The 57,671-nt window shown below is 40.4% G+C and carries 57 protein-coding genes and 2 pseudogenes (1 of these 59 running past the window's edge); 27 read left to right on the top strand and 32 right to left on the bottom strand.

Translation table 11 applies throughout. From position 1 onward, the window contains the following. The 20 genes and pseudogenes from C511_RS0108035 to C511_RS0107945 all read left to right on the top strand — a co-directional run. Positions 1-602, top strand: the 3' portion of a protein-coding gene (locus C511_RS0108035; protein ID WP_394356841.1) for a glycoside hydrolase family 28 protein. 808 nt of this gene lie to the left of the window's left edge; 602 of the gene's 1,410 nt are visible here — the last part of the coding sequence; its start codon lies off the left edge, out of view; it ends in the stop codon at positions 600-602. Between the two features lie 166 nt (positions 603-768). Then, positions 769-1,087: pseudogene (locus tag C511_RS0108030) on the top strand (tetratricopeptide repeat protein). Then, positions 1,063-1,290, top strand: a complete 228-nt coding sequence (locus tag C511_RS17505; protein WP_081698286.1) for a 4Fe-4S dicluster domain-containing protein — start codon at positions 1,063-1,065, stop codon at positions 1,288-1,290. The pseudogene C511_RS0108030 and the gene C511_RS17505 overlap by 25 nt, the downstream one beginning before the upstream one ends. 10 nt (positions 1,291-1,300) lie before the next feature. Continuing rightward, positions 1,301-2,380 carry a 3-methyl-2-oxobutanoate dehydrogenase subunit VorB gene (locus tag C511_RS0108025; RefSeq protein WP_024996721.1) on the top strand — a complete coding sequence of 360 codons (1,080 nt, stop codon included), beginning with the start codon at positions 1,301-1,303 and terminating at the stop codon, positions 2,378-2,380. A gap of 8 nt (positions 2,381-2,388) precedes the next feature. Further along, positions 2,389-2,559, top strand: coding sequence for a hypothetical protein (locus C511_RS18120; RefSeq protein WP_148297729.1), 171 nt, complete (start codon positions 2,389-2,391; stop codon positions 2,557-2,559). Positions 2,560-2,642: 83 nt separating this feature from the next. Beyond that, positions 2,643-3,407: a thiamine pyrophosphate-dependent enzyme gene (locus C511_RS0108015; RefSeq protein ID WP_024996722.1), complete on the top strand. Its 765-nt coding sequence runs from the start codon at positions 2,643-2,645 to the stop codon at positions 3,405-3,407. A 26-nt stretch (positions 3,408-3,433) separates the two neighbouring features. After that, complete coding sequence (locus tag C511_RS0108010; RefSeq protein ID WP_024996723.1) at positions 3,434-3,976, top strand: 2-oxoacid:acceptor oxidoreductase family protein; 543 nt, start codon at positions 3,434-3,436, stop codon at positions 3,974-3,976. A gap of 149 nt (positions 3,977-4,125) precedes the next feature. Next, on the top strand, positions 4,126-6,141 hold the full coding sequence (locus C511_RS0108005) for a putative porin (protein ID WP_027318017.1): 2,016 nt from the start codon (positions 4,126-4,128) through the stop codon (positions 6,139-6,141). Beyond that, complete coding sequence (locus C511_RS0108000; protein WP_024996724.1) at positions 6,134-6,964, top strand: transporter substrate-binding domain-containing protein; 831 nt, start codon at positions 6,134-6,136, stop codon at positions 6,962-6,964. The genes C511_RS0108005 and C511_RS0108000 overlap by 8 nt, the downstream gene beginning before the upstream one ends. 71 nt (positions 6,965-7,035) lie before the next feature. After that, positions 7,036-8,022, top strand: a complete 987-nt coding sequence (locus tag C511_RS0107995; protein ID WP_027318016.1) for a Gfo/Idh/MocA family protein — start codon at positions 7,036-7,038, stop codon at positions 8,020-8,022. 169 nt (positions 8,023-8,191) lie between these two features. Next, on the top strand, positions 8,192-8,698 hold the full coding sequence (locus tag C511_RS0107990; protein ID WP_024996725.1) for an RNA polymerase sigma factor: 507 nt from the start codon (positions 8,192-8,194) through the stop codon (positions 8,696-8,698). After that, positions 8,695-9,117: a hypothetical protein gene (locus C511_RS0107985; RefSeq protein WP_024996726.1), complete on the top strand. Its 423-nt coding sequence runs from the start codon at positions 8,695-8,697 to the stop codon at positions 9,115-9,117. Before C511_RS0107990 ends, C511_RS0107985 begins: the two co-directional genes overlap by 4 nt. Positions 9,118-9,146: 29 nt before the next feature. Next, on the top strand, positions 9,147-9,593 hold the full coding sequence (locus tag C511_RS0107980) for a DUF6108 family protein (RefSeq protein ID WP_024996727.1): 447 nt from the start codon (positions 9,147-9,149) through the stop codon (positions 9,591-9,593). Positions 9,594-9,614: 21 nt separating this feature from the next. Further along, a complete protein-coding gene (locus tag C511_RS0107975) occupies positions 9,615-10,499 on the top strand; it encodes a hypothetical protein (protein WP_024996728.1) in 885 nt (294 codons plus the stop codon). A 54-nt stretch (positions 10,500-10,553) separates the two neighbouring features. Beyond that, entirely contained in the window at positions 10,554-11,021 is a 468-nt protein-coding gene (locus C511_RS0107970) for a nucleoside deaminase (RefSeq protein ID WP_024996729.1), read from the top strand. A 156-nt stretch (positions 11,022-11,177) separates the two neighbouring features. Further along, positions 11,178-12,257 carry a FecR family protein gene (locus tag C511_RS0107965; protein WP_027318015.1) on the top strand — a complete coding sequence of 360 codons (1,080 nt, stop codon included), beginning with the start codon at positions 11,178-11,180 and terminating at the stop codon, positions 12,255-12,257. A 117-nt stretch (positions 12,258-12,374) separates the two neighbouring features. Further along, positions 12,375-15,677 carry a TonB-dependent receptor gene (locus C511_RS0107960; protein WP_081698285.1) on the top strand — a complete coding sequence of 1,101 codons (3,303 nt, stop codon included), beginning with the start codon at positions 12,375-12,377 and terminating at the stop codon, positions 15,675-15,677. Positions 15,678-15,693: 16 nt separating this feature from the next. Further along, positions 15,694-17,256 carry a RagB/SusD family nutrient uptake outer membrane protein gene (locus C511_RS0107955; protein ID WP_024996732.1) on the top strand — a complete coding sequence of 521 codons (1,563 nt, stop codon included), beginning with the start codon at positions 15,694-15,696 and terminating at the stop codon, positions 17,254-17,256. A gap of 133 nt (positions 17,257-17,389) precedes the next feature. Continuing rightward, positions 17,390-19,090, top strand: a complete 1,701-nt coding sequence (locus C511_RS0107950; protein WP_024996733.1) for an alpha-amylase family glycosyl hydrolase — start codon at positions 17,390-17,392, stop codon at positions 19,088-19,090. Between the two features lie 3 nt (positions 19,091-19,093). Next, positions 19,094-21,124: a glycoside hydrolase family 65 protein gene (locus tag C511_RS0107945; protein WP_027318013.1), complete on the top strand. Its 2,031-nt coding sequence runs from the start codon at positions 19,094-19,096 to the stop codon at positions 21,122-21,124. Here the strand turns inward: C511_RS0107945 and C511_RS0107940 are convergent. The 3 genes from C511_RS0107940 to C511_RS0107925 all read right to left on the bottom strand — a co-directional run bounded on the left by C511_RS0107940 (position 21,072) and on the right by C511_RS0107925 (position 24,856). After that, complete coding sequence (locus C511_RS0107940) at positions 21,072-21,683, bottom strand: RNA polymerase sigma factor (RefSeq protein ID WP_027318012.1); 612 nt, start codon at positions 21,681-21,683, stop codon at positions 21,072-21,074. The two genes, C511_RS0107945 and C511_RS0107940, sit on opposite strands and share 53 nt — an antisense overlap. Before the next feature lie 182 nt (positions 21,684-21,865). Next, a complete protein-coding gene (locus C511_RS0107930) occupies positions 21,866-23,449 on the bottom strand; it encodes an OmpP1/FadL family transporter (protein WP_024996734.1) in 1,584 nt (527 codons plus the stop codon). Positions 23,450-23,509: 60 nt separating this feature from the next. Continuing rightward, on the bottom strand, positions 23,510-24,856 hold the full coding sequence (locus tag C511_RS0107925) for a hypothetical protein (RefSeq protein WP_024996735.1): 1,347 nt from the start codon (positions 24,854-24,856) through the stop codon (positions 23,510-23,512). A gap of 141 nt (positions 24,857-24,997) precedes the next feature. On the opposite strand from C511_RS0107925, the gene prmA reads away from it, so the two are divergent. From prmA to C511_RS0107910, 3 genes are all read left to right on the top strand, one after another. After that, complete coding sequence (gene prmA, locus C511_RS0107920) at positions 24,998-25,843, top strand: 50S ribosomal protein L11 methyltransferase (RefSeq protein WP_024996736.1); 846 nt, start codon at positions 24,998-25,000, stop codon at positions 25,841-25,843. Positions 25,844-26,213: 370 nt separating this feature from the next. Then, a complete protein-coding gene (locus C511_RS0107915; RefSeq protein ID WP_024996737.1) occupies positions 26,214-26,609 on the top strand; it encodes an HU family DNA-binding protein in 396 nt (131 codons plus the stop codon). Next, positions 26,606-28,696 carry a BT4734/BF3469 family protein gene (locus C511_RS0107910; protein ID WP_027318011.1) on the top strand — a complete coding sequence of 697 codons (2,091 nt, stop codon included), beginning with the start codon at positions 26,606-26,608 and terminating at the stop codon, positions 28,694-28,696. The genes C511_RS0107915 and C511_RS0107910 overlap by 4 nt, the downstream gene beginning before the upstream one ends. Before the next feature lie 137 nt (positions 28,697-28,833). On the opposite strand, the gene C511_RS17865 is transcribed toward C511_RS0107910, so the two are convergent. The 20 genes from C511_RS17865 to C511_RS0107805 all read right to left on the bottom strand — a co-directional run bounded on the left by C511_RS17865 (position 28,834) and on the right by C511_RS0107805 (position 47,944). Beyond that, positions 28,834-29,046, bottom strand: coding sequence for a hypothetical protein (locus tag C511_RS17865; protein ID WP_024996738.1), 213 nt, complete (start codon positions 29,044-29,046; stop codon positions 28,834-28,836). Positions 29,047-29,112: 66 nt separating this feature from the next. Continuing rightward, entirely contained in the window at positions 29,113-29,400 is a 288-nt protein-coding gene (locus C511_RS0107900; RefSeq protein ID WP_024996739.1) for a hypothetical protein, read from the bottom strand. 5 nt (positions 29,401-29,405) lie between these two features. Then, complete coding sequence (locus tag C511_RS18550) at positions 29,406-29,489, bottom strand: polymorphic toxin type 50 domain-containing protein (protein ID WP_148297731.1); 84 nt, start codon at positions 29,487-29,489, stop codon at positions 29,406-29,408. Between the two features lie 250 nt (positions 29,490-29,739). After that, positions 29,740-30,195, bottom strand: a complete 456-nt coding sequence (locus C511_RS0107895; RefSeq protein ID WP_024996740.1) for a hypothetical protein — start codon at positions 30,193-30,195, stop codon at positions 29,740-29,742. Between the two features lie 140 nt (positions 30,196-30,335). After that, a complete protein-coding gene (locus C511_RS0107890) occupies positions 30,336-30,707 on the bottom strand; it encodes a hypothetical protein (RefSeq protein ID WP_024996741.1) in 372 nt (123 codons plus the stop codon). Then, entirely contained in the window at positions 30,704-33,553 is a 2,850-nt protein-coding gene (locus tag C511_RS16470) for a DUF6443 domain-containing protein (protein ID WP_161625901.1), read from the bottom strand. The genes C511_RS0107890 and C511_RS16470 overlap by 4 nt, the downstream gene beginning before the upstream one ends. A 75-nt stretch (positions 33,554-33,628) precedes the next feature. Beyond that, complete coding sequence (locus C511_RS0107880) at positions 33,629-37,147, bottom strand: hypothetical protein (RefSeq protein ID WP_027318010.1); 3,519 nt, start codon at positions 37,145-37,147, stop codon at positions 33,629-33,631. A gap of 736 nt (positions 37,148-37,883) precedes the next feature. Then, positions 37,884-38,456, bottom strand: coding sequence for a DUF4738 domain-containing protein (locus C511_RS0107875; RefSeq protein ID WP_081698283.1), 573 nt, complete (start codon positions 38,454-38,456; stop codon positions 37,884-37,886). A gap of 25 nt (positions 38,457-38,481) precedes the next feature. After that, entirely contained in the window at positions 38,482-40,695 is a 2,214-nt protein-coding gene (locus tag C511_RS16465; protein ID WP_154657489.1) for an RHS repeat-associated core domain-containing protein, read from the bottom strand. A gap of 199 nt (positions 40,696-40,894) precedes the next feature. Beyond that, positions 40,895-41,182, bottom strand: coding sequence for a hypothetical protein (locus C511_RS0107865; protein ID WP_027318008.1), 288 nt, complete (start codon positions 41,180-41,182; stop codon positions 40,895-40,897). A gap of 5 nt (positions 41,183-41,187) precedes the next feature. Next, positions 41,188-42,288: an RHS repeat domain-containing protein gene (locus tag C511_RS17500; protein ID WP_226992589.1), complete on the bottom strand. Its 1,101-nt coding sequence runs from the start codon at positions 42,286-42,288 to the stop codon at positions 41,188-41,190. Between the two features lie 360 nt (positions 42,289-42,648). Further along, entirely contained in the window at positions 42,649-43,266 is a 618-nt protein-coding gene (locus C511_RS16455) for a hypothetical protein (RefSeq protein WP_024997657.1), read from the bottom strand. Positions 43,267-43,527: 261 nt separating this feature from the next. Continuing rightward, the gene (locus tag C511_RS16450) at positions 43,528-43,758 is read right to left on the bottom strand and encodes a hypothetical protein (protein ID WP_034781941.1); all 231 of its coding nucleotides are present in this window, start codon (positions 43,756-43,758) and stop codon (positions 43,528-43,530) included. 114 nt (positions 43,759-43,872) lie between these two features. After that, positions 43,873-44,178: an RHS repeat domain-containing protein gene (locus C511_RS16445; RefSeq protein ID WP_024997658.1), complete on the bottom strand. Its 306-nt coding sequence runs from the start codon at positions 44,176-44,178 to the stop codon at positions 43,873-43,875. A gap of 182 nt (positions 44,179-44,360) precedes the next feature. Then, positions 44,361-44,930, bottom strand: coding sequence for a hypothetical protein (locus C511_RS0107840; RefSeq protein ID WP_148297779.1), 570 nt, complete (start codon positions 44,928-44,930; stop codon positions 44,361-44,363). Beyond that, complete coding sequence (locus C511_RS0107835; RefSeq protein ID WP_024997660.1) at positions 44,902-45,381, bottom strand: hypothetical protein; 480 nt, start codon at positions 45,379-45,381, stop codon at positions 44,902-44,904. The genes C511_RS0107840 and C511_RS0107835 overlap by 29 nt, the downstream gene beginning before the upstream one ends. Positions 45,382-45,387: 6 nt before the next feature. Next, positions 45,388-45,699 carry a hypothetical protein gene (locus C511_RS0107830; protein WP_027318007.1) on the bottom strand — a complete coding sequence of 104 codons (312 nt, stop codon included), beginning with the start codon at positions 45,697-45,699 and terminating at the stop codon, positions 45,388-45,390. Between the two features lie 30 nt (positions 45,700-45,729). Continuing rightward, positions 45,730-46,188 carry a hypothetical protein gene (locus tag C511_RS0107825; RefSeq protein ID WP_024997661.1) on the bottom strand — a complete coding sequence of 153 codons (459 nt, stop codon included), beginning with the start codon at positions 46,186-46,188 and terminating at the stop codon, positions 45,730-45,732. A gap of 799 nt (positions 46,189-46,987) precedes the next feature. Then, on the bottom strand, positions 46,988-47,407 hold the full coding sequence (locus C511_RS0107815) for a hypothetical protein (protein WP_024997662.1): 420 nt from the start codon (positions 47,405-47,407) through the stop codon (positions 46,988-46,990). 258 nt (positions 47,408-47,665) lie between these two features. Further along, positions 47,666-47,944: a hypothetical protein gene (locus tag C511_RS0107805; RefSeq protein ID WP_024997664.1), complete on the bottom strand. Its 279-nt coding sequence runs from the start codon at positions 47,942-47,944 to the stop codon at positions 47,666-47,668. A gap of 550 nt (positions 47,945-48,494) precedes the next feature. On the opposite strand from C511_RS0107805, the gene C511_RS17855 reads away from it, so the two are divergent. Beyond that, complete coding sequence (locus C511_RS17855; protein WP_154657487.1) at positions 48,495-48,632, top strand: hypothetical protein; 138 nt, start codon at positions 48,495-48,497, stop codon at positions 48,630-48,632. A 219-nt stretch (positions 48,633-48,851) separates the two neighbouring features. On the opposite strand, the gene C511_RS0107795 is transcribed toward C511_RS17855, so the two are convergent. From C511_RS0107795 to C511_RS18305, 6 genes are all read right to left on the bottom strand, one after another. After that, complete coding sequence (locus C511_RS0107795) at positions 48,852-49,709, bottom strand: hypothetical protein (RefSeq protein WP_024997665.1); 858 nt, start codon at positions 49,707-49,709, stop codon at positions 48,852-48,854. A 253-nt stretch (positions 49,710-49,962) separates the two neighbouring features. Further along, positions 49,963-50,499: an RHS repeat domain-containing protein gene (locus C511_RS17250; protein ID WP_051260490.1), complete on the bottom strand. Its 537-nt coding sequence runs from the start codon at positions 50,497-50,499 to the stop codon at positions 49,963-49,965. Positions 50,500-50,681: 182 nt separating this feature from the next. After that, positions 50,682-50,816, bottom strand: a complete 135-nt coding sequence (locus tag C511_RS18420) for a hypothetical protein (RefSeq protein ID WP_262482328.1) — start codon at positions 50,814-50,816, stop codon at positions 50,682-50,684. Beyond that, on the bottom strand, positions 50,817-51,272 hold the full coding sequence (locus C511_RS0107780) for a DUF6443 domain-containing protein (protein ID WP_024997624.1): 456 nt from the start codon (positions 51,270-51,272) through the stop codon (positions 50,817-50,819). It lies immediately after the preceding gene. Positions 51,273-51,971: 699 nt separating this feature from the next. Then, positions 51,972-52,544, bottom strand: a complete 573-nt coding sequence (locus tag C511_RS0107775; RefSeq protein WP_024997625.1) for a DUF4738 domain-containing protein — start codon at positions 52,542-52,544, stop codon at positions 51,972-51,974. A gap of 5 nt (positions 52,545-52,549) precedes the next feature. Continuing rightward, positions 52,550-53,467 carry an RHS repeat-associated core domain-containing protein gene (locus C511_RS18305; protein ID WP_024997626.1) on the bottom strand — a complete coding sequence of 306 codons (918 nt, stop codon included), beginning with the start codon at positions 53,465-53,467 and terminating at the stop codon, positions 52,550-52,552. Between the two features lie 377 nt (positions 53,468-53,844). Here C511_RS18305 and C511_RS17235 point away from each other — a divergent pair, with 377 nt between their 5' ends. From C511_RS17235 to C511_RS0107745, 3 genes are all read left to right on the top strand, one after another. Next, on the top strand, positions 53,845-54,441 hold the full coding sequence (locus C511_RS17235; RefSeq protein WP_148297773.1) for a hypothetical protein: 597 nt from the start codon (positions 53,845-53,847) through the stop codon (positions 54,439-54,441). 35 nt (positions 54,442-54,476) lie between these two features. Then, positions 54,477-55,010 (top strand): hypothetical protein, encoded by a 534-nt coding sequence (locus C511_RS17230; protein ID WP_024997628.1) that lies wholly within the window; start codon positions 54,477-54,479, stop codon positions 55,008-55,010. 93 nt (positions 55,011-55,103) lie between these two features. Then, positions 55,104-55,730 (top strand): hypothetical protein, encoded by a 627-nt coding sequence (locus C511_RS0107745; RefSeq protein ID WP_024997629.1) that lies wholly within the window; start codon positions 55,104-55,106, stop codon positions 55,728-55,730. A 66-nt stretch (positions 55,731-55,796) separates the two neighbouring features. Here the strand turns inward: C511_RS0107745 and C511_RS0107740 are convergent, their stop codons facing one another. The 3 genes and pseudogenes from C511_RS0107740 to C511_RS16415 form a co-directional block, all read right to left on the bottom strand. Then, positions 55,797-56,255, bottom strand: a complete 459-nt coding sequence (locus tag C511_RS0107740) for a hypothetical protein (RefSeq protein ID WP_148297774.1) — start codon at positions 56,253-56,255, stop codon at positions 55,797-55,799. 2 nt (positions 56,256-56,257) lie between these two features. Further along, positions 56,258-56,650 (bottom strand): annotated as a pseudogene (locus C511_RS16420) (M15 family metallopeptidase); the annotation flags it as partial. A gap of 291 nt (positions 56,651-56,941) precedes the next feature. After that, positions 56,942-57,538, bottom strand: coding sequence for an RHS repeat domain-containing protein (locus C511_RS16415; protein WP_051260486.1), 597 nt, complete (start codon positions 57,536-57,538; stop codon positions 56,942-56,944). Positions 57,539-57,671: the final 133 nt, after the last annotated feature.

Below are 57,671 nucleotides of genomic sequence, written 5' to 3'. Positions count from 1 at the left end.
CGTGCAAAAATGTACTGATTGAAAACTGTGTTTTCGATACGGGCGACGACTGCATTGCCATCAAGTCGGGAAGAAACAACGACGGCCGCAAATGGAACATCCCCAGTGAAAATATCATCGTAAGGGGCTGCAAAATGAAAAACGGTCACGGTGGCGTAGTCATAGGAAGCGAAATATCAGGCGGTTACCGCAACCTGTTCGTTGAGAACTGCGAGATGGACAGTCCGGAACTTGATCGTGTAATTCGTATCAAAACAAGTACTTGCCGCGGAGGTGTTATTGAGAATGTATTTGTGCGCAATGTTACCGTTGGGCAGTGCCGCGAAGCTGTGTTGCGCATTAATCTGCAATACGAAAACCGTGAGAACTGTCAGCGCGGATTTACCCCAACTGTGCGCAATGTGCACCTCAAAAACGTGACTTGCCAGAAGAGTCAGCTGGGCGTTCTGATCATCGGATTGGAAGATCCGTCGCTTGTAAACAACATAAGTGTAGAGGACTCTCACTTTAATAATGTTGCAAAAGATGGAAATGATATAAAAAGTGCTAAAGACGTTACCTTTAAAAACTTATACATTAATGGCAGACTTGTAAGCGAATAGGTCTGCATACAGTCATAGCAAGGTCGAATTGATGACAGATAGACAAAATATCTGTCGTTAATTCGATTTTTATTTTTCCTATTTTCCGATTTTTCACAGTAAACATAACCGTCATGTCTAAATAAAAACTATCTTTGCCTCTTGTTAATCCGTATATTTTTGAAATATGGACCCAATAAATAGCATAAAAGAGCTTATCAATCAAGGCAACATAGATAGTGCAATTCTACAACTCGAGAGTTATATTCAAACTGACTCTGAACGAAAAGATGAAGCCTATTATCTACTGGGCAATGCTTACCGCAAACGCGGTGACTGGGCAACTGCCCTCAATCATTATCAGTCCGCCATCGACCTCAATCCCCAAAGTCCGGCCGCAGAGGCCCGTAAAATGGCAATGGACATAATGAACTTCTTCAATCAAGACTATATATAATCAAATAAACGTAATAGAGAGATTATGGCAAAATTTAGAGGAGCAATAGTTGTCGACAACGAACGCTGTAAAGGCTGTAGTTTGTGTGTGGTAGCTTGCCCGGTAAAAGTAATATCACTCGCCAAAGAGGTGAATGCAAAAGGGTATAATTATGCCCGCGAATACGTAGAAGATACTTGCATCGGATGTAGCGCATGTGCTACCGTTTGTCCGGATGGTTGTATCACGGTTTATAAAGTTAAATGCGATTAATAAGAAGAATATGGAAGAAGAAGTTGTATTAATGAAGGGAAACGAAGCCATTTCTCATGCGGCAGTTCGCTGCGGATGCGATGGTTATTTCGGTTACCCCATAACACCACAGTCGGAAGTATTGGAAACGCTGGCCGAGTTGCGTCCTTGGGAAACAACCGGCATGGTAGTGTTACAAGCCGAAAGTGAAATTGCAGCTATTAATATGGTTTACGGCGGTGCAGGAAGCGGTAAAATGGTGATGACTTCATCATCAAGCCCGGGCATCAGTCTTAAACAAGAAGGTATATCATACATTGCGGGAGCAGAGCTTCCGTGTCTTATTGTAAATGTAATGCGCGGTGGTCCCGGACTGGGAACCATTCAGCCTAGCCAAGCCGATTACTTTCAAACAGTGAAGGGTGGCGGACATGGCGACTATCGTCTCATTGCCCTGGCTCCTGCGTCTGTGCAGGAAATGGCCGACTTTGTAGCACTATCTTTTGATCTGGCTTTTAAATACCGCAACCCGGTGATGATGCTGGCCGACGGAGTGATAGGGCAAATGATGGAGAAAGTGGTATTGCCACCGCAAAAGAAACGCCTCACCGACGAAGAGGTTATTGCGCGTTGCCCATGGGCTACTACCGGTAAGTCGGGACGTAAACCCAACATCATTACCTCACTGGAACTTCAACCCGATGCCATGGAACAGAACAACCTTCGTTTCCAGGCTAAATACAAACAGATTGAAGAAAATGAGGTACGCTACGAAGAAATTCATTGCGAAGATGCCGAATATCTCATCATCGCTTTCGGATCAATGGCCCGTATCGGACAAAAAGCAATGGAAATTGCACGCGAAGAAGGTATCAAAGTGGGTATTCTTCGCCCCATAACTTTGTGGCCGTTCCCAACAAAGGCTATTGCAGCCTATGCTGATAAGGTGAAAGGTATGCTTTCGCTGGAATTGAATGCCGGACAAATGGTTGAGGACATTCGTTTGGCCGTTAACGGTAGGGTAAAAGTTGAACACTTCGGCCGTTTAGGTGGTATTGTTCCCGATCCCGACGAAATAGTTGCAGCATTAAAAGAACAACTCATTAAATAACAAATAAGATGGATCCGCAGAAAATAAGAAACATCCTGAACATTCTTTTCATGATAGGTACACTGATTGCTATCATTGTGTACTTCGCCGTTGACGATAAGAAAACGTTTATTTATGTTTGTGCTGCAGCAATCTTCGTTAAGATCATGGAGTTTTTCATACGATTCACTAACAGGTAAAGCGCCGAAGGGCAACTGTTTCTTGCCGTGTATACGGAAAAACGGTTGCTCATAAAAGAAACGCTTTCATAAATCGAAGCATTATGTTAACAAGAGAACAAATAATCAATCCCAAGAATCTGGTTTACAAGAAACCGGAACTGATGAATGACAATGCCATGCACTACTGCCCGGGCTGTAGCCACGGTGTGGTTCACAAGCTGATTGCTGAAGTCATTCAGGAAATGGGTATGGAAGACAAAGCCATTGGTATTTCACCGGTAGGTTGCGCCGTCTTCATCTATAACTATCTGGACATAGACTGGCAAGAAGCTGCTCACGGACGTGCGCCTGCATTAGCAACTGCCATCAAACGTTTATGGCCGGCCCGATTGGTTTTCACTTATCAGGGCGACGGTGACTTGGCTTGTATCGGTACAGCCGAAACCATCCACGCGCTGAACAGAGGTGACAATATTACCATTATCTTTATCAATAACGGTATTTACGGTATGACCGGCGGACAAATGGCTCCCACAACTTTGTTGGGAATGAAAACGGCTACTTGCCCCGAAGGACGTAATCCCGAGATTCACGGTTATCCTATTAAAATAACCGAAGTAGCTGCTCAATTGGAAGGCACAGCCTACGTAACTCGTCAGGCCGTTCACACAGTTGCCGCTATACGCAAAGCCAAAAAGGCTATCCGCAAAGCGTTCGAGAACTCCATGGAAGGAAAAGGATCTAACCTGGTAGAGATTGTATCAACCTGTAACGCCGGTTGGAAGATGACTCCTGCCGATGCCAACACTTGGATGGAAGAGAACATGTTCCCCTTCTACCCATTGGGAGATATTAAAGACAAATAACCAATTTCAGCTAAAAGAATATCCAAATGAAAGAAGAAATAATTATAGCAGGTTTTGGCGGTCAGGGAGTATTGTCGATGGGTAAAATTCTGGCCTATTCTGGTTTAATGGAAGACAAAGAAGTTACCTGGATGCCGGCTTACGGACCCGAGCAACGTGGCGGAACAGCCAATGTTACCGTCATTGTAAGCGATGAGAAAATATCTTCGCCCATTTTAAGTAAATACGATACGGCTATTATATTGAACCAACCTTCACTCGAGAAGTTTGAGAGTCGCGTGAAACCCGGAGGAATCATTATCTATGACGGATACGGAATTATCCACCCTCCCACTCGCAAAGACATCAAGGTTTACCGTATTGATGCAATGGATGCTGCCAATGAAATGAACAACGCCAAAGCATTTAATATGATCGTATTGGGAGGCTTATTGAAAATTCGTCCGGTTGTGACCATAGCCAATGTGCTAAAGGGACTAAAGAAAACATTACCCGAACGTCATCATCACTTGATACCAATGAATGAAGCAGCTATTCTAAAAGGAATGGAGCTTATTCGTGAACAATAAGAAGGCAGGTATCTGCTGTTCTCATTGCGCCCGGCTTTTAAAAGTCCGGGCGCTATTGTTTGTAGCCCTGCATCAAAGCGATAATTGAAGTTAATACGCTTCGCTTTTCTGCTGACAAATTATTTTTTATTGTATATTTGCCGCTAATTATGAAAAGATTCCTGTTTACATACATATTAATCGGTATACTAGCGCATAACCATTTGCAAGCTCAAACCGACCAGAACTCTCAGTTTGACCAATACGGCAATCAGATTGATCCGGCCATGCGCACGCAAAAAGACAGTTCGAATGTGGAAGTACAAAGTGTTCCGCCCAAGCTGTACATGTGGAATGTGAGTGAAGAATTGGGTACTGTATTGCCTATTCAGGTAGACACATTGTTTCATCACTTTCAAAACACCAATCTGGTTGAGGGAGTGAAAGGGCATTATAACTATTTAGGAAACTTAGGTGCCCCCCGTTTATCACGTCTTTTCTTTGAGCGGCCGCAAGCGTCAGAGTCTATGTTCATAGATCCTTTCTCTAGTTTCTACCAGAACCCGTGGGATTTTAAGTTCACAAACAGCAACGTACCATATACCAACCTTACCTATTATAAGGCAGGAAGCAAACTTGACGGTGAAGAACGCTTCAAATCATATTTCTCAGTCAATGTCAATAAACGGTTGGCTTTCGGATTCAACATTGACTACCTTTACGGACGAGGATTATATAATAGTCAATCGACCTCGCTCTTCAACGGCGGCCTCTTCGGCAGTTACATTGGTGACAGGTATCAGGCACACTTGGTATACAATAACTATTACATGAAAATGGCCGAGAACGGAGGTATAACAGACGACAGGTACATTACCGCCCCCGAAGAAATGGCTGAAGGTAAAAAGGAGTACGAAGCAAGCAGCATTCCTACCAATCTGGAGGAAACGTGGAATCGCAATAAGAAATTCTATGTTTTCCTTACACACCGATACAACCTGGGATTTACGAAAAAGGCCAGCGGAGTGGAGAACGATACGGTAGATCGTTATGTTCCCGTTACCAGTTTCATACATACCATGAAGGTTGAAAGAGCTTCTCATCGGTTTATATCAAACTCCGAACCCGAAGATTTTTATTCCAATACTTATATTAATACGGGAAGTTTGGTAAGCAACGACTCAACCACTTACTTTGGCATCAAAAACACCTTTGGCATCGAGCTGATGGAAGGCTTCAACAAATATGCGAAAGCCGGACTCACCGCTTACATTTCGCATAAATACAACCGGTACAATTTAATGAACTCCGATTCGGCAACAGTTGATAAGTACAACGAACAGGAAGTCTTCATCGGTGGACAGCTTTCAAAAAGACAGGGCAACGTGCTGCACTATACCATCAACGGCGAAGCAGGTATGCTTGAAAAGGCCATTGGGCAGTTTAAACTAAAGGGAGATTTAGATTTGAACTTCCGCTTATGGAAGGATACGGTAAGTTTCATCGCCCGGGCAGCTATCAGTAATACACTGCCTGCGTTCTATCTGCGCCACTATCACTCCAACCATTTCTATTGGGACAATGAGTTCGACAAAGAATTCCGTTCCAGAGTGGAAGGAGAGTTAAACATTCAAAGATGGAGGACCAATCTGAAAGCGGGTGTTGAAAACATTAAAAACTATACTTACCTCAATCAAAACGCATTGCCGGCACAAGCAGGCGAAAACATTCAGGTAATTTCGGCTACATTAAACCAAGATTTCAAATTGGGTATTTTACATCTTGACAATGAAGTAACGTGGCAGAAAACTAGCAACGAAAAGATTCTGCCTCTGCCGCAATTGTCATTGTACCACAACTTGTACATCGAAACAAAGTTAGCCAAAAAAGTATTAAGCGTACAATTGGGAGCCGACGTAAGGTACTTCAGCAAGTATAAAGCACCGGCTTACACGCCTGCCATTCAGCAATATCATTTGCAAGCCGATGATGATCAGGTGGACATAGGCGGTTATCCCATTGTGAATGTGTATGCCAATCTACAGTTAAAGCGCACTCGCTTTTTCGTGATGATGTATCATGTTAATCAGGGTATGATGAGTAATGCCAATTCATTCCTTTCTCCGCACTACCCCATCAACCCGCGTATGTTGAAACTGGGATTATCATGGAACTTCTATGATTAAATTAAGCTTAACCCAAACAAAATGGATGAAATACCTCCTGCTAGGTTTGGTATGCAGTCTCATCTCCTTTTTCTGGTTTAGGGATAAGTCGCCTCATCCACAACCGCGTGACTATGCTGCAATCAGTGCCGAAGGAGTTATCCGTGTTGCAACGGAATATAATTCTGTGAGCTACTTTGCAACAGGTGATAGCATGGCCGGTTTTAACTACGAGTTAATTCAGGCTTTTGCGCGTAGTAAGGAGTTGAAAGCTGAAATTATTCCCGAAATGAGTTTCGAAAAGCGTTTGCAAGGTCTGGCCAATGGAACCTTTGATGTAATAGCCTATGGCATACAAACAACTAGTGAGTTTAAGGATTCGCTCTTGTTCACCGCTCCCATCAGCCTCAGCAAACAAGTATTGGTGCAACGCAAACTGGCCGATGGCAAAGTGGCAATAACCAGTCAGCTGGGTCTTGCCGGCAAAACCCTGCACCTCATTAAAGGCTCGCCGGCAGTGATGCGCATCAAAAACTTGGGCAACGAAATTGGAGATACTATTTACATCAAAGAGGTTGATAAATACGGAACGGAACAACTTCTGGCGATGGTTGAACACGGTGACATTGATTATGCCGTATGCGATGAAGAAATAGCACGCGCCTCCGTCGACTCGTTTCCTCAAATAGACATTAGTACGGGCATCAGTTTCAATCAATTCAATTCCTGGGCGGTGAGCAAACAATCACCTGCCTTGCGCGATAGTCTGAATAACTGGATAAAGAGTTTCATGAAAACCAAAGATTTCAAAAAGATCTATCGCAGTTACTACAAAAAGGACTAGCTTCGCCTGTCACGATGCCCCGAATTGGATATTTTTGTATATATTTGCAAAGAGGTAATAAATACATGAATATGAGCAATAAAGTAATCAAATGGGGCTTTATAGGTTGCGGTAACGTAACCGAACAAAAAAGCGGCCCGGCTTTTAAGAAGATTGAAGGTTCTGAAGTTGTTGCCGTCATGAGTCGTGATGGTGCCAAAGCGCAAGCTTATGCCGAGAAAAGAAACATTCCCAAATGGTATGATGATGCCTTGTCGCTGATAGAAGATCCGGATGTAAATGCCGTTTACATAGCTACCCCTCCTTCTTCACATGCTACCTATGCCATCATGGCTATGAAAGCCGGCAAACCGGTGTATGTTGAAAAGCCTATGGCAGTTACGTACGAGGAGTGCACACGCATAAACCGCATCTCAAGAGAAACGGGCGTTCCTTGTTTTGTGGCCTACTACAGGCGCTACATGCCGTACTTCATGAAGGTTAAGGAGTTGGTGCAAAATCAAGTAATCGGTAATGTGATTAACATACAAATTCGTTTTGCCCAACCTCCGTATGATTTAGATTATAACAAGAACAATTTACCTTGGCGCGTGCAACCCGATATTTCGGGTGGCGGATATTTCTATGACTTAGCTCCTCACCAGCTCGATTTGCTTCAGGATATTTTTGGCTGTATACTCGAAGCCAACGGTTACAAAAGCAACCGTGGAGGGCTATACCCGGCGGAAGATACGCTGAGTGCCTGCTTCCAGTTTGATTCCGGTCTCGTAGGTTCCGGTTCGTGGTGTTTTGTAGCTCATGAGTCGGCCAAAGAAGACCGTATTGAGATCATAGGCGACAAAGGTATGATTTGCTTTTCTACTTTTACGTATGACCCCATTGCACTGCACACGGTTAACGGACGCGAAGAAATTGTGGTTCCCAACCCCGAGCATGTTCAGCAACCGCTTATTCAGGCAGTAGTCGACCATCTTTTAGGAAAATCAATCTGCACTTGCGATGGCGAAAGCGCCACCACAACAAACTGGGTGATGGATAAGATCCTCGGAAAATTATAAAAAGACAATAGCACAGCTACATTTCTTTTGATAGAAAGCACCTAATACAACGCTGCAATCTGCCTGTTAGCCTCCTTTTATTGGCTACACGCACATTGCAGCGTTTCTTTTTAAAAAAAAGTAGTTTCCCATGTCACGTTTCACTAACTCGTGCGTCTTATCTATATAAATGGAACTCAATCAGTTTAAAATAACCGTAGTACCGCTCAGGGGCAAGTTACTGAACTATGCACGCAAGCTGACCGACGACTCCTCAGACGCTGAGGATGTTGTGCAGGAGGTAATGTTGAAACTGTGGAACATACGGCAAAAGCTGGAAGAGTACAATAGCATTGAAGCATTGGCTGTTCGCATTACCCACAACTTATGCATGGACATGTGGAGAAGCAAGAGAACAGATCAGGTTTCACTGGATCAGGTGCCGGTAGTCAGTCAAACCGTGAATCCGGAACGAGTCTTAGAAGGAAATGATGAGATACGCCTGATGCGCGAAATCATAAGTTCATTACCCACTTTGCAGCAAACAATTATCCGGATGAAAGATATTGAAGAGTATGAGACAGAAGAAATTGCGCAAATTACCGGATGCAGTTCCGAATCTATTCGCAGCAATCTCTCCAGAGCCAGAAAAAAAGTGAGAGATATTTATCTGAAAATTAAAATGAGTGAAACATGAATATAGATAGTCTTATAAACAAGTATTTTGAAGGAGCGACAACCTCTGAAGAGGAACGTTACCTGAGACGTTTCTTCGCTGAAGAGCCGATTCCTGATCACTTGAAAGTTTATCGTCCCCTGTTTGCCTATTTTGAGCAGGAAATTGAGCAAAATAAGAACAATAAACCAACCACCCTTTCTGTTCGCAAAACCAAGAAGCATGGTTGGTATGTGGCAAGTGGCATAGCGGCAGGTCTGCTGCTGGCAATAACTGTGGCAGGAATGTATAAGTATTACAGCAATAACACAGATTGCTATGTTATTATTGACGGGAAGAGATATACCGATGCTCAATTGGCAAAGGAAGAGGCACAGGCTGCTTTTCAGGATGTAGCAATTAGTGAGGACGAAGTTTTTGCCAGCTTATTTAATGAATAATGAAAATCTGATTATAAAGAAGTAGAATTATGAGTAAAGTCATTCGGTTACTATGTATAATAGCCTTACTGAGCTGCACATCGAGCATCTATGCCCAGCAAGGATTGCAGATTGCCTCTGTTTTCCAAAAATACGGGAAACAAAAAGGGGTAACAATGGTAGAGCTGTCTAATGAGATAGTTGAGTCTTATGAAATGACACTCTATAAAAGTATCACGTTCAAGAATGCAAGTGACGAACTGCCTTTCATTCTGCGTTGCCTCGAAGCCGATAAGAAAAAGGCTAAGAAAGTAAAAGAAGTTATTTCGGGAGGTGAAATTCAATCCGGATATTATCAACTGCCTCAACTAAAAGACGAGATCAACCGCTTCATCTTGTTTAAAACAAATGCCAAACAATCGGCAACGCTGATTTACATTGAAGGAGAGTTGGAAGCCGATGATCTGGTAACGATGTTGTTTATGAAGAAAAACTAATAATGATATAAAAAAACTATTATGAAGAAGCTCCTATTATTGTGCCTGTTATTGATACCGGTAGCAGGCATCGCACAAGAGAACACTGCCAAAGATACAACCCTTTATGTAAACGGCAGAAAGATTAGTATCAAAGAAGGGAATGGTAAGATTAAAGTAAAACTCTACGAACAATCAAGCCACGGTGACACCATTGAAAACGACCAAATATTCGAAGGGGTATACATGGATGGCCAGAGTACGGAAAGAAGATTTGAGTTGGCGGTGCCTTTTAGTAAATCAAAGAAATCGTACGGCCATTTTGATCCTCATTATGCCGGTTTATATATGGGTTATACCAATTTAGCCGACAACCTGAGTTTCAACAATGCCAACGGTATTGATTTGGTTAGCTCTAAATCATGGGAAATCGGATTAAACCTGTTTCAAGGCTCTTTCGTGTTAAGTGCCGACCGCCATTGGGGATTAACCACCGGGTTAGGATTTGGTTACACCTCTTTTCGAGTTGACGGAAACAAAGGATTCGAAAAAATAGGAAATGCAACCGTGCTTGTTGCTCCTTCTCAAGGAATAGAATACAGTCAGAGCCGCTTGCGCTACAACCATTTCCGCATTCCGTTATTGCTTGAGTGGCAAAGCAAGTGTGGCAACAAAGGTCCGATATTTGCTTCACTCGGAGCTGAAGCCGAAATTCGTTGCTGGGTAAAATCAAAAGCTGAATATGAAGGTCACGGACACACATTAGGCAAAGACCTGAATGTAAGACCCGTCGGACTTAATCTTTTAGCCCAGGTTGGTTTCGATGACATCGGCGCTTACCTTCGGTATTCTCCAATCAGTTTATTCGAAAAAGATAAAGGTCCCGATTGGAATCCGGTAAGTTTCGGACTGGTGTGGTATTGGTAACTACAGTTTTTTTTCGTACGTTTGCCGGTGAACAATAAAATGATGAATTAGCAAATGACGAAAGAAGAACTTATGAGGAAAGCCATTGAGCTTTCCAAAGAAAATATTGAAAATGGAGGCGGTCCTTTTGGTGCTGTGATAGCAAAAGACGGAGAGATTGTAGCAACGGGAGTTAACAGAGTAACCGCATCATGTGACCCCACCGCTCACGCTGAAGTAAGCGCCATACGCGCAGCCACCTCTCAATTAAACACATTTAATTTAAGCGGTTATGAAATATATACTTCCTGCGAACCTTGTCCCATGTGTTTGGGAGCTATATACTGGGCCCGTTTAGATAAAATGTATTACGCCAATAATAAAACAGATGCCAAAAACATAGGCTTTGATGATTCGTTCATTTATGACGAACTCGATTTAAAGCCATCCGAAAGGAAGCTCCCTTCTGAAGTTTTACTCAGAGATGAAGCAATCAAGGCATTCGAACGTTGGACCGATAAGGACGATAAAGTAGAATATTAACCGAACGGTTCATTCCGAAAAAGCACTGTTACCAAACTGAAAGGAGTAAGTTGGTAACAGTGCTTTTTTATTTTCCCAAAAAAAACAGTTGGTATTGAGTACAAAAGCAACCGATGACCTGTATGGGTTATAGAGACAATTAATACGCACCGGAATATGGAAAACAAATCCAAAGACAATCCCCTTTTTTCAGAAACGTCCTATCGCATACTGAAAAAGGCAGAACCCAGACTCAGTGCTGAAGAAAAGCGTGTGATGTGGACAGACATCGAACGCAGAACTACAGGGAAGAAGCGATCTGTTGCTCACCTCAGGAATTGGTATGTAGCAGCATCTATTACTCTTGTTTTGATAACAGTCTCCATTGTGGTATACCAGAATTCTTTCACAAACATCCCATACAACCGCCTGTCGGCTTTGGTTGACATCGACACCTTGAGAAATACCCGATTGTATTTCGGCGATCAGCAAATTGAATTGGGAGAACAAGTGGAAATTTACTGCCTCCCCTCAAGCAATCAGCTTGAAATAAAAACAGCCGGTAATTCTTCGTTTAAACTATCCGTTCCGCAGGATAAAGAAATGTACATGCAACTTGCTGTACCCAAGAACAAGCGTGCACAAATCGTATTGGCGGACAACTCGAAGATTATACTCAGAGAGCAATCCAAATTTATTTTTCCGTTCCATTTCAAGAAAGACAAACGAGAGGTAAAACTGGAAGGAGAAGCCTACATGCAGATTGCGCCAAATAAGCACAAACGCTTTATCACCCAAACAAACTATATGGATATTAGTGTATTGGGAACAGAGTTTCTGGTAGTTGCCTACCCCCACTCCGGCGAACAATCAGTCTTGCTGGTTAAGGGTTCCGTACAAGTAACTCCGGAACAAGGAGAATCGGTTATCATGGTGCCCAATCAAAAATTTATATATAATAAAACAACCGCCTCTGCACATGTAGCCGAGAACGTAAATGTATTACCCGCCATTGCCTGGAAAGAAAACCTGCTGATAATGGATAGCCAGTCGCTTGCCGAAGTGCTGAAAACCATAGAAGCACACTACGGCATAGCTTTCAGCTATAATTGGAAAGAAATGGAGAGTATACACATCAGCGGAAAATTAGATATCAGCGTATCGTTGAACGAAGTATTGGAAAATATCAGTCGCATTGCGCAGGTAACTATCACAAAAGAACAGAGAACAATTAAAATAACGAAAGAGAAACCTTAAAAAGATATGCCTATGACGTGAGCACACCAAAAACCAGAAGGGCCAAGAAATAGTGCGAATATTTCTCAGCCCCCGACTTTGATTCTAAATGTTTTTAATAACCAAAATCTATCAATAATGAACAAAAAACATTATTTCTGCAAGTATACAAAATTTATTTGTAACAGACTGATGGTTGCAAGTTATATTTTGTTTTTCCTAAGTGCAAATGTGACCAATGCATATGCAACTTCCAATCCCACCGAAGTAACAAAATCGGGTGATATAATTATCAAAGTGGCTAACAAGCCCATCAAAGAAGTGCTGACTTTAATAGAGCAGCAAAGCAAGTTCGTGTTTGTATACAATACGGAGAGTGTAAACCTCGATAAACCCGTTACGCTTAACATCACTTCGGGTTCCATCAACGAAATAATGACTCAATTGCTGAAAGGAAGTTCGTTGAGTTATGAAATTTCCGACAGACAGATTCTCATATTTCGGTCCAATCAGAAAGACAGCAAAACTTCCGCAAAGATGCTGTCGTCGGGAACGGTTCTCGACGAAAATGGTGAAGCCCTGATTGGTGTGAATGTGCAAGTAAAAGGTGAAACTTCCGGAACAATAACCGATATTGACGGAAAATATTCGTTGAACGTACCGGCAGGCAAAAGCCTTGTATTCTCGTATGTAGGATACAAGAGACTTGAAATGAAAGCCCAATCACAAATGAAGGTCGAGATGCAAAGTGATGCCGAGTTGCTGAACGAAGTTGTGGTGGTAGGTTATGGTACCATGAAGAAAAGCGACCTGACCGGTTCTGTTTCGGGCGTAAAAGCTAAAGATTTTAATACCGGACTGGTCAGCTCACCCTCTCAACTTATTCAGGGACGTGTGGCTGGTGTTAACATCACAAACAACGGAGGCGAACCCGGTGGAGGCGTAACCATCCGCGTACGCGGTTCTAACTCAATCCGTTCCGGGCAGGACCCGCTGTATGTTGTTGACGGAGTGCCGCTGGATGCATCAGACGATTTGCAACCATCGGGTGCAAGTACCACAGGTATCGGAAGTACCGGAAGCAAAAACCCGTTGAACTTTCTAAATCCGGATGATATTGAATCCATCGACATCCTGAAAGACGCATCTGCGACAGCCATTTACGGAGCCAGAGGTGCCAATGGAGTGATCATGATTACTACGAAGAAAGGTTCCGAAGGACAAGCGAAAGTATCCTATTCAGCCTATGCCAGTGTTTCCGAACTGCCCAATGAATACGAAGTTCTCTCGGCTGATCAGTATCGGGCATTTGCCAGTGAAAAAGGAATTACCATTGATGATGGTGGCGCAAGCACCAACTGGCAGGATGAGATATTCCGCACAGCCTTATCGCACAATCATAACCTGGCAGTAAGCGGAGGAGGCAAGAAAGGAAACTATCGCGCTTCATTAAGCTTCCAGGATCAGGAAGGTATCATCAAGAAAAGCGGTATGAAGAAATACACCGGACGCTTTTATTTAAGTCAGAAAACATTCAACGACAAGTTGTTGTTTGAAGCGAGCCTGATGGCCACACGTACAAAAGATAAACGGGCTCCGCTCGGACAATCGGGTGGTTACGAAGGCGACTTGTTGCTCACCGCGCTGAAAGTTAATCCTACCTACCCAATCTTCAACGAAGACGGAACTTACTATCAGAAGAGTCAGGATGTGCGAAACCCGGTTGCCATGATTGATCTGACCAATGATAACACGGAAACCGACCGAATCTTGGCCAATGTTACCGGTACGCTTGATCTCTGGAAAGGGCTGAAGTATAAAATGAACGTGGCTTTTGACGAAACTAAAGCCAGCAGAAAAGTAACCCAGGATAAACAGCTTATCTATATGAGCGACAAGGGTACGGCCAACATCAACAACGTTGAAGCAAGCAATTTCTTGATTGAGAATTATCTTACTTATGATTTCAAGGTAAAAGACATACATAAATTCAATTTATTGGCGGGTCACTCTTACCAGAAGTTCCGCAACTATTGGTACGGCTTCTCGGAAACAGGTTTTGACATCGATAACATTGACTACCTGTATGATTTATCTTTCGGAAAAAACACCGATATTACCGGAACTTCAAACATAACAGTCAACGAATTGCAATCTTTCTTCGGTCGTGTGAACTACAACCTGCTCGACAAATACCTGCTTACTGCAAACTTCCGTGTCGACGGTTCAACTAAGTTCGGAGAAAACAATAAATACGGTTTCTTCCCGTCGGCCGCCTTTGCATGGCGCATGAGTGAGGAACAATTTATCAAGAACCTCAACGTATTTGATAACTTAAAGCTTCGTCTGAGCTGGGGTATAACCGGTAATCAGGAAATTCCCAATAAGATATCTCAAATCAAACTAGGTAGTACCGATGGTGCCGTGCTCGACGGAGGAACAACCGTCACTCAGGGAGTTACCCTAACCCGTACTCCAAACCCCGATTTGAAATGGGAACGTACCGAACAAATAAACATCGGTTTCGATTTCGCTATTTTGAAGAATCGTTTGAGTGGAACGTTCGACTTCTTCTCGAAAACAACCAAGGATGTGCTTTTGCAAGTATATTCTATTTCTCCGGCACCCACCACACAAGTGTGGAGCAACGTGCCTGATATGAAAATTGTCAATAATGGTTTTGAAGTTGGATTGAATGGAGTAATCATTGATACAAAAGTCTGGCGTTGGAATGCAGGAGTCAATTTCTCAAGCATCACGAACAAAGTGAAAAACCTGCCCATGTCGTCCATTACCACAGGTAACCCCAGCGGTCCGGGCATTACCGGATTCTCTTCACAAATCATCAAGAGCGGATACCCTATTGGAACCTTCTGGGGATATAACTTCCTCGGATTCGACGAAAACGGGAAAAGTATCTATGAAAAAGATGCCGACGGCAAAGTGGTTGAGAAGTGCATAGGCAATGCGCAACCCGACTTCTCTCTGAACTTCAACACCTCCGTTGCCTGGAAGAATTTCGATGTCAGTCTCTACTTCAACAGTGTGGTAGGCAATGACATTTACAACAACCTAGCCAATGTGATTGACAACCTGAGTATGTTTTCCAAAGGTAGCAACACCACGGTGCACGCCACCCAAACCAATGAAGCGTTTAACAATGTGCTCGATTATTCAAGTCGTTACATTGAAGACGGTTCGTACCTGCGGTTAAGCAGCGCCACATTAGGATATACCGTTCCATTGAAAAACAAAAGATACATCAGCAACCTGCGTTTCACCCTTACCGGAAACAATTTGTTTGTCATCACCGGATATTCGGGTTATGACCCCGAAGTGAACTCCAACAGAACCAGTAACGGCGTTCCCGCACTGGGCATCGGGTGGACCAACTATCCCATGGCGCGCAGCTATAGCTTAGGTGTATCAATTGACTTCTAACAAAAATATTACTGACATGAAAAAAATAGCAATTATACTATATACAGCCCTTACTCTTCTTAGCATTACATCGTGTACCGATTTGAAAGAAGAAGTTTTAAATGAGCAAGACGAGTCAGAGACTATATCCGATACCAGTAATGCCGGCAGCATTGTTGCTCCTGCTTACGCTTACCTGCGTGATTTACAAAGCAGAAGTGGCGTTTGGCTCGTACTGGAAAGTCTGACGGACGAAATGGTGTTTCCTACCCGCGGAACCGATTGGAACAATTCCAACTACCGTACCCTGTTCACGCATGAATACGACAGCAAAAATACGTATATTAAAAACACTTGGAACAGCTTTATGCTGGGAATCACCAAGTGCAACGTGGCTTTGCAGTATCTCACCAAACTGGAACAAACCGAAGAGGTAAAGAACTATGTGAATGAAACTCTTTTCATCAGAGCATTGTGCATGTACCACCTGATGGATTGTTTCGGCCATTTCCCCATGCGTGAATATACGGAGACCGACTATTCCAAACTACCTGTTATCTTGGAACGGGAACAAGCCTTGAACCGCATCATCACGGAACTGGAAACCATCATTCCTCAGTTGAAAGAAAAGGGTGAGGTACCTTATGGCAGAATAACCAAAGCTGCGGCCCAACTGCTGCTGGCCAAAGTATATCTCAACTATCAGGTGTATACCGGCACGGCTCCTACTTTTGCCGACGGACAATCAAAGTGGACAGAAACCATTGATCTTTGTGATGACATCATCGGTTCGGGAAAGTATACCCTGTCTACCGACTTCTGGAAACTCTATCTGGCCGACAATCAGAAAGAATCTGATGCCACAGAAACCATTCTGCCTATTATCTTTAACAATGCCATCGGATTGAAAGGTATTCCCTGGTTAAATATCACCCTGCACTATAACCAGAAGTTCGGTAGCTTTACCAGCATGTGGAACGGTTGCTGTACCACTCCCACCTTCCTGGCTACATGGGACACCACCGACCCTCGTTATCAAGATAACCGGTTAAAAAGTCAAATTGGGTTTAACCTCGGCATACTCGTTGGTCAGCAATACTCCGCAAACGGCAGCGAATTGCTTACGCGCAGCGGAAGCAAACTCATCTTCACGCCCGAATTCAGTGTACAGAATTCAACCGAAGCCCAAGGCGCACGTGTAGTAAAATACGCACCCGACCCCACTTCAACCTATGGCAGCAACAGTGAAAATGATTTTCAGTACTACCGCTTGGCAGATGTATATCTGATGAGAGCAGAAGCGAAGTTCCGTTCGGGAGATGTGGACGGTGCATTGACTGACATCAATGAACTGAGAAACAAACGCCACGTGAGCACCTACAAAAAAGAAGAGCTTACACTCGAGAAGATATACAATGAACGCGGATATGAGTTCTATTGGGACGGTCCGTCACGCCGCAACGACATGGTTCGTTTCAACCGTTACTGCGAAGCCCGTTATGAAAAGCCGGCGTCGGAACCATACAAAATTTTATTGCCCATACCTCTGAGTGCTCTCGAAGCCAATGAGCAGTTGAAACAAAACGACCAATATCAATAAGCTTATTTTTATAAGCTACCCTTATTAAGTAAAAAATCTCCGGCTACAAGAAGCTGCATCATGTGCCTGTCAATAGCTGACTGTGATGCAGCGGCTTGTAGCTTTTATCTTTCACTCACCAAACCCTAAAACAATGAAGAAGAGACTTTCTCCAACCATTCTTGGCATCTTGTTGTGTCTGTTCTCCGTACATAAAACCAATGCCCAAGACACACATTTTGTTTTGCCCGCATGGATAGAGCATGCCTCCTTTTACCAGATATATCCGCAAAGTTTTCAAGATAGTAACGGAGACGGTATAGGAGATATCCAAGGTATCATCAACCGTTTGGATTACATCCGGTCGATAGGCTGCAATACAGTATGGCTAAATCCCTGTTTCCATTCAGCTTTCATGGACGCAGGTTATGACGTTATTGATTTCTACAGAGTAGCTCCTCGTTACGGTACGAACGATGATATGAGGACGCTTTTTAAAGAAGCTCATGAACGAGGAATGAAAGTTGTACTCGATTTGGTAGCAGGGCATAGTTCCGATCAATCGCCCTGGTTTACATATTCCCAACAAAAACAAACGAATCCCTATTCCGACCGTTATATATGGACTAATGATTCCACCGTACGGCCCGACCGATTTGTTTCGGGCAAGTTTGAGCGCAACGGCACATACCGTAAAAACTATTTTGATTGCCAGCCGGCATTCAATTACGGATACGGAGAACCCAACCCCTCCCATCCGTGGGAAGAACCCGTTACCGCTCCCGGACCTACCGCTACCCGACAAGAACTGATACACATCATGGATTACTGGATGCAGATGGGTTGTGACGGTTTTCGGGTTGATTTGGCAGGATCGTTGGTCAAGAATGATCCTCATTTAGTAGGCACCACCTATTTGTGGCATGAAATACGCACCCATTTTCAAAGTCTGTATCCCGAAGGAATATTATTAGCCGAATGGAGCAACCCCCAAAAAGCCATTCAGGTAGGTTTTATGATGGATTTTATTATCTGCTTCGGTAACACCGGATACAGCCAGATGATGTTTAACGAAGTAGGTACCTACCGCAGAGATACGTGTTATTTCGATTTGAAAGGCGTTGGTAACCCCGATCCGTTTATCAGCTACCTCAACGATTGCATTCGGGTAATTGGTGACAAAGGACACATCTGCATCCCTACATCCAATCATGATTTTCAGCGTCCCAACAGCGGTAGGCGAAACAGCATGGAACAGTTAAAAACAACTATGACCTTCTTCCTCACATTGCCCGGCGTACCTCTTATCTATTATGGAGATGAAATCGGAATGAAGTACATAGACGGGTTGCCCAACAAAGAAGGAAGCCTCTTGTCAAAGGGAAACAGAGCCGGTTCACGCACCCCGATGCAATGGGATGCCAGTGCCGGAGCCGGTTTCTCGACTGCATCGCCCGAACATTTCTACCTGCCGGTTGACTCGTCAGCCAACCGTCCCAACGTAGCACAACAAGAGAACGATCCGCATTCACTTCTCAACTACACCCGCCGGCTATTAAAACTTCGCAAAGAATACCCCGCTTTGGCCTGTCGCAGCGAAATTAAGTTTTGGCAAGAAGGGAAGAACAACTACCCGTTGGTTTACGAAAGAAGAAAAGGAAACCAGCGCATATTGATCTGCATAAACCCATCGGGCAAAGAAATTAAAACCGTGAGAAGATACAATCGGTCGTTCAGCAAACTCACTCCAATTATCAATGAAAACAGCCACCAGGGGCAGATCGTAAAGTTGCGGGGCAAGAACCTTCATCTTCACGTTCAACCCCTATCAATCGGTATATATAAAATAGACTAAGCCATGAAAAGATACATCATTTATTTATTCGTCTTTCTTGCTGCGCACGCCTCTGCACAAGATCCGTGGAGCATCAAAGTTAACCACATCAACCCACAAAACTATTACGGAGTTACCGTGGCCAACGGTATGCTGGGCATTGTATCGTCACCCGAACCTTTACGCACCAGTCAGGTAGTATTGGCAGGCAGTTATGACAAATACGGCCGGGGAAGAGTTAGTAACTTCCTCAATGGTTACAACATGCTCAACGCAACCCTCAGCATAGACGGACAAACACTCCGGATGGAAAACATCAGCTCCTACACACAAGAGTTAGACATGAAAGAAGCCATTCACCGCTCCTCCTTTCGTTTCGACAACAAGGCAGAAGTGACTTACTCCTTTCTCGCGCTGCGTCAACTCCCCTATTCAGCCTTGCTGGTAATAGAGATAACCCCACATGCCGATATTACCATCAGTGCAACCAACATACACGAAACCCCGGACGCATTTCGTGACGGACAAATGTATTACAACGAAATAAACCGCAAGCATGCTTCCGTTAAACTGATGTCGACCCAAGCCATGAGTCCCACAGGCAAACTGAAAATCTGTGCATCCTCATCGTTTCTGTTTCCCGAAAAGGCCGGCGAAGAACCCCGTGTTATTCACAGCACCCCCAACAACAACAGTCACTACATGAGATTTAGCAAAACGTTGAAGAGCGGAGAGAAATATCGTTTTTGCGTGGTAGGGTCAACACTCACCAGCGCCCATCACCCCGATCCGATCAACGAAGCCGATCGACTCACCGTCTTCGCCAGTTTAGAAGGATGCGACCGTCTGCTTCAGATGCACAAACAACAATGGAGTGAATTGTGGAAGAGCGACATTGAAATAGAAGGCGATGCCCAATCACAACAAGACATCCGCAGCATGATTTATCACCTCTATTCCTTTGTACGCCAAGGCTCCGCCCTCTCCATCTCCCCCATGGGATTATCCGGTTTAGGATACAACGGACACATTTTTTGGGATGCAGACACCTGGATGTTCCCGGCTCTGTTGATGTTACAACCCAAACTGGCCGAATCATTGATTGATTACCGTTACAACCGGTTGGAGACAGCCAAAAAGAACGCTTTTGAACACGGATACCAAGGCGCCATGTATCCATGGGAAAGCAGTGACAGCGGATTTGAAGAGACTCCCGTCTGGGCCCTGGCCGGCACCTTTGAACATCACATTTCAGGCTGTGTGGCACTGGCAGCATGGAATTATTACCGTGTTACGCAAGACACAAAGTGGTTGGCCGAAAAAGGATTCTCCATATTGGAGGCAACAGCCAACTTCTGGTTAAGTCGCGCCGAATACGAGGCCGACGGAAAAGCTCACATAAAGAATGTAGTAGCTGCCGATGAGTGGGCAGAGAATGTTGACGATGACGCCTTCACCAACGGTGTGGCTAAGGTTAACTTACAAGCCGCAGCACAAGCAGCGCGCATACTCAAACAAGCTGCAAATCCCGATTGGGAAACATTGGCATCCCGGCTCAGTTTCTATCAGTTTGCCGATGGAGTAACCAAAGAACATCGCACGTATAACGGAGAAAGCATCAAGCAAGCAGATGTTAACCTGCTGCCCTATCCGTTAAACCTGATACGCGACCCGCAGCAGATCAAGAAAGATTTGGAATTCTATTCCGTGAGAGTGCCCGAGAAAAACACCCCTGCCATGACCCAAGCCATTTTTTCATTGCTCTATGCCCGTTTGGGCGAGGCCGATAAAGCCTGGCATTTCTTTCAAGATGCCTACTTACCTAATCTAAACCCTCCTTTCAGGGTGATTGCCGAGACAAAAGGAGGTGATAATCCCTATTTTGCAACAGGAGCAGGTGGCGTATTACAAAGTGTACTGATGGGGTTTGGCGGTCTGGAAATCACCGACAGCGGCGTGAAACAAATAAAACGCGGCACCCTCCCGTCTCATTGGAAGAAACTCACTCTGAAAGGTATCGGAGTAAAACGAGAGAAATTCCTAATTCAGAAGTAGAAACAGACTGTCGTAACTTAAGCATTGCCCGATGCAGCAGGTTGCGTACCGATTGATAGTTCATGCCCAATAAATCAGGAATTTCACTGAGTGGCACTTCCTGAATGTAGTACAGATAGACAGCCTCGCGTTGCCGGGGAGTAAGCTCCTTTAGTGCACGCGCTAGGCGTTGTCTGTCTTCCTCACTATATTCCTCCTCATCTGCTGTAGATTGCTGTGTGATGAGATCAATTTCAAAGCGTACATCCTCTTCATTGTCAATAGACAACATAATCCGGTTTGACATTTTATTCAGCAGTGTTCTTTTCATTGCCATAAACAGATACCCTTTCACGTAATCGGTTTCACTCAGGTTCGCTCTGTTTTGATACAACTTCACAAAAACATCCTGAATAGTGTCTTTGACCAGTTCGGCATCGGGAGTAATCTTCTTGCCGTAGGCATACATGGCATCAGAATACAGGTGAAACAAACGGGCAAAAGCCTCTCTGTCTCCGGCTAAAAAAGCTTGCCAAAGATCTCTATCAGAAGCGGATGATTCACGATTCAGGTTATTCATGCTTTTTTCTTAATGCAAACTGTTGCAACAATGCCCTTTGCAATTACAAAAATGGTTATTATTTTAATAACATCCAACTGCTGGTTTATATTCATGCAAAAAAACTCCGAAGGTTGTTACGCCTCCGGAGTTTAGACACTAAAAAAAATTATATTGCTATGAAAACTGTGACATTAAATATATTAGAACCGCACACCCAGTGTCATTAACACCTGACTGTTTGAGTTCGTGATTTTAGTAGCCGGTAGATCAACGTTGTCAAACGCATAGAAATCTTCTTTGTACGTACTATATTGATAAGCTAAATCAGCATAAAAAGAAGAGCCCCGATAACCGAAACCAATCGTGTAATTATCTCTCGATTTACTGTTTGAGAATTCAGTATCCGTACGTATAGCATTTACGCTAAGCTCTTTGAAGGCCGTAGTTTTAATCGGCGCACTAATATGGTTGTAGCCAATTCTAGAACTAAATTCGGGAGATAATTTAATTTCAGCACCCAAACGTACTGTGCTCACTCCTTTTAACGATTGCTTGATGGTAGAATTCTCATAGTCCATGTTTACTCCATCATCATATTCAAGTTTAGAAGTCGAATAATCACTGTACTCATATTCGGCACCCAACGCTACTGATTGGCCAATGGTGTATCCTAAACTAAAGTTATATTTCCACGGTGTGGTAAGTTTATACTTGGTACTTCCTTCCATTTCATCACCATATTGATTTTGCGTGTAAGTAGTACCCTTCAAGAACTTATCCTCAGTTTCATTATACGTATCATAATCTAAATACGATGAATTTCTCTCTTCCAAATTGTAGAAAGTAGGCGTATGTACAGCTAGTCCTATTCGTAAAGGCGACTGTTCAAATGGTCTCACAATAAGACCCAATTTAAAATCAACGCCCGAACCATCCAAATCGTAATAATTACGTAATGCGTAATTGCCATCATCCTGATTATTCGATAAGAACGTTTCCTGATAAATACTACTCTTTGAGTAATCCACACTATAAGCTGTTAAAGTTGCACCCAAATAAATTCGGTCATACCAATTAAGCGCAACATTAAAATCATAAGCAGCAATCTGTCCGCGTTCTCTGGATCTGTAATATCCATCAACCGAATGACCATTCAGCAGATAAGGATTGTATTTCTGATTCTGGCCCGGAACAATCAAATTAGATTCATAGGCCAGAGCACCTAACCAAGGTACATCGCCAAAATTAAATGCATTTTTGTCTAATAATACTTCCGGTGATAAGTATTCACCATAGTAAGCACTGTTTGCATTTACTAAACCGGCTATCTGCTGAGTTTGTGAAACATTGTAGTTTCCCCCCATCACCATATCCTTATCAAAAGATTTGGCTTTGTGGTAATTGAAACCGAAGTTTACGTATTTCAAGGCCGTGCGATTACCTATCTTATTTGAGAATACAAATCCCAGATTATCAAATGAACCACGGAATTTATCCGTTTCGTTCTTGCTACTGCCCAGCTTCGATTCCGTATTGAGGCTTTTAAAGCCAAACGAAATCATGGCATCGTTACTTCTGTAAATACCTATACCTGCGGGGTTAGTCCCCATGGTAGAAATGTCGCCTCCAAGGGCTCCCATCGCTCCACCCATACCCACAAAACGGGCAGTTCCGTTCAGGTCGTTATCCAAAAGCCTGCTTGCATCATATAAGGTTTGAGCCTGTATGCCCGTCAGAGCCGACACAGACAGAGCTGCTAATATTATCATTTTTACCTTTTTCATAATCGTAGTATTTAACTATTAAGTTATATGCATGAATTAGAAAGTTTCATTCTTACCGGATTACCGTCTGCTACTTCCGCTGCTACGGCTGGAAGAAGAAGAACTGCTTCCGCCGCTGGAACGTGAAGAACTGCCTCCCGAATAACTTCCACCGCTTGAGCGAGATGAACTGCTGCTTCCCGAATTATAACTTCTGGAAGAAGAAGAGGAAGAGCTACCCGGATTATAACTTCTTCTGCTTTCGCCCGAAGAATATGAACGTGGTTCTGATGAACTACCCCGGCTGTAAGTTGAGTTACTTCTGCTATACGTAGAATTACTTCTCTCAGAGCTTCCGGTGCTTACCGAAGAACGGCGTGAGCCAGTGGTGTTTCTGCTATCTGAGCCCACACTCTCGTAAGAGATACTGCTTCGGGTGCTGCTGGGACGCGTATATGTGGTGCGGCGTGATGAAGAAGCATCGGTGCGGCTACTTACATTCGGTCTTTCGCCAACCACTCTGGAACCAACTTCTCTGGTACCCACTACCCTTCTCGATGAGTTGCCCGACTGATAGGTACTGGTTCTGCTACTCGTTGATTGTCTGTCGGATACATAAGAAGACCTTCTGGATGAGCCCGAACTACGTCCGTCATTCGCATAAGCTGATCTTCTATTATTGTAATATACGTCTCTGTTGTTATAGGCCCAGTTACCGCCGCCATAATGCGGGTGTCCCCAATAGCCTCCACCGTGGTAGCCGCCTCCCCAAGAACCTCCAAAGGAGAAACCAAACCAACTATTCCAACCGGGATACCAGCTTGAATAATAATAAGGATAATTCCAGCTACCCCATCCGTAGCCGAAGGAGTTAAAGCGCCAATCCCACCACAAACGGTTTGTATAGGTTGGGAATGCGTATGCGTAGAAACCATCGGTGTACACGTTCCAATCCCACGAATTAACTCCGTATACAATGTCCCAATACAGCGGACTGCTTATGTGTATGGCGAAACGCGGATTACGGAAACGGATAATTCTCTCTGCATATTCGTAATCATCTTCTGATCCGGTAAAGCCGTTCACCCATTCACCATCCAGTTCGGGTTCTTCTTTTTCCTTCACGTACAATGTATCATTCTGCAGAACGAAATCATTTTCCTTCGAACTATATCGACGATTGTATTCATCAACATCGCGGGTATTTCCCTTGCGATCCTGTATTACTACTTTTGAACCGGGTGCAACATATACGTTGGTGTTGACTTCTTTCTTCACCTCTTTCTTTGCCTCCGGAGCTTTTTCCCTGACAGTCGTTTTTTCACTGTCTTTAGAAGGAACGTAGTAAAGATCATCATTAGAGCTTTGTGCCATCATAGCCAATGGAAGGCACAAGGCAAACAGCATACTTAAAACAATCTTTTTCATAATCTCGGGTTTTATAGTTATTAATTCTACTATCACGTTACAAAGATACGCGCGTGTTATTACTTAAAAGGAAGATTTTCCCCAATTCATCATAGGGATTTCCCTAAATGAATTTATCTTTGCGTAAATAATAACATGAATATGAAGTATCTGGAATTTATTTTTAAAACAGAGCCATGCTCAGAAGCGGTAAACGATGTATTGGCTGCCACGCTGGGCGAAGTCGGATTTGAAAGTTTTGTTGACTCCGAAAGTGGAATCACGGCATATATTCAACAAGAGCTGTACCGGGAAGAGTTACTGAAAGCCTCCCTCGAAGATTTTCCCATCGAAAACGTGTCCATTGGTTATACGTGGAGCGAAGCCGAAGACAAAGACTGGAACGAGGAGTGGGAAAAGAATTTCTTTCAACCCATTGTTATCGGTAACCGCTGCGTGATTCACAGCACATTTCACCAAGATGTTCCACAGGCAGAATATGACATTGTGATTAACCCGCAAATGGCTTTCGGAACGGGACATCACGAAACCACCAGTTTGATAATCAGTGAGTTGCTCGATGCCGATTTAAAAGGCAAAACAGTTCTCGACATGGGCTGCGGAACATCCATTCTGGCCATACTTGCTTCCATGCGGGGAGCCGATGCGCTGCTGGCTGTTGACATTGATTCATGGTGTGTGAATAACTCCATTGAAAACATAGCGCTGAACCACATCAACAACATTGAGGTGGAACTGGGCGATGCGGCAACGCTGAACAGAAAAGGTCCCTTTGATGTAGTGATAGCCAACATCAACCGAAACATTCTGTTGCATGATATGGCTGCCTACGTAGCCTGCATGAAACCACAGGCAGAGCTTTATATGAGCGGCTTTTATGCAGAAGATGTTCCCTTGATCAGAGAGAAAGCAGAAAGCCTAGGATTGCGTTTTACGCACAGTAAATCGCAAAACAACTGGACGGCGGTGAAGTTTGTCCGCCCCTGATTGAGTCGTTTCGCCTCATAAAAAGTATGAAATAAAGTATCACCAAGTATCACCAACCTTGTAACAAATTGATTATCAGATAATTGTGTGTGACACTTCGCTAAAAAAAAGCCTCACCAAGTATCACCAAGTATCACCAACTTTTTTTAATAAAATAAATGACAGGTAAACGGTAAAATAAAACCGTAAACACTTGACTTTCCTCGTTATATTTCGTATATTTGAAGAATGAAAAACAGTGTGTACATCCGGGTGTACAACACACATACACCCCCATGTACAAGGGCTATAGACCCGGGTGTATAAGGTATGTACACCCGGGTCTATATGCTTTTTATTAACCAGTAATTAATCTTAAAGTAAAAAGCTTATGTATTCATACGTAGTTAGAAAGAAAGTGAACAAAAGTGGTTCTGAGGAAGAAATTCGTTACCACGGAATTCCCGTAACTTCGGGGCAAATTGGTGTGTCACAAATGGCCGAAGTAATTAGCGAGAGGTGTAGTCTTACGCATGCCGATGTAGAGGCTTCCGTTATTGCATTGGGCGAAGTCATGCAAGAGTTCTTATCCAAAGGTCACACCGTGTATCTCAAAGGCATTGGCTTATTCTCGGTTTCGGCCAGCAGTGAAGGGTTCAGCACCGCGAAAGAATGCACTCCATCAAAAGTAAAGGCGAAGCGTATTTGTTTCAAAGCCGATAAATACATGAAAGTGTTTATGGGCAAAATCAAATTCATACGAACCAAAAGAGCGCCTCAAAAATGAAAATAACCTTATACAGAAAAGACGGCAAAACCCAGACTCAACGCACGCTAGAGCTGATTGCTGCCCTCGAAGCCATGAAAACGGAAATCAAAGCACGCCCCGTATCTACTTTGCGAGAGATGCTGGCCTACGCTTCACCCAACGCAAAAACCGTGTACGCACAGAAAATTCCGTTGTATGCCTTCGGAGGTGTATTCCATCAGCGCGACGGACAGCAGAAAATGGTGCAGTACAACGGCTGTGTGCTGCTGGAAGTTAACAACCTGGCCAACCACAAGGAAGCCACACAGGTAAGAAATGATGTCGCAAGATTGCCGCAAACATTGGTTGCCTTCATTGGTTCGAGTAACAAAACAGTGAAAATAGTAGTACCCTTTACCCTACCCGAAGGGGGACTGCCGCAAGAACACCGTTTGGCCGAGTTTTTTCATGCCAAAGCGTATAGGGATGCCGTGCAATGGTATCAGCCTCAACTTCGGCGTGAAATCATGCTGAAGAAACCCACGTTGGATCATTGCTGCCACATGAGCTATGACCCCAACCTGTATTACAACCCCGAAGCCGTGCCCATTCGCATCAGTCAGCCCATGAACATGCCCGTAGAGACGACCTATCAGGAAAAAAGAGACATGCAGTCCAACCCGCTGCAACGATTGTTGCCCGGGCTGGAACGCAGCAACGCCATTGCGTTACTTTACAGCACGTCAATGGAGAATGCATTGCGGGAGATTAACCACATTGACTGGGAGGGCGACATGGTTCCGTTTTGCATCAAACTGGCCGAAAACTGTTTCCGGTCAGGCATTCCGGAAGAAGACGCCATTCGCTGGTCCATTTTATACAGTCGCATCAGACCACATTTAAACGTGCTTCGCACCAGTTTCCGCAACGTCTATTCCATGGAGAATAGAGCAAACCTGTTCGGCAACAATCCCTGCATTCCTTCGGGAACCGCACTGATTATACAAATGGAAGAGTTTATGCAACGACGGTATCAGTTACGACGCAACGTACTGAAAAATCAGGTAGAATACAGGGAAGTCATGTCGTTTTACTTCGACTTTCGCAGCGTAAACAAGCAGGCAATGAACTCCATTTGCATGAATGCCATCAGCGAAGGCTTGCCCTCGTGGGATGTGGATATTAAACGTTATCTGGAATCCGACCGTGTGCCGGCTTATAATCCCATAGAAGATTTTCTGTACTCCACCGGCACGTGGGACGGTAAAGATCGTATCGGGGAATTGGCTCGGCGCATAAAATGTGATAACCCCAAGTGGCCGGCACTGTTTCACACCTGGTTTCTGGGGATGGTTGCCGGGTGGCAACAGCTCAGTAAGCAGCATGCAAACAGCGTACTTCCTTTGCTGGTGGGTGATCAGGGGTGTGGCAAGTCAACTTTCTGTCTCAACCTGCTACCTCCCGAGCTTCGCGAATACTACACGGACAGCATTGATTTCAGCAAACGCAGTCAGGCAGAACAGGCTTTGAGTCGCTTTGCCCTGATCAACATGGATGAATTCGACTCCATCAGCGCTTCGTATCAAGGTTTCCTGAAGCATGTATTGCAAAAAACAGTCATACAAACACGCTTGCCATACGCCGGAAGCACAGAGCGCATGCCGCGTTATGCCACATTCATTGCCACGAGCAACAATTTCGACCTGCTGACTGACCCAACAGGAAGTCGCCGTTTTATCTGCATTGAAGTAGAAGGGCGAATTGATTACAGCAGTGCCATCGACTACAAACAGGTATATGCCCAAGCCATTGAGGAGTTGCGCTGCAAGAAGCCTTACTGGTTTACACCGAAAGAAGAAGCATACATCACCCGTTGCAATCAAAAATTTCAGCGGATGTTACCCGAAGAAGAAACCATTTACAGCTACTTTCGTGTACCGGTCAATACGGAGTTGTTTGAGGAACTCACCTGCAGTGAAATGCTGGAACGCATTCAACGCAAGCATTCAGGCTTCAGGTGTAGCACCACAACAGCCATGAAACTGGGGCGATCATTGAAAAACCATTTCAGTAACCGCAGGTTACGTCAGGGAACAGTTTATAAGGTGGTGGAAATTAAGAGGTAATGCATATACGCATAAACGCCCGACATTGCCGGGCGTTTATGCTATAGAACTATTTATTTTACGAATGATTAAAGAACAATAAGAACGTAGATGCTACCAATAGGAATATTAACAGAATTATTGATAATAATTTATGTCTAATAGTCCATTCTTTTATATATTAAACATATAACTCCCAACAGAATCGTTCCAATTATTGGAGACAAATCAATTCCCTTTGAAAATATAGTCAGGAAGTATTGTTCTCCACCAGCATGTTGAGAATCAACTGTAATTGCTACAATAAACAAAATAACCCAATAAAAAATAAATAATAAAAACAATATTAATAAAGGATTCCACTTTTTCATATCTTATTTTTTTATGTTACTTTATTGAGAAACAATTTAACCATTAACCACTTTGTATGCTCCTGATTAGATATTTACATGCTGCAAATAAAGCCAATCGTCTAAACATTCAAGTTTTTGAGCTACAAAAATTTCTTCTTTTATGTATGTTATCTCTTTCTCATTAAAATCTGCAACGATCTCAGTTGTAATTTCTTTTACCAATTCACATTCATCCTCTGTTGGCTGTGTCTTAAAATAAACTCTTAAGATGACAGGCATTTTTTTATAGCCAATTGCAATAGCTTGCATATTGGTCGTTACTGCGCCAAGCATAGCTCTTTGTGCTGATAATAGAATGTCTTTTCTTTCCATAATATTTAAGGTTTTGTGGGAACAATATGTGCACCGTCTTTTCCCATATGTATAATCACTTTAGTGGTTGGCACAGCCTTACCTGTTATCTAGTCAACACATTCTCCTATTACTTCGCCAAAATCAACCCTCACTATATTATCTCCTGCTTTAGATATAGACTTTATAGTCGTTCTCAAATGAAAAAAAATGATTGTCCATTGAAAGGGGGACGTGATTAACAGAAGCCATTCAAGTATCTTTGAATTATTTGGTGAATTTTGCCAATATTCTCTTTAAAAAGTATAGTCTATAAAACTCAACACATACAAGGAGAACAACAAACAAAAGCCTCAATCCTTAAATGCCTCTGTTATATTTTGCTAATTCTTTTTCCTGCTCTATCTTGCACCTAAAATAAATTCTTTGAGATTCTTCATCTTTTTCCACAATAAGATTCTCATAAGATTTTTTATTAAAACATAATTCAGGATAACCAAAAATTGCTTGTACAAAGGGGTAAATATCTTCATCTTTATCTATGATTCTAAAAAACCAATTAGTATTTATTTCACCATCAACCACTTCAAATAATTGACAAGGACAGGCAGAAATAAATCCTTGGTCATCTATTAGATAGGCTTGGTAAGTTTCAAAAACTATTATCCCCATTACCAAGTATTCTTTCCCAATTGTTATTTCATTAAACTGACTATTCTCAGAGCTACCAAATCGCCCAAATTCATTCTTTTTTAGTGGGCTGTTTTCATACGCCCTTAAAGCTTCCCCTGTATTGTATACGCAACGTACTTTCATAAGTTATTTGAATTCAAAATCATCAACAGCTTTTCAAATACCATTTTTAAACTTCCCCACGTAATGTATGGTAGTTTTAGTTCCATCCAATGCAGTATGCGTGTATTGCATCTTATTCCAACCCAACCAACGACTATCTTTCATACCTTCATTATTGTTTTGCCAAGTGTAGGATTGGACATAATTTCTTCCATTGCTAATTGTTCTGTGAGATTTTTAGCTGTGACTCTACCAGTAGAACCTAATCCTAAAGGTTTTAAAATGTTGGCTTCCTTAGCAGCCCCTTTCAAAAGAGCTTTCAACCATGACCCTGAAAAGGCCAATACTCTTTCTGCTAACGGTCCTGCGAGTGCTCCGGCTGCAATGCCCACAAGAGTTTGCCCTATCGGACGCTCAATTTCACTCCTTTCTCGGTTTATCAAGCCATTGAACAGTTCAGATTTAGAACTTTCTGACAGCGGACTGTTATCACCTAATAGACTGTTTTGCAACTTGCCACTGGAAGCAATCAAATCAAAAGCATTAACGGCTTTATTAGATTTAACTTCGCATTTTGATAAAAATTCAAATAAGAATCTTTACCTGTTTGAATTGACATGGAAGAGCCCACATTTTTATAGCCTTCGATATCTTTATGACCTTCCCGCCATATGTATCGGTTTTCATCCTCATTACTTTGATACCAATCCATTCCATCGGGATCAATCAAATTGACAGGATCATTTCCAACATACACATAAGGAGACCAAGAGTAATACTTCTCCGCCATCGGGTCCACCGTACTAAACCGTCCCAATGCAGGATCCATCAATCTAGCCGAATAATCATAAAGATTAAGTCCTCTCTCCGTATCCAGTTCCTTACCGTTGTACTTGTAAGGTTGCTGGCTGGTAGCGGAGCCCTCAGCAAAAGACATCCCGAACGGATAATAATGATTACTCTGAACAATACTGCCACTAGAGCTGGCAATCACACGATTATTACCCAAATGATCCGTTAGATAGAAATAGTATGTGCCGTTTTCTATATAACCTCCATCAACCAGAATGCGTTTCAATAAGCCGTTTTCATAGATCACATTGCCACAGTAATCAGTTGTTTTACTACCACCGAGCACCGTTTTCAATTTCCGTCCGTCGGCTGCATACGTGTATGTATTCGTGGCAGAAGAAATCTTAAGCGTCTGCGGCAAATTTAATACATTATATGAGATTTCGCTTATACTTTTATTATAATCTTTTATCAGGTTGCCATTTTTATCGTAAAGGTATTCTGTTGCAAGGTTGGCATTGTTCTTAAAATCCGTCGATTGAGAGAGAGTCACACCGGAACCTGTGTCTTCTGTCTTCACCAGTTGATTGCCGGCATAAGTCATACTCAGGTTGTCGATCAGGCCGTACGTAGTGGTACCCGTATTACCTCTGCGACTGAGCAAGGTCATGTTACCGTGCTTGTCATAAGCGTAAGAGGTATTGAAACGATCATTGGCATTGCCGTTTTCCAGATACCCCGCTCCGGTAAGACGAGAAAGATTGTCATACGTAAAGTTGTAACCTCTTGTTTTGTTCTCTCCCGAAACACTCCAGCTCATGGCAGAGATGTTACCGTTATAACGAGGGGTATTGCCCGCATAAGTATCATTATAGTAAAGAGTCTGACTAAAAAGAGGGGAAGCAACGGACTTCATCCAGGAACGGATGTTATAGGCATACGAACTGGTCAGAGCGGATTGCTTATTCTTTTTGTTCGTTTTAAGACGTCCCAGTTCGTCGTAGGTATTTTCTGCCAGTGTTACTATACTGTCCGTATTGAGTTTATGTTTGACCGTTGTCAATCTTCCCGCATGATCGTAGGCATACGTATAAAGTTCCGTTTGGGTTGCCTTGCCTGTAGCGGAATGCACGTGCTTCCTTCCGGTGGGTTGTCCCGTGAAGTTATAAGCAACGTATTCTTTTTCGATACCGCCCGACAGGTGGTTCTGTGATTTGGTTTGAATCACACGTCCGCGGTTATCGTAGTACATTACACTGCAAAGATAAGAGGGAGTGGAACTGCCTTCCAGCCTGGCTGTCAGGGTGCCTGTCAGAAAGGTTTTGGCACTTGCCGTATAACGGGTGTGGTAACCTGTTTCTGCATCGTATTTGAAGTTTGCATCCGTAGAAGCCGGTATGCCGTTGGTACCCATAAAAGCATAGTCATCATAGTAGCTGACGTTCAGCACAGTGGGGCTTACAAGGGTAATACCCGATAAGGCATACCCTTTATAGGTACCTGTTAGATTATCACGGGTGGCTTTCACCACAATACCATTTAAAGGTGAGGTGGCGGATAGAGCGTTCAGGGTGTTTTTACAGGTACCGGAAACGCTTACGCGACCAAAAACATCGGGAATCGTAAAGCTCCATTCTCCTCTGGCACGTTGTTCACCATCTTGGGCAAAGATCAAGCGGTCACCGGTATCATACACGTAGTAAATCCAGTCACAACCCGGAAGCCGCTTGGCTTTGCAGCGGTTACGACTGTCGTAAAGATACAGATAAGCATAGTTTCTAAGGACAGAGGAGGAAGAGTTGCTCCATGAAGTGCCGCTTTTCATTCCATCGGATGCCAAAGGAGGAAGGACGGCGGACAGATTTCCAAAATCATCGTAAATATAGTAGGTGTCATACATCACTTTGGTACCACTGCTGCGTAGTATCTGACGAGTAAGTACAACCTTACCCAGTTTATCTTTGAACTCAAAAGAGGGGTTGCCGTCTTCGTCTGTAGTACGAAGGACATAAAGTTGTGCCGTTTCGTAGTTCCCGCCATTTACGATGGTTACAAGGGTGTCTGCAGAAGCAGTTGTGGATTTATAGTAAATGCAGTTCAGCGTGTCATTACCGGATATATTTGTAAGATAAGCAGTTTTGGCACTTCGGGAGTTGTTTTGCCATGCCTGGCCCGGACCGTATTGCTCCAGAACACGGTTCAAGGGTGAGGATTCATAAACAGGAAGGGCATAAGGTTTGGTCTCTCCTGGATAACTGCCGGAGGCATGGGGCATTAACGTATTCAAAGGGACATAAGAACCGTCATTACCGGATACGGAAGCAGGAAGCCATTTTTTGGACTCACGGCCCACTTCATCGTATTCCTGATAGTCTGCCAAGTCGGCACCCGATGGGCTAAAACCTTTCTGAACTGTTTGGACTGGACGACCCAAACCGTCATAATAAGCTATCTGATCCAGATACAAAGTGCCGGTATCATTGGTGTACGTGCGAGTTAGGATGTAGTTCTCAGTTAAGGATTGAGCATTGCTAAATTCAATCGAACAAGAAATAACCCAAAACATTAAACATAATTTAATTTTCATAATTGACATCATAAAAAAACAATAAATACCAATATAGTATAATTAATCACGAATAGATTGTAGTATTTATCTCTACTAAGGCCATAAATATAATATATTGCTAGGGCCACATAAATTACCATTGCTAACCGATAAAATCCGCAAATCAACCATAGCAGAAGGGTCATAACCCTCAATACTTATATCCACGTACGACCATCCAGGAGAAAAAGAAATATCTTGAGTTATGGTTCCTCCTGCTTCAGACATGAGCATAACATCAGAAGAACCTAATTTTACATAGATATTCGCATCTGCACGACTATAGTTTATTTCAAAACGGACTGTGCAAGCTTCAGCACAATAAACATCTGCCTTAGCTCTTCTATAAGAAGAATTGGGATCATCAGTTTTTTGCACATTAATAAATTCAGTCATTGTTTTAAGGGTAAAATTCTGTACTAACGAGACTGTCTTGCCCGTTGAAGAGTCTCTAACTATACAAGTTAATGTCATTACCCCATTTTCTCGCAATGTAACCGTGAATTTATTAGATGTTACGTTTACAGCACTAGCCAAAATACTACCTGATGAATTACGTACATACCAATCATACATCAGGCTCCCTTTATTATTGGTCACATCGGCGGAAAAAGTATGATTAAATAAAAGTGAACTCATATAATAACTAGCATCAATCGGAACGCTAATGCCCATAGGGTCTCCTGTTTCTTTATAATTATACGTATAACTAGCTACTTTTTTATCATTACATGCCACAGATTGTAATCTTCCAAAATCATCATAGTTATAAGTATTATCTAATCCTGAAGATTGAAATATATTCAACAAACCGATAAGAGGTTTGTATCTATATACGGAGACGAAGGCTTGCGGCAAGCTATTAGTTAATTGTTTTATCTGATTAAAAACATTAATATTTGGGCTAGAATCGGAGGAAAGGGTTTGAGCGTTACAACCCAACAAAGTTAGAGTATTATTTACAGTATTATAATCAGCATTAATTATTTCCGCAACAGGATATTGATGAGCATAACTCCATAAATATGATTTAACAAGCCCATTAGACAATGTTTCTTGTAATAAATTTCCATACGAGTTATATTTATCAAAACTCACATCCGTATGAAATCCTGTCGGACCGGTAAACGATGATTTGATAGAAATGGGACGTATTATCCCAGAAGTACGTATATCATCTGCATAATCTTTTCTTATTCTTTTAACTTCAAAACCATTACTGTAATTAATCTCTTCAATTATCGGAGAAATAATATTTTTGCCTGTCATAGTAGCATATATATCATCAACAAAGTCATACGGATATTTATATTCAGTGACATGACATTCTGATGAGTGACTATTTGTAATTGTTTTCTTCCAGATTTGAGTAGCTCTTTTATAATCATAGTGTTCATTATAAATTATATCGCCTATATTTGCAACGCGACGTACTTCTTTATTCTCTAGTTCGTAATAGTCCATATTTATGTTATAAGGAATAAGAGTATAACCTATTTTTCCATTCTGATAAGGGCTGAAAAAGTTTCTTGAATCAGAAGTCAAAAAGTCGGGTCCGTTAACACCTGACTGACTTACACTGTTAATACTCTGTCTTTCAATAATCCAATTCAAAACAAGTCCAGATGATTTTTTTTTGTACGACCAAATAGTCTGACTGACCTTAGCATACTGAGTTCCATTTAGCACATACTCATTTTGTTCAATTAAACGCGGACCATTTATAAATAAATTCTTATACGCATGAATAAAAGGTCTTTTTATGAGGCGGTATAAATCATATGAAGATTTAATATCTATATCATTATCAAAAACATATTCAGTTTTATTCCCATTTACATACTCTGCAACATTGCTATACCAAATGGGATTATTAATTAAATAACTAGAATAGTTTGATAATGGATTAATAGTCATGCGGCGAGAAGTTCTTGTACCAGCACATTTATTATCTTCTATGATACAACTTTCATCAATAAACGTATCAATGGTAGGAGTCATCAATACATTCGCCAATCCATTTTCATTCAATCCATATTTATATTCCTTCACATTTATCAGTGATTTAACATCACTTTTTGTCCTTATCTCAGAAACGCGAAGTCCTCCACCCATTTTTAACGGTTCAGGGCTCACTGCAAAAGCCATGTTAGATATTGGATATTGATCTGTAAATGCGTGTGGTTCGTATTCAAATTCAGTATAACCACCTGTGGGATAATCAATTCGTTCTAGCATGAAAGCCTTCATTGATTCAGAATCAACCCCCCTGTCTGAATCGCCGATATTACGACTTTCATTTGGAGGTGAAATCCAGTTTAAACCAGAAAAAGAGAATAATGCTAATGCTATCCTAGGAATTAAGGAATAATTACTTTTACCATTATAAAAGCCCCAATAATCAAGACTTGTTGTTGATTTATAATATCTATTTTTATTATATCCAAATTGATATACTTCACCATTCATCTTGATATTTCTTAATAAAGATTGATCAAGAGAGTTCCCCTCTCCATAAATAAAATCTATATTTTTACATATACACCCATTAAGATCTCGTACTGTCAATTTTGAGACAAAAGGGTTAGCTTCTTCTTTATAAGAAATTGTTATGTCACCGGATGAAAACGTTATCTTTTCTAACATTGACAATTTCTTATATACATGATAATCAAGCACACCTCCTTCATCTGAAACATTTATTAACTCTTCACCGTTACATGTAATTGTTTTAAAATCTTGAACATTAATAAACATAGATACATTATTCATAGAATAATTTTCATTCGGAAGAAAACTCCTCCATGCAAAATTAATCGAACTATCATTGGGTAATACAATTTCTCTTAACATCCAAGCCGTAATGTAACTATACTTGCCAACATATTCTACGTACTCATTAGTTGTTAATTCATTTTCAGACAATCCAAATTTATAAACAATTCCATTCTCGTCAGTAACTTTGAACCCATTAATGTATCCGAGCTGATTTTTATATGTATCTATTTTCAATAAATTTCCAACGGAAAGGACCTCAAATGAATCATTAATTTTATTTATTAGAAAAGTGTAATTCCCAGAGGGAAGATGCAGGCTGAATATATCTTTTTGTGTATCAAACAATTCATCCAAGCTAATATGGTGTTCATAGCATTGGTCACGGTCCAGGATTCCACGTTTTAAAAGTTCAAATTCGTCTATGCCACTAGGTCTAGGATCTAGCGAACCCATGACAAAATGATCATCCGGACGTCCTAATATAGTTCTCGTAATTCTTAATCCAGGTGACAATACCCAGCCGTAACCGCAAGGGAAAGGACGATCTGCAACATTAATACCAGATGTATTATAATTTAGTGTTATCGGAAGAATAAAATCATTAATCTTTAATTCATATAATGGAATAGGAACATTAATGCTGCCTGAAGATAAAGAGGGCTGATGATTACCATATTGTCTATAAACTGCCGAGGTAGGAGAAGGCGGAATAACCAAAGAAGAATAGTTATTATTTTGCGAGAACAACATTTGCACATTTAATAAAATAAGTAGCACAATTCCAATTTTATTCATATTCACATCTATATTTATTTGATTATTAATAACAGCAACTTTTAAAACCCAACAAACAATTATTTAAAAGCAGGAAATAAGTCATTTCTCAAAAATAGAGGTTCCAAACATTAAAATAAATTTCCATAAGTTAATTCTATGTTATATCATAGTTTTAACAATAAAATAACATCAAAAAAAACAGAATAGCTATATTTATCCAGACATTGAGTTGAGTATAAAAAGTAACTTCACCAAATAAAAGAGAATGTGCTTAAATTGAGTTATATGATAAAAAACGCAAGTTGTATAGTCGGTAAACTTGGTGCGAGCGACTCTTTACTTTATCGTTGGCGAGAAAAGCAAAGGTTATTTCCCAGTAATGGCATTATCGAACAGACTCCTGAATGAAAACAACTCCCTGAAATGAGAAAACGCATACGTGATATTGATGTGTAGAATTTTCAAAGGCCGCAAAAGAGGATATTATTCCTAAATGCAATATCCTGTAGGTAACAGACAGAAAGCTTCCATGAACAACAGTTGTTATCCATATGAAAAATTATTTAGCTTGCGCCTCAGACGTAACCAATCTTCCTGTTCTGGGTGGGGACTTTGCCTACCAGATCATAGCGCTGAATTTATTTGATAGAAAAATCATTGAATGGAGTGCCATCGATGGCATGACAACAAAGGAAACAGTAAAAACAGAAAAGTCTAGACAATGCCAGACCTTTCTATTTTCGTTAAATATCTATTACATATCACTTTCTTCGACTATTATTTCATTAATTTTCACATCGCCATTGTCTAATACAATTAATTCGAACCAATAACAGACATCTGTATCTGGAACACAAAAACTAATCTCAAAAACTATTTCATTGTTTCTCGCCTCTCTTATTGAGAAATAAGATAAACTATACCTTACAATCTCTTTTTCAGGTATAAAAGCCCTAAAGTCATCTTGCTGTATTTTCCTATTTAAAAGAATATCTTTGCCATCTTTATTTATGGTTAATATCATATCCCTACAGGCATAATACACAGTATCCTTTCCTTTTCCGTCTATAATTGGATATTTGGTAACAACTTGCCCATTATCTTGTGTTTTATACAAAACATGATAACGACCGATAATAGAATCTACATTGACAGACTCAAAAGGTATAACCTTATGTTTTCTTTCCACTTGGCCAGGTTTGATAGAAAGATCTACACTAATTGTATCTCTTGTATTTTTATCATTTATTTTATTTTTTGTCCCATTGCATGATGATAATAAATATCCTACTACGAGCATAAATGCAAATAAATATCTTCTACTCATATCTTTTATTGTTGAATAATTATCTCTATTTTTTTAATATTATTTCAGGAACAGATATTTCAGGCAGTGGTCTTTGGGGTGCTTCAGGACTCTGTCCAACTACTGTGACCTCAGGCAAAGTTCCACCATTGTACTCCGGTTGTTGAGTAGGAGTGCTGGAATCTATTATTTGTTGAGGGTCAACCAAATGATTCGCTCCGTTAGCCGGATTTATATTAGTTCCATTTACTGATATTTCGTAATGCAAATGAGACTTATAATCCTTATCAAACTGACCATTTGAACCAGATCTGCCCATAGTTCCAATTTGTTGCCCCTCTTTTATTTCATTACCCACTTTAAGACCAGAACTTGTAGCATCTAAATGCATGTATGAAGTCGACACTTTACCATCTGCTGAAGTTATCTTTATCCTGTTGCCGCCACCATCTCCATCTCCAGCATGCCCTACTCTTGTTACAGTTCCGTTGTGAGTTGCAACAATTGGTGCTCCCTGGTCCGTATTGCCGCCTCCCGTATGATTAATGTCAACTCCTTGGTGTAATCTCCCACGAGGTCTTGATTCATGCCAGTTATTCTTATGGCGATGTCCATTTCCATTATAAGTTTTATTCACTGGCCATTCTCTTCTTCCATCCGGGTCAATCTTGTTTATTGGATTGTCAGAACAATACACATATGGAGAAATCCGAATCGTTTTCTCCGCTTTTGGATCTACAGTATTAAACCGTCCCAATGCAGGATCCATCAATCTAGCAGAATAATCATAAAGATTAAGCCCTCTTTCCGTATCCAGTTCCTTACCGTTGTACTTGTAAGGTTGCTGGCTGGTTGCGGAACCCTCAGTAAATGACATCCCGAAAGGATAATAGTGATTACTCTGAACAATACTGCCACTAGAGCTGGCAATCACACGATTATTACCCAAATGATCCGTCAGGTAAAAATAGTATGTACCGTTTTCTATATAACCACCATCAACCAGAATGCGTTTCAATAAGCCGTTTTCATAGATCACATTGCCACAGTAATCAGTTGTTTTACTACCACCGAGCACCGTTTTCAATTTCCGTCCGTCAGCTGCATACGTGTATGTATTCGTGGCAGAAGAAATCTTAAGCGTCTGCGGCAAATTTAATACATTATATGAGATTTCAGTTATACTTTTATTATAATCTTTTATCAGGTTGCCATTTTTATCGTAAAGATATTCTGTTGCAAGGTTGGCATTGTTCTTAAAATCCATCGATTGGGAGAGAGTCACAGAGGAACCTGTGTCTTCTGTCTTCACCAGTTGATTGCCGGCATAAGTCATACTCAGGTTGTCGATCAGGCCGTACGTAGTGGTACCCGTATTACCTCTGCGACTGAGCAAGGTCATGTTACCGTGCTTGTCATAAGCGTAAGAGGTATTGAAACGATCATTGGCATTGCCGTTTTCCAGATACCCCGCTCCGGTAAGACGAGAAAGATTGTCATACGTAAAGTTGTAACCTCTTGTTTTGTTCTCTCCCGAAACGCTCCAGCTCATGGCAGAGATGTTACCGTTATAACGAGGGGTATTGCCCGCATAAGTATCATTATAGTAAAGCGTCTGACTAAAAAGAGGGGAAGCAACGGACTTCATCCAGAAACGGATGTTATAGGCATACGAACTGGTCAGAGCGGATTGCCCATTTTTTTTGTTCGTTTTAAGACGTCCCAGTTCGTCGTAGGTATTTTCTGCCAGTGTCACTTCAGTGCCCGTATTGAGTTTATGTTTGACCGTTGTCAGTCTTCCCGCATGATCGTAGGCATACGTATAAAGTTCCGTTTGGGTTGCCTTGCCTGTAGCGGAATGCACGTGCTTCCTTCCGGTGGGTTGTCCCGTGAAGTTATAAGCAACGTATTCTTTTTCGATACCGCCCGACAGGTGGTTCTGTGATTTGGTTTGAATCACACGTCCGCGGTTATCGTAGTACATTACACTGCAAAGATAAGAGGGGGTGGAACTGGCTTCCAGCTTGGCTGTCAGGGTGCCTGTCAAAAAGGTTTTAGCACTTGCCGTATAACGGGTGTGGTAACCTGTTTCGGCATCGTATTTGAAGTTTGCATCCGTAGAAGCCGGTATGCCGTTGGTGCCCATAAAAGCATAGTCATCATAGTAGCTGATGTTCAGCACTGTGGGGCTTACAAGGGTAATACCCGATAAGGAATACCCTTTATAGGTGCCTGTTACATTATCACGGGTGGCTTTCACCACAATACCATTCAAAGGTGAAGTAGCGGATAGAGTGTTCAGGGTGTTTTAGGTGCCCGAAACACTTACGCGACCAAAAACATCAGGAACCGTGAAGTTCTCCTTAATGATAAAGGGTAAATTTTGCAATGATTGCTGCTTTCTTAAACAGCGCTAAACTTAAAAGTTATCACAAACTAAAGTCTAGCTAAACTGGGGTTTACTCTTTTAATTTATCTTTAGTCTCTATTATTTTTTGTCTCAATTCTTGCACAGTAGAAAAAGCACGAGCATCCAATTTATGATCTTCTTCATATTGCGAAAACCTGCTGACAACTTTGCTTAGTTCTAAGAATGCTTGTTGTTCAATTTCACTAAGCGTTTCGCTACTAACTTCCAAATCGTATGAATAATAAAATTCATCACAAAAAATAGATTCATCGATTTTATTCAATAAATATTGGTCAATAAGCCAATATAATCTTCGTTTATCGTTATTATCGTACATATTCATTATGGTTTTATTGGGCTATATTTAAAATGCCAAATATAGTTTGTTGTCTTGTCATAAAGGACCTCCAGATTATACGCCTTTCCATTCTTCCACATTTCAATAGTATGCATTAACGCCCTTGAACCTCTCGGATCTGCTACTCCTCTTGAGCCTTTTATAGCTTGCTCTAAAATTTGAACAGGAACCGCTCTGCCAGGGTTTGTCATATGTTCAGCCGCTTTCGCACTAAAATTGAATAACTCTTTTCCTCCTCCCTTAGCAGTCCCTTTAAAAAGTGCTTTCAACCATGCTCCTGAAAAGGCCAATGCTCTTCCTGCTAACGGTCCTGCGAGTTCTCCAGCTGCAATGCCCACAAGAGTTCGCCCTATCTGACGCTCAATTTCACTCCTTTCTCGGTTTATCAAGCCATTGAACAGTTCAGACTTAGAATTTTCTGATAGCGGACTGTTATCACCTAATAGAATGTTTTGCAACTTGCCACTGGAAGCAATCAAACCAAAAGCATTAACGGCTTTGTTAGATTTAACTCCCGCATTTTGATAAAAATTCAAATAAGAATCTTTACCTGTTTGAATTGACATGGAAGAGCCCACATTTTTATAGCCTTCGATATCTTTATGACCTTCCCGCCATATATATCGGTTTTCATCCTCATTACTTTGATACCAATCCATTCCATCGGGATCAAACAAATTGACAGGATCATTTCCAACATACACATAAGGAGACCAAGAGTAATACTTCTCTGCCATCGGGTCCACCGTACTAAACCGTCCCAATGCAGGGTCCATATACCGGGCAGAATAATCATAAAGGTTAAGCCCTCTTTCCGTATCCAGTTCCTTACCGTTGTACTTGTAAGGCTGCTGGCTGGTTGTGGAACCCTCAGCAAATGACATCCCGAACGGATAATAGTGATTACTCTGAACAATACTGCCACTAGAGCTGGCAATCACACGATTATTACCCAAATGATCCGTCAGATAAAAATAGTATGTGCTGTTTTCTATATAACCTCCATCAACCAGAATGCGTTTCAATAAACCGTTTTCATAGATCACATTGCCACAGTAATCAGTTGTTTTACTACCACCGAGCACCGTTTTCAATTTCCGTCCGTCGGCCGCATACGTGTATGTATTCGTGGCAGAAGAAATCTTAAGCGTCTGCGGCGAATTTAATACATTATATGAGATTTCGGTTATACTTTTATTATAATCTTTTATCAGGTTGCCATTTTTATCGTAAAGGTATTCTGTTGCAAGGTTGGTATTGTTCTTTTGTGGGTAGCCTCCTCTGACAAGACGAGAGAGGTATCATACATAAAGTTACAATTTCTTTTGCATTCACGAGTTTATATGACAACGTAAAAGCTATCTAGGAAAGAAATAACTTCAAATAGATTGAATTTGCCAAATATATGAGGGGGGGGGATGCTATAAAAACATTACCCTGCAAGCCTATTTTTTAAAATTATTTATCGTCTCAATCAAAACCTCCAAGAATTCATTTTCGTACATTTCCTGTTTTTTCAACAACTCTACTTCTCTAAGGACCTCTGTACGATCAGTAAACAACATTTTGAAAAGATAGTATTCACATAAAGTCTCTTTATCAGAGGGATGCTCATTCATGTACAAACGTATTGCCGACAATCCTTCGTTGTAATATTGATTCCGATGAATTGTATCTGACCTACTTTCACTTTCGAGAGCTTTAAACCTATTCAAGTACATTGATTTTATATAGTTTTTATCAAAAGCAGTTGAGTCTAAGGATGAAACGTATTGAATGCCTTCCTTATAATCCTTCAATAAAAAGAGAATCGTTGTTTTTGTGTTGAATATTTTATATTTAAATGAATTACAATTAATACTATCAAGATATATTTTTGAAGCTATTAAATAGTCGGCATCGTTTTTATTGTAAAAACTATTCAAATTTTCTTTTGCTTTTCTTAGTAAAACATTGCAATTACTATCTTTTTCTACTTTGCAAGAAAATAAAAAGAATAAAAAAGAGTAGAATATAATATTGATTTTCATGTTATTATCTCCTATTGTTTTGGGAAAGTCCATTTATGCGTAAAACTTTTGGGGATTGGGAAGAAACCAAGCGTGACTACCGGTGTTCTTCCCTCTGGTTTAGTAACACACCAATTACCTTTAACTTCTATCTTAGAAAAACTACTACTAAAACTAACATTGGAAACTGGGACAGAAATAACTCCTTGTATAACTCTTGTCCCTGTTTGTGAGAAATTAACCCCAGTAGGTTCTGTTAATACCCTCGAATAAGTTCGCCCCCATACTCTACTGTCATACTACTAGAAGATCCTGTTAATTCTCCATCTGTTCCACAATTTGAGCTGACGTTGGTAACAACAAAACCCCATCAAAAGTTTTCCCTGCAATATTAGTTCCTGTAGCATTATCAGTGTCCATCATTGCATTTACTTCAATCCCGACATTACTATTTTCTTTTATATTTATCATATGCATTCCCACATTTTTATCAAATGTAACAAAACCAATTTGATTTGAAGATAATTCTGGAAAATTATATGACATGTCTAAATGCCCTAAAAGAGCTTTATCGTTTCCAATATATGTGTATCCTTTAGGTGTAGTTTTGGCTGATATTGCATTATCGTTCCATGTTATATTTTTATCTTTATCTGTTACCTATTCTTTCCCCTTGGGATCAATTCTGTTCACTGGACTGTTTCCACAATATGCATATGGATTAATTTCATAGTACTTCTCCGCCATCGGGTCCACAGTGTTAAACCATCCCAATACAGGATTCATATACCGAGCTGAGTAATCATACAAATTCAATGCTCTCTCCGTATCCAGTTCCTTACCGTTGTACTTGTAAGACTGCTGGCTGGTTGCGGAACCCTCAGCAAATGACATCCCGAAAGGATAATAGTGATTACTCTGAACAAGATTGCCACTGGCACTGGCAATCACACGATTATTACTCAAATGATCCGTCAGGTAAAAATAGTATGCGCCGTTTTCAATTTCCCTCCGTCGGCCGCATACATATATGTATGCGTGGCAGAAAAGATCTTAAGCGTCTGCGGCAAATTTAATACATTATATGAGATTTCAGTTATACTTTTATTATAATCTTTTATCAGGTTGCCATTTTTATCGTAAAGGAATTATCTTGTTTTGTTCTCTCCCGAAACGCTCCAGCTCATGGCAGAGATGTTACCGTTATAACGAGGGGTATTGCCCGCATAAGTATCATTATAGTAAAGAGTCTGACTAAAAAGAGGGGAAGCAACGGACTTCATCCAGGAACGGATGTTATAGGCATACGAACTGATCAGAGCAGATTGCTTATTCTTTTTATTCGTTTTAAGACGTCCCAGTTTGTCGTAGGTATTTTCTGCCAGTTTCACTATACTGTCCGTATTGAGTTTATGTTTCACCGTTGTTAGTCTTCCTGCGTGATCGAAGTACATTACACTGCAAAGATAAGAGGGAGTGGAACTGCCTTCCAGTCTGGCTGTCAGGGTACCTGTCAAAAGGGTTTTGGCACTTGCCGTATAACGGGTGTGGTAACCAGCTTCGGCATCGTATTTGAAGTTTGCATCCGTAGAAGCCGGTATACCGTTGGTACCCATAAAAGCATAGTCATCATAGTGGCTAAAGTTGAGCACAGTGGGGCTTACAAGGGCTTTGATTCGCCCTCTTAACTCAAATACCGCCGTATTCGGTATTGGCAAGCAACCATTTTTGCTTTTCGCAAGAGTATTCATAAGTAAAAATGCCCCAATCTCCGACACTAATTCCAAGATTATTTTTCTTAATCAGTTTAACACCCCTACCGCCAATCCTAATAGCTAACTGCCTGTCTGTTAGTTTTAACCATACACAACACGCACTTATTCCTTTTTTTAATTCCTTTTGCAACGATTTCGATAAACCATTCCAATTATGCAAACTCAAAAAGGTAACATTCTGCATACTATTACAAGGAAAATCAGCAGGTAAGCCGTCTTTACAAATATAATAATGGCAAGTATCACGCACACTAATTCCACGTTTTACAAAACTATTTTTCCAAGTAATATATGAATTGATACTTGAAATTATCATTTCATTTAACTGATTATTTGCCTGTCCTTTGAGTTGAAAGAACATAAAAAGAACAATAATGATGACTTTTTTTTTCATACCTCTCTATCTTTTAGAATTTACAAATCTTTTCATTGGAATAACTGCCTGCACACCGACCGAAGTATAAACATAAACTTTTCCATCGCCTCTGCCAAAAACATAATGAGTTCCTGTACCTGCATTTTCTACATCAACAAACGAGGGAAACTGATTAAACCAAGATTTTTTTGTGCCATTCATTTTGTCATCATTACCAATTACTTTACCATTAACCTCAAAGTTAGTTCTCCCGTTAGGGGCTATGCGGTTTACTGGATTATTAGCACCATTGCCACAGTAATTAGTTGTTTTACTATCATTGAGCACCGTTTTCAATTTCTCCGAGGCTTTCTTATTATAACTTCTTTATATTTTCGGTAAGGTTTGAGGCCTCAACCATAAGGATACAAATTCATTATAGGTGTCAATAACTGCAATGCAGTTATTGATAAATTCAACCGCATTACCTGACTTTTCAGGGTTACCAATACATACCCACCCTGTTTGAGCATTTATGTAAACTGGAAAATCCTCTTTATTCACCCTGTAAGAACCGACGCCAGCTTTTAAATCATCCATGACCTGTAAAGTCCCTTTTGTACTTTGTGGAACTTTACAATCAGATTTTATCCAAGTAGTAAAACCACAAAAGCCCCATACTTGAATAACTTTATTGTTATCAACTACAGTAAGATTCAACTTATTGACAACTATATCAAGATTTATTTCTTGAACTGTTGGTTCAATATCAAAAGAGCATTCTTCAATATCATAAGTTAACACTCTTTCCTCTGCAACGCCTGTATATTCTACATTAAACTTCATTAGTATGTAATATTAAGGTAATAAACAACATTCGTTTTAGGATTAATTCATAATTTCCATATTCCTTGTGCCCCTAAAAGTTCCAGGCACACCCAATTCATACCTCCTTTGAAAGTTGCATCTGGTATACCTTTATCAGTTGACATAATTTCTTGTATGGTCAAAGGATATCTCATATAAAGTCTTGCAAGTTGCCCGCATTTTGATAAAAATTCAAATAAGAATATTCATCTGTTTGATTTGACATGGAAGAGCCCACATTTTTTATAGCCTTTGAATCCGTCCATCGGCTGCATACGTGTATGGATTCGTGCCAGAATAAATCTTAAGAGTCTGCGGCAAATTTAATACATTATATGAAATTTCAGTTATACTTTTATTATAATATTTTTATCTGATTAATCTTTTTATAACTGCAATCTTGACCATTTCTTCAGCCGAATCAAATGTTAGTTCATAGCTTCTACAGACTACGGAAATAGTAGTAAACTAATTGCCATTTAGGATAATCTGTAGACAACATATGCTATTGACATCCTGTTTTTACTACATAAAAGATGACATTCCAGATTTCTTTTAAATAATATTTTCGCTTACGTGCTTGCATAAGCAAAGTTTTCACCATATATTGTCACTGATTTTCTTTCAAACCTGTTGGGTACATTTCTTTTAGGTTTGGTCACTTCAAAGAAAACAACTATTCAAAAGAAAAAGAAACTCTTTTAATTTTTTATTCCAACCATTTTTAAACAAGCTCTAATACACTAAAAAAATCCAAATTCAACTTGTCTTTTTTTCATTATAATAATTGTAGTTCATTAAAATGCTTCAAACATAATCGAAGCTCTCTTGCCTCTTTTAATAATTCCCGTTCTATTTCATTCTTTGCTTTGCACTTGGCAAAATATTCGGCATTCAAAATAATTTCCTCTCTACTTGCTTTTGCCATTACCTGTCGATTAAGCTGTTGCAAATGCAGCGTTTTTGTTTTATCGTCATAGTCAGGCAATTTTCCGTTTTGCAACATAAAAATAATAACCTCTAAATGGTCTTCTATATTTTCGTATGAAATAGAAATTATTCTTTCTTTATTCTTAAACTCAACATCATAAAAAGCATTTCCATTAATAGTTTCATTTACTTTACTAAAACCAAATTCGGCTTCAAGAAAAGAATAAAAAAGTTTAACAGCTTCTATATATTCTTGTATTTCTATCATGGCTTTATAATTTGAAATGCGTTAGAATGAAACTTTAAATAATTTTTTATCATATTTTGCTCCATTTAATAAAAGATACTCAGATTAGCTCTCGTAACATCAAGCCCAATATCCAAAATAGGTCTGCCGCTTCTCTTCTGCTGCAAAATCCATTGTCGGTTATAAGTCATCATTTGACTTGTAACTTGATCAGCAGTTCCTGTATATTTTGGCATGTTATTCAAAATCACTGACCCCGGACGTTTAGCAGCTTCCACGCTAACACGCTTCATCCCTTCTCCAATAATTGTCTCCCCCCTTTGCAGCCCCGTTAAATAGTGCTTTCAACCATGCTCCTGAAAAGGTCAATATCCTTCCTGCTAACGGTCCTGCGAGTTCTACAGCTGCAATGCCCACTAGAGTTTTACCTATCCGATGCTCAATTTCACTCCTTTCTCGGTTTATCAAGCCATTGAACAGTTCAGACTTAGAATTTTCTGACAGCGGACTGTTATCACCTAATAGAATGTTTTGCAACTTGCCACTGGAAGCAATCAAATCAAAAGCATTAACGGCTTTGTTAGATTTTACTCCCGCATTTTAATAAAAATTCAAATAAGAATATTTATCTGTTTGAATTGACATGGAAGAGCCCACATTTTTTATAGCCTTCGAATCCGTCCATCGGCTGCATACGTGTATGGATTCGTGCCAGAAGAAATTTTAAGCGTCTGCGGCAAATTTAATACATTATATGAGATTTCAGTTATACTTTTATTATAATATTTTCATCTGATTAATATTTTTATCGTAAAGATATTCTGCTGCAAGGTTGGTATTGCCTACTTAAAATCTATCGGTTGAGAGAGTCACCACTGAACCTGTGTCTTCTGATTTCACCAACTGATTGCCGGCGTAAAACATTCTCGTTATCTTGTATTTACGCTTGTAGGACTGCCTAAGTCATCATAACGTTCATAGACAATCTTTTTGTTAAAATCATGATTATCTGAATTAACACAATTAAATGTTGTATTATCGTATAATTATGGAATAGCTAACTCTAAGCAAACATTTGAGTTAAGCATAAAAAGTTTAACTTTACCAAATGAAAAAGAAGAAAGAACACATTATGACTCTCTTTCCCGGCAATAGCATCATCAAACAAACTCTTGAAGAAAAGAAACTCTCTGAGATGAAAAAGCGTATACGTGATATTCAGGTGGAGAATTTTAAGGGTCCATAGAAATACGCAGCCGAAGCTCTTGAAGTATCTTTGGATTATTTGGTAGACTCTACCGATATCCTTTTAAAGAAAAGTATTGTCAATAAGATTCCAGATATACTAAAGAAACTAAAAGAGAGCTACAAACAACATGTTTTTGCCCTCCTTGATACGTTTATTAAGCAAACTAAATTGCAAAGTATAATGTAATGGGAAGACTCGTTCTTGCGGGGGCCATTGTTATTTCTTAAACTGTTCTAATTTGTGAGTGTAATGCTTTTTATTATCAAAGCCAACATAGTTTATGCCCTCACAGTATTTAATATTCCCATCTAAAACATTTGTTCCCCAAAAGCTTATAAATTCAAGTTCGGGCAAATCCTTTACAAAAGCAAGACTTTTAATTTCTCCTGATTCAGACAGTATTATTTTTTTAAGGGATTTCACTTTCCCCAATGTTTCAAAATCAGTTATTTTCTTGCACAGCTCCACTTGTATTTCTTCAAGGCTACTTAATAAGACTTGTAATGCTGCTATGGTTTCCAATTTTGAAGCACTAAATATTTCAAGTCTCTTAAGATTATTAAAATTATTAACACCCTGCAAGGTGGCAATATTTGTTTTTATCAAACTTAAATGCTCTAAATTACTCAGTGATGGTAAGGTAGATAAATCTTTGGTTTTAGGCTTATAATTACTCACAGTAAGGCTTTTCAAATTATTGCAAAATTCTAAACCTTGTAATCTTTCAGAGAATGCGACACCGCACATCTCAATATCAGGAAAGTTTTTTAAATCAATTACATCTTTTCCATTATCAGGAATACCAAGGTATTTTAACTTATGCAATTCGTTTACTATACTATAATCATAATGTGTTTCCAAAACAGATAACCCTTCTAAAAAGTCTTTAAGCTCAGTCAAAAAACCAATATCTTTTGCCTTGTAATTTTGAAAACTGTTTATTGTTATAAACCGCAAATTATTATTGTATAAATACTCTATACAATCAGAAAGTCTATCAGAGTTTATAAATAGTGACTCCTGTCCATTTATTCCTACTAAGATTTTCAATCCTTCTTCAGTTTCTTTTACCATAATTAAAACCCTCCTAATTTTTTACCAGGTGAAAATATCTTATTATAAGTCGGTGATAAAGGGTTGAAGCTTTTTGGGCCGCCAAATTGCATCATCAACTTATGCTCATTAATAAACGCTGCCCTTGTACTTGATGCTGGATAAAATGTGCTTTTTAGAAGTTTGTCACCGTATCTAGTTTCGATACGATTTATTGATTGCATCATTCGAGACTCTAAACCCTTACCTGCGTAGAATTTACCGCTTTGAAACTCTAGTAAATATGAGCCATAACTTTCTCTGCTTCAGCCACTCCCTTAGTGGCTCCCTTAAAAAGAACTTTCAACCATGACCCTGAAAAGGCCAATGCTCTTCCTGCTAACGCTCCTGCGAATTCTACAGCTGCAATGCCCACTAGAGTTTTACCTATCCGATGCTCAATTTCGCTCTTTTCTGTGTTTGTCAAGCCATTGAACAGTTCAGACTTAGAATTTCCTGACAGCGGACTGTTATCACTTAATAATATCTTTATGACCTTCCCGCCATAGATATCGGGTTTCATCCTCATTACTTTGATACCAATCCATTCCATCGGGTCCACCATATTAAACCGTCCCAATGCCGGATCCATCAATCTAGCCGAATAATCATAAAGATTAAGTCCTCTTTCGGTATCCAGTTTCTTACCGTTGTACTTGTAAGGTTGCTGGCTGGTTGCAGAACCCTCAGCAAAATACATCCCGAAAGGATAATAATGATTGCTCTGAACAATACTGCCACTGGCACTTGTAATCACACGATTATTACCCAAATGATCCGTCAGGTAAAAATAGTATGCGCCGTTTTCAATTTCCCTCCGTCGGCCGCATACATATATGTATTCGTGGCAGAAGAGATCTTAAGCATCTGCGGCAAATTTAATACATTATATGAGATTTCGGTTATACCTTTATTATAATATTTTGTCAGGTTGGCATTTTTATCGTAAAGGAATTATCTTGTTCTCTTCTCTCCCGCAACGCTCCAGCTCATGGCAGAGATGTTACCGTTATAACGAGGGGTATTGCCCGCATAAGTATCATTATAGTAAAGAGTCTGACTAAAAAGAGGGGAAGCAACGGACTTCATTCAGGAACGGATGTTATAGGCATACGAACTGATCAGAGCAGATTGCTTATTCTTTTTATTCGTTTTGAGACGTCCCAGTTTGTCGTAGGTATTTTCTGCCAGTGTCACTATACTGTCCGTATTGAGTTTATGTTTCACCGTTGTCAGTCTTCCTGCGTGATCGAAGTACATTACACTGCAAAGATAAGAGGGAGTGGAACTGCCTTCCAGTCTGGCTGTCAGGGTACCTGTCAAAAGTTTTTTGGCACTTCGGGAGTTGTTTTGCCAGGCCTGACCCGGACCGTATTGTTCCAGAACACGGTTCAAGGGAGAGGATTCAGAAACAGGGAGGGCATAAGGTTTGGTCTCTCCGGGATAACTGCCTGAGGCATGGGTCATCAACGTATTCAAAGGGACATAAGAACCGTTATTACCGGATACGGAAGCAGGAAGCCATTCTTTAGGCTCACGACCCACTTCAGCAACTTCTAAAACCCAACAAATAATTATTTAAAAGTAGGAAATAAGTCATTTCTCAAAAATAGAGGTTCTAAACATTAAAACAAATTTCCATAAGTTAATTCTATGTTATATCATAGTTTTAAGAATAAAATAACATCAAAACAGAATAGCTATGTTTATCCAGACATTGAGTTGAGTATAAAAAGTAACTTTACCAAATAAAAGAGAATGTGCTTAAATTGAGTTATATGATAAAAAACGCAAGTTGTATAGTCGGTAAACTTGGTGCGAGCGGCTCTTTGCTTTATCGTTGGCGAGAAAAGCAAAGGTCATTTCCCAGTAATGGCATTATCAAACAGACTCCTGAATAAAAGCAACTCCCTGAAATGAGAAAACGCATACGTGATATTGATGTGTAGAATTTTAAAGGTCGCAAAAGCGGATATTATTCCTGAATGCAATCTCCTGTAGGTAACAGCAGAAAGCTCCATGAGCAACAGTTGTTATCCATATGAAAAATTATTTAGCTTGCGCCTCAGACGTAACCAATCTTCCTGTTCTGGGTGGGGACTTTGCCTACCAGATCATAGCGCTGAATTTATTTGATAGAAAAATCATTGAATGGAGTGCCATCGATGGCATGACAACAAAGGAAACAGTAAAAACAGAAAAGTCTAGACAATGCCAGACCTTTCTATTTTCGTTAAATATCTATTACATATCACTTTCTTCGACTATTATTTCATTAATTTTCACATCGCCATTGTCTAATACAATTAATTCGAACCAATAACAGACATCTGTATCTGGAACACAAAAACTAATCTCAAAAACTATTTCATTGTTTCTCGCCTCTCTTATTGAGAAATAAGATAAACTATACCTTACAATCTCTTTTTCAGGTATAAAAGCCCTAAAGTCATCTTGCTGTATTTTCCTATTTAAAAGAATATCTTTGCCATCTTTATTTATGGTTAATATCATATCCCTACAGGCATAATACACAGTATCCTTTCCTTTTCCGTCTATAATTGGATATTTGGTAACAACTTGCCCATTATCTTGTGTTTTATACAAAACATGATAACGACCGATAATAGAATCTACATTGACAGACTCAAAAGGTATAACCTTATGTTTTCTTTCCACTTGGACAGGTTTGCTAGAAAGATCTACACTAATAGTATCTCTTGTATTTTCATCATTTATTTTATTTTTTGTCCCATTGCATGATGATAATAAATATTCTACTACGAATATTAATGCAAATAAATATTTTCTACTCATATCTTTTAGTCTTGAATAATTATCTCCATTTTTTTTAATATTATTTCAGAAACAGATATTTCAGGCAGTGGTCTTTGGGGTGCTTCAGGACTCTGTCCAACTACTGTGACCTCAGGCAAAGTTCCACCATTGTACTCCGGTTGTTGAGTAGGAGTGCTGGAATCTATTATTTGTTGAGGGTCAACCAAATGATTCGCTCCGTTAGCCGGATTTATATTAGATCCATTCACTGATATTTCGTAATGCAAGTGTTCCGTGTAGTCACTTTGGCCATTTTTACCAGATCCGCCCATAGTTCCAATTTGTTGCCCCTCTTTTATTTCACTACCCACTTTAAGACCAGAACTTGTAGCATCTAAATGCATGTATGAAGTCGAAACTTTACTATCTGCTGAAGTTATCTTTATCCTGTTACCGCCGCCATCTCCATCTCCAGCATGTCCTACTCTTGTTACGGTTCCGTTGTGAGTTGCAACAATTGGCGCTCCCTGGTCCGTATTGCCGCCTCCCGTATGATTAATGTCAACTCCTTGGTGTAATCTCCCACGAAGTCTTGGTGCATGCCAATTATTCTCATGGCTATGTCCATTTCCATTATAAGTTTTATTCACTGGCCATTCTCTTCTTCCATCCGGGTCAATCTTGTTTATTGGATTGTCAGAACAATACACATATGGAGAAATCCGAATCGTTTTCTCCGCTTTTGGATCTACAGTATTAAACCTACCCAATGCAGGATCCATCAATCTAGCCGAGTAATCATACAAATTCAATCCTCTCTCGGTATCCAGTTCCTTACCGTTGTACTTGTAAGGTTGCTGGTTGGTTGCTGAACCCTCGGCAAAAGACATCCCGAACGGATAATAATGATTACTCTGAACAAGACTGCCACTGTAGCTGGCAATCACACGATTATTACCCAAATGATCCGTCAGGTAAAAATAGTATGTGCCGTTTTCAATTTTCCTCCGTCGGCTGGATACGTATATGTATTCGTGGCAGAAGAAATTTTAAGCGTCTGCGGCAAATTTAATACATTATATAAAATTTCAGCTATACTTTTATTATAATATTTTTATCTGATTAATCTTTTTATCGTAAAGATATTCTGTTGCAAGATTGGCATTGTTCTTAAAATCCATCGATTGAGAGAGAGTCACAGAGAAACCTGTGCCTTCTGTCTTCACCAGTTGATTGCCGGCATAAGTCATGCTCAGGTTGTCGATAAGACCGTAAGGAGTAGCACCTGTAAAAACACCTTGAGCGCTCTATCCGCCACCTACCTTTGAATGGCATTGTGGTGAAAGCCACCCGTGATAATGTAACAGGTACCTACAAAGGGTATTTCTTATCGGGTATTACCCTTGTAAGCTCCACTGTGCTGAACGTCAGCTACTATGATGACTATGCTTTTATGGGTACCAATGGCATACCGGCTTCTACGGATGCAAACTTCAAATACGATGCCGAAACAGGTTACGATACCCGTTATACGGCAAGTGCCAAAACCTTTTTGACAGGCGCCCTGACAGCCAAGCTAGAAGGCAGTTCCACTCCCTCCTATCTTTGCGGTGTAATGTACTTCGATCACGCAGGAAGACTGACAACGGTGAAACACAAACTCAATACGGACAGTATAGTGACACTGACAGAAAATACCTACGACGAACTGGGACGTCTTAAAACGAACAAAAAGAATAAGCAATCTGCTATGAGCTGGAGCGTTTCGGGAGAGAACAAAACAAAAGAATTCCTTTACGATAAAAATGGCAACCTGATAAAAGATTATAATAAAAACATAACCGAAATCTCATACAATGTATTAAATTTGCCGCAGACGTTGAAGATTTCTTCTGCCATGAATACATATACGTATGCGGCCGACGGAGGAAAATAGAAAATGGCGCATACTCTTTTTACCTGACGGATCATTTGGGTAATAATCGTGTGATTGCCAGTGCCAGTGGCAGTATTGTTCAGAGTAATCATTATTATCCGTTCGGGATGTCATTTGCTGAGGGTTCCACAACCAGCCAGCAACCTTACAAGTACAATGGTAAGGATTGGTATCAAGATGAAAAAGGCAATGTCCTATGGCAAGAAGGAAATGGAAATATTGAAGGGTATAAAAATATTGGAGCAAGTTATACGATGGATATAGGAGATGTTATTTCTATTACTTATACTCAAATTGACGCAACATTGATGACCTTTACAGGGGCAAAAGAATCCAGTTGGGAATCTCAAATTACTAATGGAACGAATTATTACCAAGCAAGTTCGGAAATGTTAGAGAACGAAGGAGTAGAAACCACTGTTAGAGGAACAGAAGTATTAGTTACAGGTACAGCTGCCAACGGACGAGCTGGCGATGCGAATGCAAATGCAAGCATTGGATTTGCCGTGATTGGCCAAGCTCTGGAAAACGGTAATCCAATTATGGGACATCTTCTAATAATCAATTGACGATAAGCAATAATAAGATGACGGGGTCCTATAATCATGGGAGGAGTAAATATAATTATACTGTAACAACAGTAAGACGCAACAGATAACGCCATGAAACATCTTATTCTAATAATAATTTCATTCCTTACCTTAAGCTGTAAAGGACAAAATCAAGAGTTTGTTATATATCTGTCAAATTTCAGAAGCGTTGAACTGCCTTTGACAGTTGACAGAAAAACATACAGCACCATTTTTTATCCAAACAAAATAAATCACGAAATTATTGAAAATTTGGTGAAAGAGTTTATTTGTAATGACTCCACAAATTATTCTGTAAACTCTACGGAATACAGATATGATTATGGGGTTAAGTTTGCTCTTGGTGATTATCACGTTGTTCTTGTACACAAGCAAAAATATGAAGGTACAACCCCATATGATTTTGACTTGTCGGAGGTTGTCCTGATAGTTTATTCTAAGCAAGGTAGAATATTATCCTCACAATCAATAAGTAAGGACAATGATGGCTGGATTAGTTTGACACAAATAACAAGGGAGAACATCGAAGTGCAGCAAATTAAAATCCTAGAGTTTAACAAGTCCGAAATGAACAGCAAAATAGAAACCAAAGTATACCAGATAGCCCGAAACGGAATTATCAATAATATACGTACAGAGCCCATTAAAAAGGGTATTGTTATTTGGGATGAACAAATAGAAGATTTTAAATTGAAATAATCGCTTAGGCAATAATCAATGTACATCATGAGAGAGGGTGTGTCTTGACGACACACCCTCTTCTTATTATTTTAATTCAAAAGGAACAGATACCTTAAATTCTTTAAAAATATCTATATGTTTTTTTATATTTTTTGATAATACTTTTCCTGAATAATCAATATAGTATTTAACCGAATTTGATAAAATCAAATCGTCTTTACTATTAACACTTTTAAGATCCTCTTTATACTTATAGCTATTCTCTGTAACCTCAATATCTGTAGAAAAGAACTTGTAGGTTAATTTCACTTGGCCCGTCTCTCCATATACATTTATTTCACTTTCATAAATTTTTTGCTTCTTATAAATAACCTTCGCTTCTGTCCCTTCAGAACTAATGCCATCAATATTGTAGGTAATTATCGTATCTTTCTTTATTACATCATTCTCTTTTGTAATAGTTTTAACAGACTTCGGTTCATTGCTATCTTTTAAATTGCAACTTGTCAATGCTAACACTAAGGAAATTAACATCGTTTTCATTGTCATAATATGGGTAATCCTTTCTTTTTAGGTAAAGTTCGTAATTGTTGCAAAGTCCTTCCTTGTAAATTTTGAAAATGTGACCTATCTAAAAATTTCCATCTGCCTCCCCACTCAAGCCCTCTGCTCTCGCCTATTCGACCAATGATATCCCAATTATTAGTTTCCCAATTCAATTTTCCATTTTCAATTGGAACAATATCAATGGCTAATCCAAAGTTATAGTTGCTACATCCGCCTCTTGCTTTTGTGACAATACTGCCAAGAGCTGTTCTTCCTTTCGCATATAGTTTATCTTGTTCTTCGACACTTCTAAAACCATCCGTCACTCGTAAATCTATATTATATCTATATTTAGCCTTTAATACAAACGATTTCATTCGATTTTGGATTGAAGGATGAAGAGATGCATTTTTTTGTCTGTAGGTTCACTACCTGTACTGATATCTTGATACGCTTGCCAAGACTGATTTGCTTTATAACCCTCAGAACTTAACGTCGTCATTCCTCCTTCTCCAAAAACATATGCAATTTCTACTGTGTTTGCTCGTGCAACTTTATCCCCGTCTTTATCAGTGTCATAATCAACCCAACGATAACCTGTATATTATCATAATCATTCACTTTAACCGAATTACCTTTTTTATCAAACGGTTCCCAAGATTGTCCATCTGGATCAATCAAATTTATAGGGTTATCGCTGTATAAGCATAAGGAGAACTATCATAATACTTTTCCGCCATCGGGTCCACCGTACTAAACCGTCCCAATGCAGGATCCATATACCGGGCTGAATAATCATAAAGGTTAAGCCCTCTTTCCGTATCCAGTTCCTTACCGTTGTACTTGTAAGGCTGCTGGCTGGTTGCGGAACCCTCAGCAAATGACATTCCGAACGGATAATAGTGATTACTCTGAACAATACTGCCACTAGAGCTGGCTATCACACGATTATTACCCAAATGGTCCGTCAGGTAGAAATAGTATGTACCGTTTTCTATATAGCCTCCATCAACCAGAATGCGTTTCAATAAGCCGTTTTCATAGATCACATTGCCACAGTAATCAGTTATTTTACTACCACCGAGCACCGTTTTCAATTTCCGTCCGTCGGCTGCATACGTGTATGTATTCGTGGCAGAAGAAATCTTAAGCGTCTGCGGCAAATTTAATACATTATATGAGATTTCGGTTATACTTTTATTATAATCTTTTATCAGGTTGGCATTTTTATCGTAAAGGAATTCTTTTGTTTTGTTCTCTCCCGCAACGCTCCAGATCATAGCAGATTGCTTATTCTTTTTATTCGTTTTTAAGACGCCCCAGTTTGTCGTAGGTATTTTCTGCCAGTGTCACTATACTGTCCGTATTGAGTTTATGTTTCACCGTTGTCAGTCTTCCTGCGTGATCGAAGTA

Origin of the sequence: Bacteroides graminisolvens DSM 19988 = JCM 15093 (genome assembly GCF_000428125.1) — a bacterium.
GTDB lineage: Bacteria > Bacteroidota > Bacteroidia > Bacteroidales > Bacteroidaceae > Bacteroides > Bacteroides graminisolvens.
This window is presented reverse-complemented; position numbering and strand designations above follow the sequence as displayed.

Bases quoted from the DNA above. Each gene is read 5' to 3' on its own strand.
- C511_RS0107825 (WP_024997661.1), bottom strand. From the start codon at position 46,188: ATGAAGTTTAATGTAGAATATACAGGCGTTGCAGAGGAAAGAGTGTTA.
- C511_RS0108005 (WP_027318017.1), top strand. From the start codon at position 4,126: ATGAAAAGATTCCTGTTTACATACATATTAATCGGTATACTAGCGCAT.
- C511_RS0107900 (WP_024996739.1), bottom strand. From the start codon at position 29,400: ATGGAAAGAAAAGACATTCTATTATCAGCACAAAGAGCTATGCTTGGC.
- C511_RS0107965 (WP_027318015.1), top strand. From the start codon at position 11,178: ATGGAAAACAAATCCAAAGACAATCCCCTTTTTTCAGAAACGTCCTAT.
- C511_RS0108010 (WP_024996723.1), top strand. From the start codon at position 3,434: ATGAAAGAAGAAATAATTATAGCAGGTTTTGGCGGTCAGGGAGTATTG.
- C511_RS0107980 (WP_024996727.1), top strand. From the start codon at position 9,147: ATGAGTAAAGTCATTCGGTTACTATGTATAATAGCCTTACTGAGCTGC.
- C511_RS17505 (WP_081698286.1), top strand. From the start codon at position 1,063: ATGGCAAAATTTAGAGGAGCAATAGTTGTCGACAACGAACGCTGTAAA.
- C511_RS0108025 (WP_024996721.1), top strand. From the start codon at position 1,301: ATGGAAGAAGAAGTTGTATTAATGAAGGGAAACGAAGCCATTTCTCAT.
- C511_RS0107875 (WP_081698283.1), bottom strand. From the start codon at position 38,456: ATGAGTAGAAGATATTTATTTGCATTTATGCTCGTAGTAGGATATTTA.
- C511_RS0107745 (WP_024997629.1), top strand. From the start codon at position 55,104: ATGAAACATCTTATTCTAATAATAATTTCATTCCTTACCTTAAGCTGT.
- C511_RS0107915 (WP_024996737.1), top strand. From the start codon at position 26,214: ATGTATTCATACGTAGTTAGAAAGAAAGTGAACAAAAGTGGTTCTGAG.
- C511_RS16470 (WP_161625901.1), bottom strand. From the start codon at position 33,553: ATGAAAATTAAATTATGTTTAATGTTTTGGGTTATTTCTTGTTCGATT.
- C511_RS0107960 (WP_081698285.1), top strand. From the start codon at position 12,375: ATGAACAAAAAACATTATTTCTGCAAGTATACAAAATTTATTTGTAAC.
- C511_RS0107910 (WP_027318011.1), top strand. From the start codon at position 26,606: ATGAAAATAACCTTATACAGAAAAGACGGCAAAACCCAGACTCAACGC.
- C511_RS0107990 (WP_024996725.1), top strand. From the start codon at position 8,192: ATGGAACTCAATCAGTTTAAAATAACCGTAGTACCGCTCAGGGGCAAG.
- C511_RS0107945 (WP_027318013.1), top strand. From the start codon at position 19,094: ATGAAAAGATACATCATTTATTTATTCGTCTTTCTTGCTGCGCACGCC.
- C511_RS17855 (WP_154657487.1), top strand. From the start codon at position 48,495: ATGAAAAAGAAGAAAGAACACATTATGACTCTCTTTCCCGGCAATAGC.
- C511_RS16450 (WP_034781941.1), bottom strand. From the start codon at position 43,758: ATGTCATATAATTTTCCAGAATTATCTTCAAATCAAATTGGTTTTGTT.
- C511_RS0107940 (WP_027318012.1), bottom strand. From the start codon at position 21,683: ATGAATAACCTGAATCGTGAATCATCCGCTTCTGATAGAGATCTTTGG.
- C511_RS0107930 (WP_024996734.1), bottom strand. From the start codon at position 23,449: ATGAAAAAGGTAAAAATGATAATATTAGCAGCTCTGTCTGTGTCGGCT.
- C511_RS0107895 (WP_024996740.1), bottom strand. From the start codon at position 30,195: ATGAAAGTACGTTGCGTATACAATACAGGGGAAGCTTTAAGGGCGTAT.
- C511_RS0107950 (WP_024996733.1), top strand. From the start codon at position 17,390: ATGAAGAAGAGACTTTCTCCAACCATTCTTGGCATCTTGTTGTGTCTG.
- C511_RS18120 (WP_148297729.1), top strand. From the start codon at position 2,389: ATGGATCCGCAGAAAATAAGAAACATCCTGAACATTCTTTTCATGATA.
- C511_RS0108000 (WP_024996724.1), top strand. From the start codon at position 6,134: ATGATTAAATTAAGCTTAACCCAAACAAAATGGATGAAATACCTCCTG.
- C511_RS0107740 (WP_148297774.1), bottom strand. From the start codon at position 56,255: ATGAAAACGATGTTAATTTCCTTAGTGTTAGCATTGACAAGTTGCAAT.
- C511_RS0107795 (WP_024997665.1), bottom strand. From the start codon at position 49,709: ATGGTAAAAGAAACTGAAGAAGGATTGAAAATCTTAGTAGGAATAAAT.
- C511_RS16415 (WP_051260486.1), bottom strand. From the start codon at position 57,538: ATGATCTGGAGCGTTGCGGGAGAGAACAAAACAAAAGAATTCCTTTAC.
- C511_RS0107995 (WP_027318016.1), top strand. From the start codon at position 7,036: ATGAGCAATAAAGTAATCAAATGGGGCTTTATAGGTTGCGGTAACGTA.
- C511_RS0107865 (WP_027318008.1), bottom strand. From the start codon at position 41,182: ATGTACGATAATAACGATAAACGAAGATTATATTGGCTTATTGACCAA.
- C511_RS0107985 (WP_024996726.1), top strand. From the start codon at position 8,695: ATGAATATAGATAGTCTTATAAACAAGTATTTTGAAGGAGCGACAACC.
- C511_RS18420 (WP_262482328.1), bottom strand. From the start codon at position 50,816: ATGAAGTCCGTTGCTTCCCCTCTTTTTAGTCAGACTCTTTACTATAAT.
- C511_RS16455 (WP_024997657.1), bottom strand. From the start codon at position 43,266: ATGGACTTTCCCAAAACAATAGGAGATAATAACATGAAAATCAATATT.
- C511_RS0107815 (WP_024997662.1), bottom strand. From the start codon at position 47,407: ATGATAGAAATACAAGAATATATAGAAGCTGTTAAACTTTTTTATTCT.
- C511_RS0107880 (WP_027318010.1), bottom strand. From the start codon at position 37,147: ATGAATAAAATTGGAATTGTGCTACTTATTTTATTAAATGTGCAAATG.
- C511_RS0107975 (WP_024996728.1), top strand. From the start codon at position 9,615: ATGAAGAAGCTCCTATTATTGTGCCTGTTATTGATACCGGTAGCAGGC.
- C511_RS0107970 (WP_024996729.1), top strand. From the start codon at position 10,554: ATGACGAAAGAAGAACTTATGAGGAAAGCCATTGAGCTTTCCAAAGAA.
- C511_RS0107955 (WP_024996732.1), top strand. From the start codon at position 15,694: ATGAAAAAAATAGCAATTATACTATATACAGCCCTTACTCTTCTTAGC.
- C511_RS0107775 (WP_024997625.1), bottom strand. From the start codon at position 52,544: ATGAGTAGAAAATATTTATTTGCATTAATATTCGTAGTAGAATATTTA.
- C511_RS0108015 (WP_024996722.1), top strand. From the start codon at position 2,643: ATGTTAACAAGAGAACAAATAATCAATCCCAAGAATCTGGTTTACAAG.
- C511_RS17865 (WP_024996738.1), bottom strand. From the start codon at position 29,046: ATGAAAAAGTGGAATCCTTTATTAATATTGTTTTTATTATTTATTTTT.
- C511_RS0107835 (WP_024997660.1), bottom strand. From the start codon at position 45,381: ATGAAAAAAAAAGTCATCATTATTGTTCTTTTTATGTTCTTTCAACTC.
- prmA (WP_024996736.1), top strand. From the start codon at position 24,998: ATGAAGTATCTGGAATTTATTTTTAAAACAGAGCCATGCTCAGAAGCG.
- C511_RS0107925 (WP_024996735.1), bottom strand. From the start codon at position 24,856: ATGAAAAAGATTGTTTTAAGTATGCTGTTTGCCTTGTGCCTTCCATTG.